This window comes from Nonomuraea sp. NPDC005730, assembly GCF_040630865.1.
In the GTDB taxonomy this organism is placed as follows: domain Bacteria; phylum Actinomycetota; class Actinomycetes; order Streptosporangiales; family Streptosporangiaceae; genus Nonomuraea.
Genome location: NZ_JBEXYK010000006.1, coordinates 1 through 55,562, shown reverse-complemented (window position 1 = coordinate 55,562; position 55,562 = coordinate 1). Strand labels below are relative to the sequence as shown.

Here is a 55,562-nt window from a genome sequence, read left to right as displayed (position 1 = left end):
TATGGTCCATCACTATATGTGCTCGTTCTGGAGGGCGGCAGAAGACCGGGTCCTGTTCCTATCCTGCGGCCGTATCTACAAGAGCTTGCAGGTGCTGGCGCTGATCGACGATGAGGGCATGCGGCGCGGTATCAAGGGCGTCCGCGGCCGGCTGGACGGGGCGTGGTAGCCCTGCAATCGGCCGATGAGGAACTCCAGGCCGACGCCGGCAGCGCGCAGCTGCTCGGCCGGGGGCCGGGTCGAGGCCGCGGCCGAGCCGCTTGTGCTCGTGCACTACGAGGCTGACCGCCACCCCCGCCGTACGGAGCTTCCCGGCCAAGCCGGCAACTTTGTCGAGCTCAGGCCGGGTAGTGGCGCGCGCGTAGCCGATCCGTACGTGCCCGGCCGGTTCGGCGTCGGCTGTGGCGGGGCACCTTCAGGCTGTCCCGGTTTGCGGATGGTTCAGGTCGCCACGGTGAGCCTCTTGGTGAGCGCGGGCACGAGCCGCAAGCGGGCGGCGTGGTACCTCGTCCATGGCCGGGCGTTTTCTGAGGTTGCTGCTGCCGCGGGTGTGACGCGGTTCTACTCACCGGCTGTTCGCGCCGTACCGGTTGATCGCCCTGTGCGGGCTGCGCCGAGGCGAGGCGGTCGGGCTGCGGTGGAAGGACGTCGACCTGACCGCCGGAACGGCCGGAGTGCACTGGCAGATCACCCAGCCGGGCTGGGAGCCGGTGCAGGGCAGGCCGAAGAGCGAGGCCGGCGACCGCACAATCGCCTTGGACGCCGACACCGTCACTGCGCTGCGCGCGCACCGCAAACAGCAGGCGGCCGGGCGGCCGGCCGCGGCGGAGGCGTGGACGGACAGCGGGTTCGTCTTCACCGACGAGATCGGCCGGCCACTGCATCCGCAACAGGTCAGCGACCAGTTCTACCTGCGGTCCTTCCGCGCGGGAATGCCGCCGGTGCGGCTGCGCGATCTCCGCCACGGCGCCGCTTCGATCCTGCTCGCTGCCGTGGGCGATCTGAGGGGCGTTCAGGAGACGCTCGGACACGTGTCATCCACCTTCACCCGCGACACCTGCACCAGCGTCTACCCCGAGGTGGCCCGCGCCGCCACCGAATCAACCGCCGCCCTCATCAACACCGCAGCGGCCAGCGCCCAGAAGGCACGACTGATCAGTCTGCCGAGTCGAACCGGCGCGCGCACCACCTGAACCGCCGTACCACGCAGCCCCGCCGACCCTTCGGCGGGCCTGCCTGCTTGCCCTCCACAGTCGGCGCAGGGACGGTTCAGCCGGTCTGTCCGGGCTGCTGGGCGAGACGAGCCAGCTCGGGCAAGGCTTCACCGTGCAGACCAGCGCTGACCAGCGACGCCGTGCAGGCCTTCTGGCTTGATCTTCTGTCGGTCGTCCGTGGGTCTGAGTTGACGGTGGACCATAAATGATCTACCGCGATACACGGACCGTACACAAGAGCAACCGCCGAGCAACCAACCATGATCAACAGCGAGATCGGAGAGTCGGCGAAAATCGAGAAACCCCAGGTTGGATCCGGTGTTGGTGAGTAGGGCGGGTGGGACTTGAACCCACGACCCACGGATTATGAGTCCGATGCTCTGACCGGCTGAGCTACCGCCCCTGGATTCAGTTGTGACATGCGGTGTGCGGCAGGTGGATCTTGGTGAGGCTCGCGCCTGTCAAGGTTAGAGCATCGGATCCGGGAGTGCCGCACGGCCGGATGGGGACGGGGTCCCGCGGACATCATTCCATGCCGGGCAAGGTTGGTGGAGTCGTGTCGATCATATTCGGGTCTCGGTTGGGGGTTGTGTTTGCTGTGGGCGGAATGGGAGGGCTTGGGAGGGGAGGTACGGTCCGGATATGGCGATCAAGGTGGTGTACGAGACCCACTCCATCACTGTGGACAACGAGATCGGTGTCGCCACGGGGTGGCTGCCCGGGGAGTTGTCCGAGCGGGGGCGGGAGGTGGCCGCCGAGCTCGGGGTGCGGAGGCGGGGGGTGGACGTCGTCTACTGCTCGGATCTGCGCAGGGCGGTCGAGACGGTGGAGGTGGCGTTCGGGGGTGGGAAGGAGGTCCGGCTCGACGCGCGGCTCAGGGAGTGCGACTACGGCAGCTACAACGGACGGCCGGTGAGCGAGGTCGCGGCTCTGCGCAGGCGGCACATCGACACTCCGTGGCCTGGCGGGCAGAGCTATCGGCAGGTCGTGGCGGGGACGGCCGAGTTCCTTGAGGACCTGCGGGAGGAGTGGCAGGGGGCCACGGTGCTGGTGGTGTCCCACTCGGCCAATCGGTGGGCGTTGCAGCACCTGCTGGACGGCACCCCGCTCGCCGACCTGGTGGACGCGCCGTTCGAGTGGCGCCCCGGGTGGGAGTACGAGGTGGCATAGCACCTTGCCTGGAGGCGGGTGCGGGGTCAGGGTGGGGTGGGGGCCCGGATCGTCGTGGCGGTCGTGGCGGTCGTGGCGGTCGTGGCGGTCGTGGCGGTCCTCGCGGTCCTGGCGGTTCCGGCGGTCGGGGCGGCGGGCGGTGGACATGGCTGATGCGCCGATCGCGTCCGCGATCAGCGCCGGCGGGTGGAGCTGGGTTGTCTCCTGCCGCTGGGGGTGCCGTCACGGTATCGGCGGGTCCAGGGGGCGAGGAGTTACTACTTCACTCCTATCAGGGTGTTATGGCGCGGTGCCGTACACCGGGTTGCGTACGAGCCAATCGGAGTAGACCGGACTGCGGCGTACGGCCTCGGTGTGCGCCTGTTTGGCCTGGGCGACCACCCAGGTGGCGTCGGGGGCGGTGGGGTGCCGGCCGAGGAGCTGCCGCCAGCGCAGCGGCGCGCCGGAGAGCGGGATCATGGCCAGCCCCGGCAGGGCCTGGTGGGTCGCCTGGCAGAGCACCACGGCGCGGCCCACCTGGGCGAGGTGGGTGCAGGTCGGGACGTCCGTCTCGTAGATCGTTCCGGGGGTGAAGCCGGCTCGGGCGCACGCCATGGCGAAGCAGTCGGCGAAGCAGCCGTCGCCGGGTGTGACGGCCCATTGTTCGCCGGCCAGGTCGGCCAGCTCCACCTCCTTCTCCTTGGCGAGCGGATGGTCCTCGCCGACGAGGGCGAAGACCGGGTCGACGCTGATCGTCTCCCACAGGAGCGTTCCCGTGGGGGTGCCGGAGTCGCCGCAGGCGCCGGTCAGCACGTAGTCGAGGCGGCCGAGCTCGACCATGTTGATCAGCTCGTGCGTTGACCACGACGTGAACGTGGTGACCGTGCGCTCCGCGGCCAGCCGGTCGACCAGGCCGCCGAGTATCGGGCCGTTGGTGGCGCCGATGCGGAAGCCGGGGGAGGGGGTGTGGGCGAATCGTACGGCCTCGTCCTGCAATTCCTTGGCCGCGGGGAGCAGCACGCGCGCCCGGGCGAGCACCAGCTCGCCGAGCCGCGTGGGACGCGCCCCGTGACGGTCACGTTCGAACAGGGCGCCGCCGAGCACCCTCTCGATACGTTTGAGCTGGGCGGTGAGGGCCGGCTGTGCCAGCCCGAGCAGGGACGCGGCCTTGCTCACACTTCCCGCGTCCGCTACCGCGCGGACGATCCTGAGGTGCCTGAGCTCGAGGTCCATACCGGGAAGGTAAGGCGGCGAATCGCTCCCAAACAATGGCTATATGTCAGGAATTGTGACAGATATTGTCGGGGGTGTCTGGGGTAGGGGGAACCCATGACGACGATGGGAATAGATCCGGCCCAGCTCAGCGACGAGGATGTGGTACGCGAGCTGCGGCAACTCCATGCCACTCGTAGTGACACATTCTTCCATGGATCAGACGATGCTCTGGCACGTCACACTTCCCGTACCAATGAGCTAGAGGCGGAATACCTTCGCAGGTTCCCCGACCGCGAGGTCGATCCGGCCAGGCTGAGGGAGGGGGCGAGGCAACGTTGATGTCCGAGGGGCATGACGTCCAGGAGCTGTCGGACGTCGACATCCACGTCTACGAGGCGGTGGCCTCGCAGGTGATCGGGTCCGGCGGCGTGGCCGGCCTGGAGGCGGTGATCCGGGCGACCGGCCTGGAGGACGACGAGGTGCGCAACAGCCTGGCCGTCCTCGCGGGCCAGGGGTACGTCGTCCCGCGGGGCGACGGGTACGGCCTCGGTCCCCACACCTTCGAGGTCGAGTACTGAACGGGCGCGGGCGGCTCCGCGCCGCCGCCGCAGCGGTGCCGGCGCGGAGCCCACAGGACGGACGCGGGGCCCGCAGGACGGACGCGGAGCCCACAGGACGGACGCGGGGCCCACAAGACGGACGCGGGGCCCGCAGGACGGACGGGGAGCCCGCGGGCCGGGCGGACGGCCTGCGGGCTGTGGGGCGGGTCGAGGGCGGTGCGGCTAGGGCTTGAGGGGGCGGAGGCGGGCCCACAGGACGAAGGCGGCGCCGAAGACGGCCATCGGCAGGCCCGTCCACAGGTTCACCGCGTCCCCCAGCAGGCCGGCCACGACGAGGATCACGCCGTACAGCAGGAACAGCCCGCCGATCACCATCCGGATGTCGCTCACAGGATCACTCCGTACAACAGGGCGGCCAGGATCACGGCGCCGGTGCCGAGCAGCACCGGCGAGCGGTACCAGCGTTTGTCGCCGGCCAGGGCGTCGTCCTCCAGGTCCGCGGCGCTCAGGCCGTGGACCAGGCCGCGCAGTTCCTGCTCCGGCTTGGGCGTGGTGACCAGCGTGACGATCACCGACACCAGCACGTCCACGGCGAAGGCGACGCCCGCGCCCCAGAAGCTGGCGTTCAGCTCGGTGCCGAAGTCCACCACGCCGGCCTTGTAGGCGAAGTACGACGCGAAGGCGCTCAGCGTGCCCGCCAGCAGCCCCCAGAACCCGGCCCACGGCGTCATCCGCCGCCAGAACAGCCCGACGACGAACGTCGCGAACAGCGGCGCGTTGAAGAAGCTGAACAACGCCTGCAGGTAGTTCATGATGTTGGAGTAGCCGGCCGCGATGAACGCCGTCCCCACGCCGAGCGCCACACCGGCGACGGTGGCGATGCGTCCGACCTTCAGGTAGTAGCCGTCCGGCCGGTCGGGCCGTACGTGCGCCTGCCAGATGTCGTTGGTGAACACCGTGTTGAACCCGCTGATGTTGGCCGCCATCCCCGCCATGAACGAGGCCAGCAGCCCGGTCACCGCGACGCCGAGCACGCCGTTCGGCAGCAGGTCGCGCATGAGCAGCGGGATCGCGTCGTTGTAGTCCCGGCCCTTGCCCAGGTCGCCGAAGAGCACCAGCGCGATCATCCCCGGCAGCACCGTGACCAGCGGGATCAGCAGCTTGGGGAAGGCCGCGATGATCGGCGTCATCCGGGCCGCGTTGGTGTTCCTGGCCGACAGGGCGCGCTGCACCTCGGCGAAGTTCGTCGTCCAGTAGCCGAAGGAGAGCACGAACCCCAGCCCGAAGACGATCCCGATCCAGTGGGCCTGCATCGGGTTGGAGCCGGCGGTCCCGGCCCAGGTGTGCAGGCCGCCCTCGCCGAGCGCGCTCTGCCGTACCTTGTCGAACAGCCCGGCCACGCCGCCGACCCTGGCCAGCCCGAGCACGGTCAGCGGGATCAGCCCGGCGAGGATCACGAAGAACTGCAGCACCTCGTTGTAGATGGCCGAGGACAGGCCGCCGAGCGTGATGTAAGAGAGCACGATCAGCGCCGAGACCACCACCGACACCGGCAGCGGCCAGCCCAGCAGGGCCTCCATGACCAGGGCGAGCGCGTACAGGTTCACCCCGGCGATGAGGATCTGCGCGACCGCGAACATGAGGGCGTTCAGCAGCTGGGTGGCGCCGTTGAAGCGCCTGCGCAGGAACTCCGGGACGCTGCGCACCTTCGAGCGGTAGTAGAAGGGCATCATCACGATGCCGAGGAACACCATCGCCGGGACGGCGCCGATCCAGTAGTAGTGCACGGTCATCGCGCCGTACTGGGCGCCGTTGGCCGCCATGCCGAGGATCTCGATCGCGCCCAGGTTGGCCGACACGAACGCCAGCCCGGTGATCCAGGCGGGCAGTCCGCGGCCCGCGAGGAAGAAGTCGAGGCTGGAGCTGATCCGGCGGCGGGCGGCGAACCCGATGGCGAGCACGGTGGCGAAGTAGACCGCGATGAGCAGGTAGTCGAGGAGGTTGACGTCTAATCGCACAACCGGCCCGCTACCCGGAAATCACCGCGATAGCCGCGCTGTGCACCCCGTGCGGCGGGCGTCGTGGTGAGGTGCGATTGTGGACCGTGCGGGCCGGTCGCCATAGTGTCGAGAGGTGGACGTCGCCACCTTGACCCCCGCGCAGGCGCGGGCCCGCTTCCGCGTCGGCGAACGGGTGCCCACCGCGGGCTGGTGCCGCGGCTGGACGCAGGCCAACCTGATCGCCGTGCCCGCCGCGCTGCGGTACGAGCTGCTGCTGTTCGCCCACCGCAACCCCAAGGCCTGCCCCGTGCTGGACGTGGGCGAGCCGGGCGCCTGGTCGACCTCCCTGTTCCGCGGCGACCTGCGCACCGACCTGCCCGGCTACCGCCTCTACCGCGACGGCGAGCCCGTGGCCGACCTGGACGAGGTGACCGAGCAGTGGCGGGCCGACCTCGTGCCGTTCCTCATCGGCTGCAGCTTCACCTTCGAGGCGGCGCTGCTGGCCGCCGGCGTCCCGGTACGGCACCTGGAGCAGGGCAGGAACGTGCCGATGTACCGCACGAACGTGCCGTGCGAGTCCACCGCCTCGCTGTCGGGGCCGCTGGTCGTCTCGATGCGGCCGGTTCCGGAGGAGCTGGTGCGGCGGGCCGTCGAGGTGAGCGGCAGGTACCCGCGGGTGCACGGCGCGCCGGTGCAGGTGGGCGACCCGGCCGCGATCGGGGTGCTCGACCTGGGGCGTCCCGATTTCGGTGACCCGGTGGAGCTGCGGCCGGGTGACGTGCCGCTGTTCTGGGCCTGCGGGGTGACGCCGCAGGCGGCGGTCATGGCGAGCGGCGTGGAGTACGCGATCGGTCATCTGCCGGGTCACATGGCGGTGCTGGACGTCCGGGACGACGACTATCGAGTGACTTGACCAGATATTTCGCGGTATAGGTGGATGCTTCGGTCAGTTCGGCCGGGGTGCCTTCGAAGATCACCTCGCCGCCGTGCCGGCCCGCCTCGGGGCCGAGGTCGATGACCCAGTCGGCGTGCTTGACCACGTCGAGGTCGTGCTCGACGACGATGACCGTGTCGCCGCCGTCCACCAGCCGGTCGAGCAGGGCCAGCAGCGTGTCCACGTCGGCCATGTGCAGCCCGGTCGTCGGCTCGTCGAAGACGTACACCTGGCCGGGCTCGCGCATCCGGTGCGCCAGCTTGAGCCGCTGCCGCTCCCCGCCGGACAGCGTGCTGAGCGGCTGCCCGAGGGTCAGGTAGCCGAGCCCCAGCGCGCCGAGCCCGCCGATGCCGGGCAGGTCGAACAGGCCCGCGGCCTCCTCGGCCGTCATCGCCAGCACGTCCGCGATCGTGCGGCCCTCCACCGTGTACGACAGTGCCTCCGGACTGTACCGGCTGCCCCCGCAGGCGTCGCACACCCGGGTCACCGGGTCCATGAACGCCAGGTCCGTCCTGATCTCGCCGCGCCCCTTGCACACCGGGCACGCCCCCGTCGAGTTGAAGCTGAACAGGCCCGGCCGCACCCCGTTCGCCCCGGCGAACAGCCTGCGCAGCGGGTCCATGGCGTCGAGGTAGGTCGCCGGGGTCGAACGCGGCGAGCCGCCGATGGCCGACTGGTCGATGAGCACGACGTGCGGATGCCGGGCGACCAGCTCCTGGCGCATCAGCGTGCTCTTGCCCGACCCGGCCACGCCGGTGACCGCGGTGAGCACGCCGAGCGGCACGCGTACGGTGACGTCCTTGAGGTTGTGGGCGTTCGCGCTCTCGACGGTCAGCCAGCCGGCCGGGGCGCGCACGGCGTCCTTGAGCCCGGTGACCCGCCGCAGCATGCGGCCGGTCAGCGAGCCGCCGGACGTCAGCTCCGCCACCGAGCCCTCGAACACGACCCGGCCGCCCCGCGTGCCCGCGCCCGGCCCCATGTCCACCACGTGGTCGGCCAGCTCGATCAGGTCGCGGTCGTGCTCGACGACCAGCACCGTGTTGCCCTTGTCGCGCAGCTCGACCAGCAGGTCGCCGAGCCGGTGGACGTCGCGCGGGTGCAGCCCCACGCTGGGCTCGTCGAAGATGTACGTCATGCCGGTGAGGCTGCTGCCCAGGTTCCGCACGGTCTTGAGCCGCTGCGCCTCGCCGCCCGACAACGTCGGCGTCCCGCGGTCGAGGCTGAGGTAGCCGAGGCCGATGGCGTCGATCCGGCGCAGCGACTCCACCGCCGCCTCCGCCACCGGGTCGCCCAGGCCCTCCAGCACGCCGATGAGGTCGGTCACCTCCATCGCGCAGTGGTCGGCGATGGACAGGCCGTCGATGCGCGAGGCCAGCGCGGCCGCGTTGAGCCGCCGGCCGCCGCACTCCGGGCACGTCGCCTGCCGCACGTACGGCGCCGCGGCCTTGTCGAGCTGGTCGAGGTCGCGCTTGAGGTAGACACGTTCGAACCGGGTGACCAGCCCCTCGTAGGTGTTGGTGTACTCGCCCCGGCTGACCTTGAAGCCGCCGCCGTACAGCAGCAGGTCGCGCTCCTGCGGCGTGAAGGCGCGCAGCGGCTTGCCGGGGTCGAACAGCCCGGACCTGGCGTAGAGCTGCCACACGTACGAACCCGGCGGGGCCATCCGGATCGCGCCCTCCTCCAGCGACAGGTCCTCGTCGAGCAGCTTGCCGAGGTCGGCCTCCACCTTCTTCCCCAGGCCGTCGCAGACCGGGCACATGCCCTGCGGGTCGTTGAACGAGTACGCCGTCGCGGGCCCCGCAGACGGCTCGCCGCGCCGCGAGAACAGCACCCGCAGGATCGCGTGCACCTCGGTCATCGTGCCCACGGTCGAGCGGGCGCCGCCGCCGACCGGTTTCTGGTCCACGATCACGGCGGCGGTCAGGCCGGACATGCGCTCGGCGCGCGGGCGCTCGTGCTTGGGTAGCCGGTTCCTGACGAACGCGCTGAAGGTCTCGTTGAGCTGCCGCTGCGACTCCGTGGCGATGGTGCCGAACACGATCGAGGACTTTCCGGACCCCGACACGCCGGTGAACACCGTCAGCCGCTCCTTGGGCAGCCGCAGCGAGACGTCCTTGAGATTGTTCTGCCGCAGGCCGATCAGTTCGATGTCGCGCGACACGGGCCACACCCCCAATAGCTTTGGCTACTACCTATAGCTTAAGCTAATTCATGTGGCTGACATTCCCGACCGGCGAGCACGACGGCGAGCCGAGACGCAGGCCGAGATCCTCGGCATCGCCCTCGACGTGATGGCGGAGGAGGGCGTCGCGGGGCTGAGCCTGGCGACCGTGGCCAGGCGGCTCGGCATCCAGCCGCCGTCGCTGTACAAGTACTTCCCGTCCCGGCACGCGGTCTACGACGCCCTGTTCAGGCGCGGGCAGGAGGGCTACCTGGAGGCCGTACGGCGGGGGGCCGAGCCGTATGAGCCGGGGCTGGTGGCCATGGGGCCGTCCCTGGAGGCCGGAGCGCGGTGGATCATGGAGAACCAGGTGCTGGCCCAGCTGATGTTCTGGCGGCCGGTGCCGGGGTTCGCGCCCTCGCCCGAGGCGTACGCGCCCGCGCTGGCCGTCCACGAGCACTTCGCCGAGCTGATCAGGGCCGCCGTCGAGCGCGGTGAGCTGCATCCCGACGCCGCGGGCGAGGAGGGGCTCGCCCTGGCCGCGAGCCTGATCGCCGGGCCCGTCTCCCAGCAGCTCAGCAACGAGCCGGGCGCCTCCTACGAGGAGGGGCGGTTCACCCGGCTCGTCCCCCGGCTGCCGGCCGTGTTCGCGGCGGTGTACCCGCCGCCGTGAGCTGGCCGCCGACCGGCGGCGCGCCTCGCCGGTTGTCGATCTCCAGGTGCGGCACGACGGGCGGCTCGTCCACCCGGATGTTCCTCAGGTAGTCGGCGAATGCCGCCAGCTTGCCGGCGTCCCTGGCCAGGCCGCGCGCCTCCAGCCGGGCGCGCAGCGTCGGCCCGTCAGAACGCACCCACAGCAGGCGCACGGGCGGGCCGCCCAGCTCCGCCACCCACCGCGCCCACCGCGCCGCGTCGTGCACCTGCGTGGTGAACGGGCCGTCGAGCAGCACCGGGCAGCCGTGGCCGCGGATCTGCGCGGCGATCCTGGTCAGGCCGGTGTACTCGTGCTGCTTGACGTGCCGGTCGTACCAGGGGCCCTCGCGCTCGCCCTGGTCGCGGCCGTGGGCCCGCAGGACCTCCGCGGCGAGGTCGCCGTAGACGGTGTCCTTGTCGAGCAGGGCGGGCACCGGCGACAGGCGGGCCAGCAGCTCGGCCGCCACCGTGGACTTGCCCGCCCCCGGCGGCCCGCTGATCACCCACACGGTCGTCATGCGCCCAACCTACGCGGATCTGCGTACACGGGTGCCTCGCCTGGGCGGACGACGTGAGGCGCGCCCGCGGACAGACTTCCTGCTCATGCTGACCGTCTTCGCCAGAGCGTTCCGGGTGCCGGAGCTGCGCAGGAAACTGCTGTTCACGTTGGGGCTGATCGTGCTGTTCCGCCTCGGCCAGATCATGCCCGCGCCCGGCGTGGACGTCGTGGCCGTGCGGCAGTGCGTGGGCTCGGCGAGCGGCGGCGTCTTCGACATGATGCAGATGCTCAGCGGCGGCGCGATGCTCCAGCTGTCGGTGTTCGCGCTGGGCGTCATGCCCTACATCACGGCCAGCATCATCCTGCAGCTGTCCGCCGTCGTGGTGCCGCGGCTCGACGCCCTCAGGAAGGAGGGGTCCAACGGGCAGGCGCGGATCACCCAGTACACCCGTTACCTGACCGTCGGCCTGGCCGTCCTGAACGCCACCACCGTCGTCACCCTGGCCCGGTCGGGGAACCTGCTGCCCGGCTGCGCCCGTCCGCTGCTGCGCGACCAGGGGCTGCTCGCGGTGTCGGTGATCGTGGTGACGATGGTCGCGGGCACCTGCGTGGTCATGTGGATGGGCGAGCTGATCACCGACCGGGGGATCGGGAACGGCATGTCGATCCTGATGTTCACGCAGGTCGTGGCGGTGTTCCCGGGGTACATGGCGAAGATCTTCGTGCTCACGCCGTTCGGGTTCGCGGTGATGCTGGCGGCCGGGCTGTGCCTGGTGGCGGCGGTGGTGTTCGTCGAGCAGGCCCAGCGGCGGGTGCCCGTCCAGTACGCCAAGCGCATGGTGGGGCGGCGCATGTACGGGGGGAGCAGCACGTACATCCCGCTCAAGGTCAACCAGGCGGGGATCGTACCGGTGATCTTCACCTCGTCGCTGCTCTACGTGCCGACGCTGGCCGCGCCGCTGCTCGGCGCGGAGGCGGGCGCCTGGGTCTCGCGCAACCTGACCGCCGGCACCCATCCGCTCTACATGAGCGTGTACGTGCTGCTGATCGTCTCCTTCGCCTACTTCTACGTCGCGATCACCTTCAATCCCGTCGAGGTGGCCGACAACATGCGGCGGTTCGGGGGGTTCGTGCCGGGGATCCGGCCGGGCGCGCCGACGGCCCGCTACCTGGCGTACGTGTTGTCGCGGCTGACCGCGCCCGGAGCCTTCTACCTCGGCGTGCTGGCGCTGCTGCCGCTGGTGGCGTTCGCGATCCTGCGCGACCCCGGCACGCAGCAGAACTTCCCGTTCGGCGGGACCAGCGTGCTCATCATGGTCGGCGTCGGGCTGGACACGGTCAAGCAGATCGAGGCCCAGCTCCAGCAGCGCAACTACGAAGGCTTCCTCAGGTAGGCCGCGAGCCCGGCTCAGACCGGCGGCGCGAGCCCGGCCCGCATGGCGAACACCACGAGCTGGGCCCGGTCGCGGGCGCGCAGCTTGACCATGGCCCGGCTGACGTGCGTGCGCACGGTGTCGGGGCTGATCACCAGCTCTCTGGCGATCTCGTCGTTGGACCGGCCCGTCGCCACCCACGCCACCAGCTCACGCTCGCGCGGCGTGAGCGTGCCCAGGCCCTCGACGGGCTCGGCGCCGCCGCGGCCGAACAGGCCGATGACCTTCCTGGTGATGGACGGCGACAGCAGCGCCTCGCCCGCCGCCACCACACGCACGGCGTTGACCAGCTCGTCGGGCGCGCTGTCCTTCAGCACGAAGCCGCTCGCCCCGGCCTGGAGGGCGGCGAAGACGTACTCGTCGACGGCGAACGTGGTCACCACGACGATCCGGGTGCCGGCCAGCGTCGGATCGGCGGCCACGGCGCGCAACGCGGACAGGCCGTCGGTGCCGGGCATGCGGATGTCGAGCAGCAGCACGTCGGGACGGGTGCGGCGGATCAGGTCGAGCGCCGCCGCGCCGTCGGCCGCCTCGCCCACGCACTCCATCCCGGGCTCCCGCTCCAGCAGCGCCCGCAGCCCCATCCGCACGACGGCCTGATCGTCGGCGATCGCCACCCTGATCGCCCGGCCCCCGGCGTCGTTCCCCGCCAGGTCTGTGGGGGCGCGCCCGTCCGGGCCCGGGTGGTGGGGGCCGGGGGTGGTCATGCCTCGCACCGGGGGAAGCGGGCGGTCACCTGGAAGCCGCCGCCCTCGCGGGGCCCGGCGGTGAGCCGGCCGCCCGCCTCGGTGACGTGGGCGCGCATCCCGGCCAGCCCGCGGCCCTCGGCGGAGCCGTTCCAGCCCGCGCCGCGGTCGGCCACCTCCAGGACGAACGCGCACGGGCCGTCCGCCAGGCGCACCGACGCCCTGGTCGGGCCGGCGTGCCGGAGCACGTTCGTGAGGGACTCGCGGACCACCCGGTAGACGGCGCCCCTGAGATGGACGGGCACGGCGGGATCGGCGGGCTCGACGTCGACCGGCAGGCCCGCGGCGCGTACGCCCGCGATGAGACCGGGCAGGTCGGCGGCCGGCGGGTCGATGCCGTCGAGCGCGGCGCGCAGTTGGGCCAGGGCGGTGGTGCTGGTCTCCCTGATCGCCCGGAGCGAGGCCCGTGCCTGCTCGGGGTCGTCGTCGAGGGCGACGAGCGCGAGCCCGGCCTGCATGGCGATGGCGGCGAGGCCGTGACCGGCGGCGTCGTGCACCTCCCCGGCGATCCGTGCCCGCTCGGCCGCCACCAGCTCGCCCCCACCGAGGGACACCTCCGGCCACCCGAGCACGGCCTCCGCCGTGTGCGGGGCGGCGGTCGCGAGGGCGTCGGCGGTGGCGACGGGGCGGGCGGGACGAACGGTGGCGGCGGGGTGGGCGACCGCGGGCGCCGGGATCCCCCAGGCCGCACCCGCCGGCCAGGCCCCGAGCCCCGGAGCCGCACCCCCGGCCACCAGGCCGCACAGCGCCCCGCCCTCGGCAACGGGCGCGGCCGGGCCGAACGCGGACGGTGGCGTGCTGTGCGAGGCGAGCGCCGACGGGCGCCCGGTTCGGGAGGCGAGCGCGGACGGTGGCGTGCTGTGGGAGGCGAGCCCTGACGGCGGTGGGGCGGTGTCGGAGGCGTGGGACGAGGGCGGGGGCTCGGTGTCGGCGGCGGCCGCCGCTGCCGCGGCCCTGGCCTGCGCGAGACCGTTGAACGACCACGGGACGGCCAGCCACCCGGCCCAGGCCAGCATGACCACGACCGGGATGTCACCCACCCGGCTCAGGCGCGACAGCGCCGCGAACGGCCTGCGCAGGCGCCCGCCGCGTTGCGTGTGCTCGCTCACCATCCCCCACCCGGCCAGGCTCGTGTCGCCCCTGATCCTAGCGAGTTCTGGGCGGCACGGTCCGATCACCGCCCGCCCCGAGACGATCTTGACGGGAGGACCCGGATCAGAGCCCCGGGCGTGCGCATGCTGCTCGACGGGGGGAGCGCATGCCGACCAGGGGCGGCACCTCCCGTCGGCCGGCCTGCGCAGGAGGGCAGGCCGGGGTCAGCGCATCCCGTCGGTCGGCCGGGTCAGCGCATGCCGTCGGTCAGCCAGCGCAGGGGGTTGTCGTGGGTGATCTGGCGGATGACGTCCTCGCCGGTGCCGGCCTCGCGCAGGCGGGGGAGCAGGCTGTGGAACAGGTGGGCGTAGCCGCAGCCGCCGTAGCGCTGGACCTGGGCCACGCGGCTCAGCCCGGTGCTGAGGAGCAGGCGGTCGGCGTGGCCGTCCTCGATGAGGCCGAGCGCGATCCTGGCCGCCTGGTCGGGGCCGAGCGTCAGGACGCTGAGGCTGACGTACGCGCCCGCCTCGGCGATCTTGCGTGCGCCGCCCAGGTCACCGGAGTAGCCGGCGGCCACGCGGGAGCCGGGCAGGTTCTCGCCGAGCAGGATCTCCAGCAGCGCCGGGGCGTTCTGGCCGTGGGTGGCGACGGGCAGGCGCGACTGCCGGGAGGCGCGGGCGGCGGCGCGCAGGCAGCGCTCCTCGCGGGCGGTGGGCTCGGGGCCCCAGCTGCCGACCTCGCCGATCACGCCGGGGAAGACGCCGGTGCCGTCCACGCCGCTGGAGATCTCGGTCATCAGGCGCCGGGTGAGCTGCTCGACGTCCTCGTCGCCGACGTCGCTGAACGGCTGGGCGAAGAAGCCGGTCGAGGCGATGACCGGCACCCGGCTGCCCGCCGCGATGCGGGCCAGGGCGGCGGCGTCGCGGCCCATGCCGAGACAGGTCAGCTCGACCACCAGGTTGAGCTCGTCGGACTGGCGCAGCTCGCGGAGCTCCGCGGTGACAGTGGTCTCCTCGTCGAGCCAGCGGTGGGGGTCGGACTCGATGCCGACCGCCCAGCGCATGTCGTTGCGCAGGTGCTCGTGGGGGAGTACGGCGCCGTTCACCGCGGCCGCGCGAATCGGGCCGGTGACGGTGCGAAGGATGACCTCGGGCATAGCAGACATTAACCGATAGTTGCCGGAATCCCCTCCCTTCTGGCGGGAAATTTTACTCTTCGTCCTGTTTGGTGAACTGCTAGTGGTCTGCAAGTGTTCCTGTCGATGTGAGCCGTATCCTGAAAAGCAGCCGACGACACGGGGGAGACGTGCCGATCCAGAACTCCGAGACGGGCGACGCCGACGTGATGAAGGACGAGGCCGCCGAACGCTCCGCCATGCCCGCCCGCCGCAGCGGTCTGAGAGGCCGGCTCGACGGCATACGGTCCACCCGCGCGGGTGCGCTGACGCTGAAGATCGTGGTCGGCGTCATCGGCGCGGTGATGGTGGTCGGCGGCCTGATCATGGTGCCGTTCCCCGGGCCCGGCTGGCTCGTGGTGTTCGCCGGGCTGGCGGTGCTGGCCACCGAGTTCCACTGGGCCCACCGGGTGCTGGAGTTCGGCAAGCAGACGCTGCACGCCTGGACCCAGTGGTACAAGCGGCAGGGCTGGACGGTGCGCATCCTCGTGCTGCTGGTGACCGTGGCCGCCGCCGCGGTGATCGTCTACTTCGGCATGCTGACGCTCGGCATCGACCTGCTGGAGATCGCCCAGCGTTTCGTCTAGTTCCGGAGGGGCTTTCAGACCGGGTCGTTATCGCTCCCGGAATCGCCGCCTTTCCCTGCCTATTCTGCGGGCGTGCTCGCTCACCTCGCCGTCGCGCTGTCGCTGACGTTCCTCGCCCCGGCCGCTGCTCGGGCCGACCTGGTGTTGCCGGAAACCGGTGGCATGAAATATCAGGAGAAGTCGGGAGACCCGGTACGGCTCAGCGCGTACGGCCTCGGTACCGGCCGCACGTACCTGCGCGCCGCCACCGGCGACGCCTTCACCCGGCAGAAGGGCCTGTCGGAGGTGGCGGTCTCGCCCGACGGCCGCCTGACGGCCGGGGTGCCGTCCTCGTACCGGGCGGGCTACGACTCCGTGGTCGTCACCGACCGGGCCACCGGCAAGACCGCGCGGATCCGTACCGTCAAGAAGCCCATGACGGCCGCCTACGCCTCCTGGTCCAGGGACGGCAGGAAGGTCGCGCTCACCGTCGAGCAGAAGAGCGGCGGGACGTGGCGGGTGCTCGGCTTCACGGTGGTGGACGTGCGCGCGGGCACCGCGAGCACGGTCCGCGTCGCGGGCCTCGCCCGGCGGGCCGGCTTCTGGTGGAGCCCCGACGGCAACCTCGTCAGCATGTACGGCACCGGCCTGCGCGTCTACCGCCCCACGGACGGCGCGGTGCTGCGCACGTACGCGGACGTGGGCCTGCCGACCGGCCCCGAGGACTCCTACGCGCCCTCGGGCAAACGCCTGACGACGTGGTGCCCCTCGCGGTTCAAGGAGCAGGTGTGCCTGGTCGACCTGGCCACCGGCAGGATCGCCCAGCGCGTGGCCGTCAAGCCGGCGGCCCTGTTCGGCTGGTGGGACGACACCCATCTGATCGCCGTCACGACGGCCGGGAAGGGCCGCCGTCTGTCGGTGCTCGACCTGACCGGCCGGACGACGCGGGTGCTCGCGGACGTGCCCGCCGCCACGTGGGCCGCCGAGCTGTGGGTCAACTTCGCCAGGACCCGCGTGTCATAGGTACAGGCCCGTGCCGTGGTCGGTCTCCTGGGTGGCCACCGCGTGCAGGTCGCGCTCGCGCATGACGAGGTAGACCCGCGCGTGCACCTCGACCTCGAACTGGTCTTCCGGGTTGAACAGCACCTTGTCGCCCACCTTGACCGCGCGCACGTTCGTGCCGACGCCGCAGACCTCGCCCCACGACAGCCGGTTGGCCATCTTGACCGTCGCGGGGATGACGATCCCGGAGCCGCTGCGCCGCTCCTCGGCCTCCTGCTCCAGCCGGATCATCACTCGGTCGTGCAGCATCTGTATCTCGAACTTGGGCGCTTCCACGGGTCACAGTTTACGAGCCGCCGCGGCTCCGGAATCCCGCGATCGTCCCAGGTCCCGCCTTCCCCTGCGCCGGGTCACGAGAGCAGGCCACGGGAGCAGGGTCACGGGAGCAGGAGCTCGGCGTACACCGGACGGTGGTCGCTGCCGACCGGCGCGAGCACCCGGAAGTCCCGCACCGCCATGCGGTCGCCAGCCAGCACGTGGTCGATCGTCACGCCGGGCAGCGGCCCCCATCCGCCCCACGTCGTCGACAGGCCCCGGCCCATGGCGTCGGCCGCGTCGCGGTATCCGGCGGCCAGCAGCTCGCGGAGCGGAAGGTGGTCGAGGGTGGCGTTGAAGTCGCCGGCCAGCACGCGCAGCCGTCCGCCGCCGCGCGGCAGGCGGTCCAGCCCCGCCAGCCAGCACGGTAGCCTGCCTATCCGCTTGGGGGCGCACGGATGCACCGAGACGATCTCCACCCGGGCCCCGCCGGGGTGCTTCAGCACGGCCGTGGCCTGGCCGAAACCGCCCGACTCGATCAGCTCACCGGCGGCGAGGGGATGGCGGGCGTACACGGCCGAGCCGCCGGCGCCCTCGACGGGCCGGGTCACCGCGTACGGCAGCAGCTCGCGCAGCCCCGCAGCCGCCAGCCGCCGCTCGGCGAGGGGCGTGAACTCCTGCAACGTCAGCACGTCCGGCCGCAGCGACCTGACCAGCCCCGCCAGGTCCGTCGCGTCGGCCCTGCCCACCAGCAGGTTGGCGGCCAGCACGCGCAACGGCGCGCCGCGGCCGGCCGGCGCGGGGTCGGGCAGTGCGCGGGGCAGCACCGCCAAGCCCAGCGCCAGCACCGTGACCAGCGCGACCGCCCCCGCCGCCCACCGCCGCAGCAGCCCGGCGAGTGCCAGGGCCAGCGCCGCCCCCACCGCCGCGTGCGGCGTGAACGCGACCACCGGCACCCACGGCCAGTCCGGCTCGAACCCGCTCAGGCGCACCGCCGCCCAGACGGCGAACGGCGTCACCGCGATCCAGCTCATCCAGCTCTTCCAGCTACGCACGTCCTGTATCGCCATATGTCGTGAAAAGCGTTCACGGCGTGAGAAAGTGTGCTGCATGCGCGACGTGGAAGCCCGGGTCCTGGACGCCATCGACGAGGCGGAGACCGTCGGCCTGCTGGCCGAGACGGTGCGCGTCCCGAGCGTCACGGGGACCGACGCCGAGTCCGATCTCCAGCACCGCTTCGCCCGCCTGCTCACCGAGGCCGGCCTGGACGTGGACATCTGGAGACTCGACCTCGCCGACCTCACCGCGCGCGCCGGTTTCCCCGGCACCGAGGCCCCGAGGCAGGAGGGCTACGGCGTCGTCGCCGTGACCGAGGGCGAGGGCGTGCCGGCGCTGGCCCTCCAGGGTCACGTGGACGTCGTCCCGACCGGTGACCTGGCCAAATGGGAGGGCAGCGACCCGTTCGCCGCCCGGATCACCGGCGACGTGCTGCACGGCAGGGGCGCCTGCGACATGAAGGCCGGCCTGGTGGCCAACCTGGCCGTCGTACGGGCGCTGAAGCGCGCGGGGGTGCGCCTGGCCAGGCCCCTCGCGGTGCACTGCGTGATCAGCGAGGAGGACGGCGGCCTCGGCGCGTTCGCCACGCTGGCCAGGGGGCACACGGCGGAGGCCGCGGTGATCACCGAGCCCACCAGCGGCGCGGTCATCACCGCCAACGCCGGCGCGCAGACCTTCCGGCTGGAGGTCGCCGGCCGCGCCGCGCACGGCGCCACGCGGTACGAGGGCGTCAACGCGATCGAGGTCTTCTGGCCGGTGTTCGAGGCGATCAGGCGCCTGGAGGCCGAACGCAACCGGGACGTGCCGGAGCTCTTCGGCGGCAACCCGATGCCGTACCCCATCGAGGTCGGCACCGTGCGGGCCGGCGACTGGGCGAGCACCGTGCCCGACCTGCTGGTCGCCGAAGGGCGCCTCGGCGTGCGGCTGGAGGAGGACCCCGCCGCGGCGCGGGCGGCCTTCGAGGAGGCCGTCGCCTCGACCGGCCATCCGTGGCTGCGGGACAACCCGCCCACGGTGACCTGGCCGGGCGGCCAGTTCGCCAGTGGCCGGCTGCCCGCCGGGCACGAGCTGCTCGGCGCGGTCAACGAGGCCGTCGCCGACGTCGCGGGCCGCCGCCCGGCCGAGGCCGCCGCGCCGTACGGGAGCGACCTGCGCCTGTACGCGGCGGGCGGCGTCCCGACCCTGCACTACGGCCCCGGAGACGTCCGGTTCGCGCACGCCCCCAGGGAGCAGGTCGAGCTGGCCGAGCTGCGTGAGGTCACCCGCGCGCTGGCGCTGCTCGCGGTGCGCCGCTGCGGCACTCTCTGAGGGCCCCCTACAGGACGGTCACAGGGACGACTCGACCGGCAGGCCCGCCCCGACCCAGTCCTCGATGCCCTCGGCGTACCGGCGCACGTCGGTGTAGCCGAGCGCGGTCAGCCGGTTGGCCACGGCCTTGCTGTTGCCGCAGGCGGGGTTGGAGCAGTAGGTGACGATGGTGGCGTCCTTGTCGGGCAGCAGCTCGGCGGCGCGCTCGGCGACCTCGCTCTCGACCAGGGCGACGGCCCCGGGCAGGTGCTGCTGGGCGTAGTAGGAGCCGCCGAGCGTGTCGAGCACGGTCACGCTGCCCAGACGGGCGTGCAGCTCCTCGCGGGTGATGGTCATTGTGGCCTCCAAGCGAAATGGACTAAAGTCCGGATGTGTGGATGGCCAGGAAACTAACGGACCGCAGTCCGGTTCGTCAAGCGAGCCGCTGGAGCTGCTGACCGGCAAACCGGTCAGGGAACGCGCGGACGCGGCGCGCAACAGGGAGAAGGTGCTCGCGGCCGCCGCGCGGCTGTTCGCCGAGAAGGGCGTGGAGGCCGTGTCGATGGACGCGGTCGCCGCCGAGGCGGGCGTCGGCAAGGGCACGCTGTTCCGCAGGTTCGGTGACAAGTCGGGGCTGGCGGTGGCGTTGCTGGACGCCCGCGAGCGCGACCTGCAACAGCGCGTGCTGTCCGGACCGCCGCCCGTCGGCCCCGGCGCGCCGGCCGCCGAGCGCCTGACCGCCTTCACGGCCGCCTACCTCGACTACCTCTACGCCCACCTCGACCTGGTGCGGATGTCCGAGACGGCCAGCCCGGGCGCCCGCTACCGCATCGGCGCCTACCGCTTCTGGCACCGTCACGTGGCGATCCTGCTGGCGCAGGCCCGGCCCGGCGCCGACGCCGACGTGCTCGCCCACACCCTGCTGGCCGCGATGGGCGCGGAGGCGGCCGGGGTGCTGCGCGAGGAGTACGGCCGCGAGCGCGCCGCCGCGGGCATCACGGCCCTGGCCGCCGCCCTCGCCCGGCCGGTCTAGCTGAGGCGGCCCGGCTCAGGCGGGGGCGGCCACCCGCCGCCGCGCCTCGGGCACGATCATCGGCGTGCCCGACTGCGGGTCCTGGATGATCTCGCACCGCAGGTCGAACACCCGGTGGACCAGCTCGGGCGTGACGACCTCGGCCGGCACACCCTCGGCCACGACCTCGCCGGCCCGCATGACGATCAGGTGGGTGGCGTACCGGCACGCCTGGTTGAGGTCGTGCAGCACGGCGACCATGGTCCGGCCGGCCTCGTGCAGGTCGGCGCAGAGGTCGAGCACCTCGATCTGATGGGAGATGTCCAGGAACGTGGTGGGCTCGTCCAGCAGCAGGATCGGCGTCTCCTGGGCCAGCGCCATGGCCAGCCACACCCGCTGCCGCTGCCCGCCGGACAGCTCGTCCACGATCCGGTCGGCCAGCCCGGCGACGTCGGTCGCGCGCATGGCCTCGGCCACGGCCGCCTCGTCGGCCCTCGACCACTGGCGCATGAGCCGCTGGTGCGGGTAGCGGCCGCGGGCCACCAGGTCGGCCACGCTGATCCCGTCGGGCACGATCGAGCTCTGCGGCAGCAGGCCCAGCCGCCGCGCCACCTCCTTCGACGGCAGCGCGGTGATCACGCTGCCGTCCAGGTGCACGGCGCCCTTCCTGGGCTTGAGCATCCTGGCCAGCGCGCGCAGCAGCGTGGACTTGCCGCACGCGTTCGGGCCGATGATCACGGTGAAGGACTCGTCCGGGATCGCCACGCTGAGCTCGGTGGCCACGACGCGCTGGTCGTAGGCGAGGGTGAGGCCGGTGCCCGACAGGCGGTGGTCAACCATCAGTGACGGTCCTTTCGCAGGAGCAGGGCGAGGTACGTGCCGCCGACGGCGGCGGTGACCACCCCGACGGGAAGCTGGGTCGGGGCGAGCAGCCGCTGGGCGACCAGGTCGGAGGCGGTCAGCAGCACCGCGCCCATGAGCGCCGAGGCGCCCATGGTGACGCCGGGGGAGCGGGTCAGCCGGCGGGCGATCTGCGGCGCGGCCAGCGCGACGAAGACGACGGGCCCGGCCGCCGCGGTGGCCACGCCGGTCAGCAGCACCCCGGCGGTGATGGCCGCGGCCCGTACGGCCTCGACCTTGACGCCCATGGCCCTGGCCGCGTCGTCGCCCATCTCGATCATCCGCATCGGCCGTGCCACCAGCGCGCACACCGGCAGCAGGACGGCCAGCGCCACCGCTACCGGGATCGCGTGGTCCCACCCGCGCCCGCCGAGGCTGCCGGTCAGCCACGCGCCCGCGGTGGCCGCGTCGTTGATGTTGGCCCTGGTCAGCAGGTAGTTGTTGACCGCCAGCAGCAGCGTGTTGGCGCCGATGCCGACCAGCACCAGCCGGTAGCCCTGCACGCCGCGCCGGAAGGCCAGCGCGTAGACCAGGACGGCGGTGACCACGCAGCCGGCCAGCGCGCCGCCCGCGATCGTCATGGCCGAGCCGCCCGCGACGACGGCGAGGATGCCGCCCGTCGAGGCGCCGGCGGTGAAGCCGATGAAGTCGGGGCTGCCCAGGGGGTTCTTGGTCAGGCTCTGGAAGATCGCGCCGCCCGCCCCGAACGCCGCCCCCACCAGCAGCCCGGTGACCACGCGAGGGGCCCGCAACTTGCTCACGATCAGCTCGGCGACCGGGGTGCCCTGGCCGAACAGGGCGTCCAGGATGTCGGGCACGGAGACGGTGAACTCGCCGGTGGCGATCGCCGCCACGCCCACCACGCAGCCGATGGCCACGAGGGCGGCGCAGACGAGCAGGGCCCGGGGCGCGAGCCGGACGGACCAGGGGCCGAGACGTACGGTCACAGCGCCGCCACCCGCCTGCGCCGGGCCAGCAGGATGAAGATCGGCGCGCCGATCACCGCCCACACGATGCCCACCTGCACCTCGCCCGGACGCGCGATCAGCCGCCCGACGACGTCGGCGCCCAGCAGCAGCACCGGCGCGGCCAGCGCCGAGTACGGCAGCACCCACCGCTGGTCGCCGCCCACCAGAGCGCGCACGGCGTGCGGCACGACCAGCCCGACGAACCACAGCGGCCCGGCGGCGGCGGTCGCGGCCCCGCACAGCAGCGTGACGGCCACGCCGGTGAGGACGCGCGTCCTGCCGACCGCGACGCCCAGCGAGCGCCCGGCGTCGTCGCCGAGCGAGAGCATGTTGAGCGGCCTGGCCAGCGTCATCCCGAGCGCCAGCCCCGCCACCATGAACGGCGCCAGCCGCACCAGCGTGTCCGCGTTCTGCCCGGCCAGCGAGCCGGTCAGCCAGAACCGCATCCGGTCGAAGGTCTGCGCGTCCATGCGCAGGATCGCCGAGGCGACGGCCGTGAACACCATGCCGAGCGCGACCCCGGCCAGCGCCAGGCGTACCGGGCCGGCGCCGGAGCGCCCGGCCGCGGCCAGCGCGTAGACGACGACGGAGGCCACCGCGGCGCCGCCGAAGGCGAACCAGACGTACACGGCGGGGTCGGAGAGGCCGAACAGGCCGAGCGCGAGCGTGACGCCGAGCGCGGCGCCCTCGTTGATGCCGAGCAGCCCGGGGTCGGCCAGCGGGTTGCGGGTCAGGCTCTGGATGAGCGCCCCCGCCAGGCCCAGCGTCGCGCCGACGCCGATGCCGAGCAGCGTGCGCGGGATGCGCAGCTCGCGGATGACGACGTGGTCGCTGGAGCCGTCCGGGGCGAGCAGCGCGTCGATCACCGTCGAGAACGGCACCGACCGCGCCCCGAGCGCCACGCTCGCCATCGCCACCAACGCCAGCACCCCCGCGGTCACGACCAGCCCGGTCACCAGCACGGACGCGGACCGGCGCGGTCGCGGGCCCTCCCCGGTCGCCGGCGCGGAACCGGACCGGTGTGGTCGCGGCCCCTCCACGGTCACCGGCGGACGCCCGCCGGCGGGCTCAGCCGTGTCCTCAGCCGGGCGCACCCGACCCCCTCTCGTCGTGGTCAAACTTAGGCAAGGCTAATCTAATGTCTCCGTAAGAAGGCAAGCCTAACCTTAGGAGATGGACATGTCGGGACCGGTATTCGCGCGCAGAGGCTTCCTGGCCGCCACGGCAGGGCTCGCGGCGGCCCTGACACTGTCGGCCTGCGGCGGCGGCACCCAGGCGGCGGGCGAGGGCGGCGCGACCGCCTCCGCCGCGCCCGCCGCCTCCGCCGCGCAGGGCTGGACGTTCACCGACGACCGCGGCAAGAAGCTGGACCTGCCCGAGCGCCCGTCCCGGGTGGTGGCCCAGGTGGGCGCCGCCGCCGCGCTGTGGGACTTCGGCGTGCGCCCGGTCGCCGTCTTCGGCCCGCACAAGCTCGCCGACGGATCCCGGGACCCGCAGGTCGGCGACGTCGACATCGCCAAGGTCGAGGGCCTGGGCAACGTCTGGGACGAGTTCAACGTCGAGAAGTACATCTCCCTCCAGCCCGACCTGCTGGTCAGCAGCATGTACGTCAAGGGCGACCTCTGGTACGTGCCGGCGAAGTCGAAGGAGACCATCGAGCAGGTCGCCCCCACCGCCGGCGTCATGCTCACCGGCCGCAGCGCCACCCAGGTGATCGGCAAGTACGAGGAACTGGCCAGGTCACTGGGCGCCGACCTCCAGGGCGTGCCCGAGGCCAAGGCCCGCATGGAGGCCGCGACCAGGGAACTGGCCGCCTTCAAGGACCTCAAGATCCTCATGATGTCCGGCGGCGCCGACGCCATGTGGGTCGTCAACCCGCCCGAGTACCCCGACATCGTGCATCTCACCGAGAACGGCCTGAACATCGTCAAGCCCGCGAAGGTCGACGACGGCGGCTTCTTTCAGACTCTGAGCTGGGAGAACGCCGACACCTACGACGCCGACGTGATCCTCTACGACACCCGCACCCAGTCGCTCAAGCCCGAGGAGATGCTGAAGAAGCCCACCTTCGCCAAGCTCCCGGCGGTCAAGGCGGGCCAGTTCTACCCGTGGCGCGCCGAGGCCCCCTTCAGCTACCAGGGCTACGCCGCGTTCCTGGAGGAGCTGGTGTCGAACCTGAAGAAGGCCAAGAAGCTTCAGTAGGCCCCGCGCACCTCGACGATCTCGGCGAGCGGGAACTCCAGGTAGTCGCCCGCCTCCTCGCACCAGGCGTCGAGCGCCCCGGCGCGCAGCTCGCCGTGGCTGATCGTGGCCGTCAGACCGTCGGCCAGGGTGATGCCGGCCCGCACCCCCCGGTCGACGACGAAACCGAGCAACGACTGCTGGGCGGTCGGCAGCCTGGTCGCCATCCTGCCGATGACCGCCCAGGTGCGGCCGTGCCTGCCGGAGTCGTCCCGGCCGGCCGCGACCAGGCGGCGGGCGTGCTCGTGCGGGTCGGGGGCCGGCTCGGCGATCACGTACTGCGCGTGCGGCTCCGAGCCGGGCGTGAACTCCGACAGCTCGGCCACCTGCCCGCCGGGCAGCAGGATCAGCTTGCCGTTGTGCGGCTCCTCGGCCCTGGCCCGGTGGATGGTGATCTCGCCGGTGTCGGAGACGGGCACGGGGGAGTAGCCGTTCTCGCGCAGGGCGGCCAGCGTGCGCTCGGCCGGCGCCGCGCTGATCAGCACCGTGGGGGCCAGCAGCCGCAGGCCCAGCCGGGCCAGCCGGCGGTGCCCGGCGATCTCGGCGAGCAGCGCGGTGTCGCCGGCCTGCACCACACAGCCGACCGTGGAGACCGTCACCTCGCCGTGCCGGCGCGCGGTGTCGCGCACCAGGTACTCAAGGGGCTGCGGGATCGTGCCGACCGTGGCCAGCTCGTCGAGCAGCTCGTCGGCGTCGTAGCCGTGGTCGAGCGCGCCGCGCACGCTCTCGGTGGTGAAGCGCCACACCGAGGCCGCGCCGCGCGACTCGCGCTCGGCCACCCGGTCGAGCAGCGCCGCCAGCTCGGCCGACGGCGGCCCGGTCACCACCGCGGTGAGGTCGGGGCCGAACAGCGCGCTCCTGCGCACGCTGGCCAGCGCCCTGGTGGACGCCTCGGCCAGGACCGGATCGTGCTCGACCTGCGGGACGGCGTCGTCGTTCTCGTCGCCGGGGCCGGCGGTCAGCCCGGCCAGGGCGCGGCCGAGGTCGGTGAGCGCGCCGTTGGCCAGCAGGCCGAGCAGCGTGGCCTCCTCCAGCACGGCCGGCGCGCACTCGGCCAGCAGCGCCTGGTCGAGCAGCGGGGCGTGCCAGTGGACGTTGCGCACGAGGCTGCCGCGGTCGGCGAAGGCGGTGCCGGCGGGCAGGTGGGCCAGTGCCGCCAGCACGGCCCTGCGCACCCTGGCCACCGCGCTGCCCGAGGGGTCGTCGCCGAGCACGGTGGCGTACTTGCCGTCGACCTTGCGCAGGGACGAACGCTCCATCCGCCACCACGCCGACAGCAGCACCCGCAGCCGGGCCGAGCCCTCGTCGAGCCGCCAGCGGTCGAACCGCTCGGTGGGGATCATGCCGCCCGACTGCTCGTCCCAGGCCAGCAGCCGGGCCACCGCGCAGACCTCCAGCAGCAGGCGGGTCTCGTCCTCGTCGCAGCCGGTCTCCTTGGCGATCCTGCGGACCTCGCGCACGCCCACGCCACCGGTCTTGAGCAGCGGCAGCGGGGTCTTGGAGGTGTTGTCGAGCAGGGCCGCGCAGCGCTCCACCACGTGCGGGGCGGCCAGCGTCATCAGGTGGTCGACCTCCTCGGGGTCGACCGGGATCGAGGCCACCTCGGGCGCCTCGGGCTGGAACGGCGGATGGTAGCCGGGGCCGCGCAGGCTCAGCGCCACCTCGCGGGGGATCTCGGCGACGTGCCAGCTCGGGCGGAACAGCAGGCCGTGGTCGGCACACCACTTCTCCGGCGTGCCCGGGGTGACGAACCGGCCGCCGTCGACGTCGCGGGCGGGGCCGTCCCAGGCGAGGCGGCCGAGCAGCGCGAGCGTGCCGTCGGGGGCGGTGGCCGTCAGCCGGTCGAGGCGGCCGGGGTCGGACAGCAGCTCGATGACGCGGGCGATCGTGCGCCGCTTGTTGCCGTGGGCGGGCAGGCCGAGCACGCGGGCCAGGGCGCGCAGGGCGTCGTTGCTGATCGTCCAGGAGTTGAGGTAGTGCTCCAGCGGCTCGCCCAGGCCGAGCGGCGCCGCCCACCAGCGCGCCACGCCCTCGGCCAGCCGGATCACGCCGTCGCCGTCGGGCCAGGCCAGCGCGTGGTCGTAGAGATGGTCGAGCCAGGGGGCCAGCGTCTCGCCCGGGACGCCGAGGAAGGCGGCCAGCCCCTCGGGCGTCGGCCGGCTCATGGTCAGGCCCGCCTCGGCCAGTTGCAGGGCGGGCAGCGGCAGCCCCCGCATGGCCTCCATGACGGCGAAGCCGTTGCCCAGGCGCTGGGCCAGCGTGTCGAGCCTGCGGGGCCAGGGCGGCGCGATGGCGTCGGGCCTGTTGGCCAGGATGCGGGCAAGCCGGTTTTCGTCTAGTGTGCGCAGCCAGCCGAGCAGGTGATCTTCCATCTGTCAGCACTCTCATGGGGTCGCGTGGGACTCACCGTGAGCCATGACCATCCACGGTAGTGCAGAGCACCCCTCCGTCAGGAGAGGACTGCCCAGACGATCTTTCCGTGGGGCGCGAGTGCCGACCACCCCCAGCGGAGGCTGAGTGATTCGACGATGTGGAGACCCAGGCCGCCGGTGTCAAGGGGGCCAGGGTATCGCAGCACGGGCACCGAGGTGCCGGGATCGGTGAACGCGCTGGTGACGAGCGAGCCGCGGCGCACCAGGGACATGTGGACCGGGCGCTGGCAGCGGGGCTCGTCGAGGCGCAGGCCGTGGCGCAGGGCGTTGGTGGCGAGCTCGGAGACCACCAGTTCCATGTTCTCGACCAGCTCGCCGAGCCCCCAGCCGGACAGGGTGCCCGTGGTGAAGCTGCGTGCGGAGTGGACCGAGGAGGCAGTGGGCGGGAGCACGTACGTGGCGCTCGCGGACGGGCCGGTCACCAGGAGATCGCGAGCCGCCTCCGGCCACCAGCCGACGGGCGGCCACCAGTCGAACGTGGTCCACTGGCCGGGCGCCGTGGTGGATTGCACGTGATCATTCTGCGGCAATCTCTCGTGCAGGTGCAAGAGCGAATGCACGTGCAGACAACTCGTGCAACCGCTACGGTTCTCCTCAAGTGGTCAATATGGGGGAAAGGGGATCTTGTCCGCGGCCCATGATCTTTCGGCCGCCAAGTGACAGACTGTGTCTTCAAGGAAACGACACAAGGAGCAGCACGTGTCCATTGATCCGCCCGGCTCCGGCTCGACCGTTCGGCGCATCATGCTGGGTGCGAGCCTCAGGCGCCTGCGCGAGGCCTCCGGGCTCGACCGCGGCCAGGCCGGGTTCCACATCCGGGCGTCCGAGTCCAAGATCAGCCGCATGGAGCTCGGGCGTGTCGGATTCAAGACACGTGACGTGGAAGACCTGCTCACCCTGTACGGCGTCGTCGACGATGCCGAACGCCGTGCCCTGCTGGAGATGGTCCGCGAGGCCAACACCCCCGGGTGGTGGCACAAGTACTCCGCCGAGCTGCCCTCGTGGTTCACGACGTACGTGGGCCTGGAGGAGGCCGCGAGCGTGATCCGTACCTATGAGGTGCAGTTCGTGCCCGGCCTGCTGCAGACGGCCTCGTACGCGCGATCGGTCTTCCAGCTCGGCAACCCCGACGCGAGTCCGGACAAGATCGAGCGCCGCGTGCACATGCGCATGCAGCGCCAGGAGCGCTTCACCCAGAAGGACGGCCCCAAGCTGTGGGCCGTCATCGACGAGGCGGCGCTCAAGCGGACCATCGGCGGGCGAGAGGTCATGTCCGAGCAGCTCCAGCATCTGCTGGAAGTCGCCGCCCTGCCCAACATCACCCTCCAGGTGATGCCGTTCAGGTTCGGCAAGCACGCCGCCGAGGGGGGCGCGTTCAGCATCTTGCGGTTTCCCGAATCCGACTTGTCGGACGTTGTCTACGTCGAGCAGCTCTGGGGTGCCCTGTACCTGGACAAACGTGAGGACATCGACCCGTACCTCACCGCCATGGAGCAACTGTGCGTGGAAAGCACCACGCCAGGGGGCACCGTCGAGCTCATCGGCGGTCTTCTCAGAAAGATGTAGATGAACCACACCTACAACGGCATGCCCGCGGCCGACCTCACCCAGGTCGCCTGGCGCAAGAGCCGCTACAGCAACTCGCAGGGCAACTGCGTGGAGCTCGCGAAGCTTCCCGACGGAGGGATCGCGGTCCGCAACTCGCGCTTCCCCGACGGTCCTGCTCTCATCTATACCCGCGACGAGATCCGGGCCCTGGTGCTCGGCGCGAAGGACGGCGAGTTCGACGGCCTTCTCGTGTAACAGCCTGTTCACCTCCGGCGCGCTCCCTTAACGGGGGCGCGCCGGTGGCGTAACCGGCGGGGACTTTCCGCCGGTCAGGATGTCGCACATGCTCGACCGGATGAATCTGTACCCGATCGCCGACGACGTGCTGCTCGCGCCGGGCGGCAAGGTCGTGGTCCGCACGTACGGCGTGGCGCCCGCGGGCGCCGCCATCTCCTACCGCACCTGGGTGACCGGCCTGCGCGACCAGCCGCGCTACTGGCACTGGGGCCACTTCGAGGACGCCGCCTCCGGGCATCGCCGGGTGCTGGAGTGGCTGACCGGCAGGGGCCCGCGGCCTTCCCAGGCGCTGACCTGATCGCTATCCTCGTGCCAAGCAAATGCTTGGTAGAGGAGGCGTGGTGCGGCGCGCGATCCACCTGCTCGAAGAGGTCGACTTCCGGCCGATGAACTCCAGGCGTCCGCTGGAGTACCTGACCTGGCTGACCCGCTACAAACGCGAGGACGAGAGCCGCGCCGAGCCCGCCCTGACCACCGGCATGTCCATCAGGTCGCGCGAGATCGACCTCGTCGGCGCCTTCTACGCCGTGGGCATCACCGGCCACCCCCAGTTCAAGGCCGTCACGCTGTGGGACTGCCACGGCGGGTGGGACGGCGGCTGGCGCCAGATGATGGGCATCTACCAGGGCGTGGACGAGCGCCTGTTCCTGTCCGACATCGACGACCTGCGCTTCTCCGCCTTCTCCCGGCCGCTCGGCGCCGCGCCGGGCTGCCCGCCGCTCGCCGAGGCCCCCGCCGCCGACTTCTACCTGTTCGAGAGCGCCCGCGTGCGCCCCGGGGCCGCGCTGGACTACCTGGAGGCCGTCCGCACCGAGCGCGCCCCGCTGCTGGCCGAGCACGGCCACACCCTGACCGGCCTGTACGAGGTGCTGTTCTGCGACACCGAGGCCGTCACCATGTGGGCCGTCTCGCTGGATGACCACCTGGCCACCCAGCGGGCCCGCGACGCCGCCCTCGGGCTCGACGACGAGGTCCCGCCCGATTCCCGGCTGCTCGACTGGGGCAGGCGGGCCCGCGGCTACCTCGAAGGCCCTTGGCGCGAGACCCTGCTCGCGCCGTTTCCGGGCAGCCGTCTGGCGCGGGAACCGCGGCCGGGTTAGCGTCGGCTGCGGAGGCAGCCATGACGGACCCGTACCTCTATGGCGAGGATGAGGGCGACCTCCTCGCCGCACACCCGGAACACGGCACCGCCGTCCCGCCTGCGGGGCCGCCGCCGGGGCTGCGCGCGGCCGTGTTGTCGGGGGCCCGCCGCCGGCGCGCGCCCGCCGCGGGGGGCGTGGCGTCCGTGACCGTGCCGTACGCCGAGCAGGTGGCGCTCATGGACGACCTGCTCGCCGAGCTGAGCCCGCCCCAGTGGGACGCCCCGATCGCCCGGCACGGCACGGTCCGCGACCTGGTCGGGCACCTGGCCGCCAACGACGCCACCGTGGCGTCCTTCATGGGCCTGCCCGGCGCGGGCGCGGCCCGGGAGCACCGGCGCTGGCGGGAGCAGGCCGGGGCGTTGCTGGAACGGCTCTCCAGGGCCGGGGAGGTGCTGCTCGGGGTCGAGGTGGCGCTGGCGGGGGTGCGTCCGGCCCGCGCGCCGCTGCGCCAGGCCCTGGTCCAGCGCACGTTCGAGACCTGGACGCACGCCGACGACATCAGGGCCGCGACCGGCCGACCGCCCGCGCCGCCGCGTGCCGGGCACGTGCGCCTGATCGCCGAGTTCGGCCTGGCGCTGCTCCCCCGGGCGCTGCGGGGCCCGTGCCGCGACGTCTCGGTCAGCGTCGTGCTGACCGGCCCAGGGGGCGGCACGTGGACGGTCCCGCTCTCGCGCACCCCGGGCCGGGACGCCGGGCTGATCTCGGCCGGCGCGGTGGACTTCTGCCGGCTGGTGGCCGGCCGGTGGCCGCCGGACACCTTCCCGCACGCGTCGGAGGGCGACCGCGACCTGGTCCGCGACCTGATCCGCGCCGCCGCCACCCTCGGCTGCGACTGACGAGCCCTCCTCAGGCCACCGGCGAGTTCCAGCTCAGCAGCACCGGTTCGGCGTGCTCGAAGCCGAGCCGGGAGTAGGTGCCGGTGTCGAGCCTCAGCAGCCGGCCGTCCGCCGGGCCGAGGCCGAGCCAGCGGGCGGCCAGCACGCGCAGGAAATGGCCGTGCGCCACCAGCACGACCCGCCCCTCGGCCCCGCGGGCCCGCTCGATCACCCGGTCGGCGCGCGCGGCCACCTCGGCGGCGCTCTCGCCGGGATGCTCGGCGTCGCCGGGGATCACGCCGTCACGCCACAGGTACCAGCCGGGCCGGGTCTTCCTGATGTCCGGCGTGGTGATGCCCTCGTAACCGCCGTAGTCCCACTCCCACAGGTCGGGGTCGACCTCGTAGTCCGTCAAACCGGCCAGCTCCGCCGTACGGCGGGCCCGCTGCGCGGGGGAGACCAGCGCCAGCCCGAACGCGGACTCCTTGACCAGCGGCGCCAGCGCCCTGGCCTGGTCCTCCCCGTCGGGCGTCAAGGGCAGGTCGGTACGGCCGGTGTGCCGGCCTGCCGTGCTCCATTCGGTGGCTCCGTGCCTCAGCAACAACATCTCATCCATGAGGTCCATCATCCGGCAGAGCCGCCAGCTCCTCGACGACAGGGGTGAAGGCGGCCAGGTCGCGCTCGTGGTGCAGCACGAGGTAGGAGACGCCGTGCGCGTCGCGCCAGTGGCGCAGCTGGTCCACGATGTCGCGGCGGGTGCCGAGCAGCACCTGCGGCGTGTCGCCGAGCCCCGAGCTGTCGGCGGCGCTCCACGACTCATCCGGCTTGCGCTCGCCCACCTGCATCACGCTGGTGCCGATCTCCAGCAGGTGGTGGCGGGGGCTCCGCCGCAGCAGCGCCAGCTTGGCGAGGAACGCCTCCGGTCCGGCGTCGCGCGGGTCGGGGCCGGTGCCGTCCGGTTTGACGCGGGTGCCGAGGTTGACGATGTCGGCGTGCTCGGCGGCCAGGGCCAGCATGCGGGGGCCGCCGCCGCCCAGCAGGATCGGCGGGCGCGGGCGCTGCACCGGCCGGGGCTCCTGCTCCAGCCCGGCCAGGCGGTAGTGCGCGCCCTCGTACGTCAGCGGGCCGTCGCCCCACAGGCCCTTGATCACCTCCAGGGCCTCGCGCAGCCGGTCGAGGCGCACGCCGGGCGGGTCCAGCCGCAGCCCGGCCCGTTCGTACTCGTCGGCCATCCAGCCGGTGCCGAGGCCCAGCTCCAGGCGTCCGCCGGAGAGCAGGTCCAGGGTGGCGGCCTCCTTGGCCAGCACGGCCGGGTGCCGGAAGTCGTTGGCGAACACCAGCGTGCCGACGCGCAGCCGGGTGGTGGCGCAGGCCGCCGCCGTCAGCGCCGCGACGGGCGCGAAGCGCGGGCCGACCAGGTGGTCGGGCACCAGCAGCACGTCGAAGCCGGACGCCTCCAGCCGCCTGGCCCGCTCGGCCCACTCCTTGCCGGACCGCGCCCCGCGCAGCACCGCACCGAACCTGAACCGTCGCACGGCAGCCTCCTCGTCCCGGATCTTACCAAGCGCTTGCTTGGAGTGGCACACTGGTGGCCATGGAGATCCCGGTACGCCAGGCGACGGACGACGAGGCGGCGTTCTTCGGCGAGCACGGCTGGGTCCGCCTGGACCGGCTGGTCGCCCCGGACACGGTCGGCGAGCTGCGCGAACGGGCCCGCGAGCGCCTGCGGTCGCGCAGCCGGGCCGGGAACACGCCGGTCGACCGGGCCTTCGGGCAGTCCCGCGACGTCGCCGCCGAGGACGAGCTGTTCGGCGCGCTGAGCACCAGCCCGGCCATGGGCCGCAACGCCGTACGGCTGCTGGGCGGGGTGCGGGCCGTGCGCGTGCAGGTCACCAACCTGCTGGTCAAGGAGCCGGGCGAGCACGGCGCCACCGAGTTCCACCAGGACTTCCCGTGGATGCCCATGGACCGCTCGGCCATGCTGACCGTGTGGCTGGCGCTGGCCGACGTGCCCGCCGACATGGGGTCGCTGCGCTTCTACAGCGGCTCCCACCGCTGCGGCCTGCTCGGGCGCAGCTTCACCCGCGCCGGGGACGACCAGCTCACCCAGCATCCCTGGATCGCGCAGCTGGAGCTGTCGCCGCCGCTCGACCTCAAGGCCGGGGACGCCACCGTGCACCACGCGCTCACCGTGCACGGCGCGCCCGCCAACCGGTGCGACGCCGCCCGCCTGTCGTTCACCGTCACCTACTTCGACGCCGACGCCCTCTACACCGGGCTGCCGTACCGGCAGACCGACGGGCTCGGCCTGGAGGTCAACCGGCCCTTCGAGCACGAGAGGTTCCCGTGCCTGAGACCGTGACGGGGCCGGTCGCCGACCTCGGGGCGACGCTGATGCACGAGCACGTGTTCGGGCTCAGCCCGGAGATCCTGTGGAACTGGCCGGACGTCCCCGAGGGCTGGGACCCGGAGCGGCGGGCGCGGGAGGCGGCGGCCAAGCTCGACGCGCTCAAGGCCGAGGGGATCGACACCATCGTCGACCTGACCGTCGTCGGGCTCGGCCGGTACGTCCCGGCCGTCCAGCGGGTGGCCGAGCTGACGTCGGTGAACATCGTGGCCGCCACCGGGCTCTACACCTACGACGCGCTGCCGCCGTACTTCGGCAACCGGGGGCCGGGGTCGCTGTTCGGCGGCCCGGACCGGCTGGCCGAGTTCTTCGTCCGCGACATCGCCGAGGGGATCGGGCGGACCGGCGTGAAGGCGGCCATGCTGAAGTGCGCCTCCGACCACCTCGGCATGACCAAGGGGTGCGAGCGGGTGTTCCGGGCCGTGGCCGAGGCCCACCTGGCCACCGGCGCGCCGATCACCACGCACTCCCACAGCGCCTCCAGGGGCGGGCTGGAGCAGCAGCGGCTGCTCGGCTCGCTCGGCGTGGACCTGGAACGGGTGGTGATCGGGCACGCGGGCGACTCGACGGACCTGGCCTACCTGGAGGAACTGCTGGCGGGCGGCTCCTACCTGGGCATGGACCGGTTCGGCATCGAGACGATCAGCTCGTTCGAGGACCGGGTGGCGGTGGTGGCGGCGATGTGCGAACGCGGCCACGCCGGAAAAATGGTTCTAGGTCACGATTCGTACTGTTTCAATGACCGGTTCGACCCCGACGTCGTACGGCGTCGCCACCCGAACTACCACCTCCTGCACATCTCCCGCGACGTCGTGCCCGAACTGCGCAGCCGCGGCGTCACCGGCGACCAGCTCCACCAGATGCTCGTCGACAACCCCAGGAGGATCCTGCGATGACCCCCGCGCCGACCCCTGCGACGACCCCCGCGCCGGCCGAGGACTTCGACGTCGCCGCCGACTGGCACGTCGCCGCGCCGTACGACTTCCTGCGCCGCCTGCGCGCCGGACAACCGGTGTTCCGCAGCGAGCACCTGGGCGCGTACGTGCTGACCCGCCACGCCGACGTGCGCGCCGCGTACGGCGACCCGGCCCGCTTCTCCTCCGAGGGGTCGCTGACGATCTCCCGCAGCCTCACCCCGCAGACCCGCGCCAAGCTGGGCGAGCACGGCTCGTTCCTGTCCAGCTTCGTGGCCAACGTGGACCCGCCCGACCACACCCGGCTGCGCCGCTCGGTCTCCCGGGCCTTCACGCCGCGGGCCGTCACCGCCATGGAGGAGCGGTTCCGGCGGCTGAACGAGGACGTCCTGGACCGGATCGCCCCAAGGGGCCGGGCCGACTTCGTCGCCGAGATCGGGCACGAGCCGTCGGTCAAGCTGACCGCCCGCTTCATCGGCGTGCCCGAGGCCGACGAGGCGTTCGTGCAGGCGCACGTCAAGGACTGGTTCATGCTGTTCCTGTCGCCGCAGCCGCCCGCCCGCCAGCTGGAGCTGGCCGACAGCTTCCTGGCCTACCTCGACTATGTCGACCGCCTGGTGGCCGCCCGCGCCAAGGACCCGCAGGACGACTTCACGTCCCTGATGACCTCGCTGATCGGCGACGAGCTGAGCCATCGGGAGGTCGTCGAGCTGATCTCCACGATCCTGCTCGGCGGCAACGACACCGTCCCGAACCAGCTCGGCAACAGCGTCCTGCGGCTGCTGCGCGAGGACGCCTGGCCGGTGGCCCCGGCGTCGATCCCGGGGGCGGTCGAGGAGTGCATGCGGATCGACGGCGCCTCGCTGGGCTCCTTCCGCCATGCCGTCCAGGACGTCGTCCTGCACGGCGTGACGATCCCGGCGGGCTCGCTCGTGCTGCTGTCCACCGACTCCGCCGGGCACGACGAGACCGTCTTCCCCGACCCGGAACGGTTCCTGATCGACCGTCCCAACGCCGCCGACCACCTGGTCTTCGGGTACGGCATCCACTTCTGCGTCGGGGCGGCGCTCGGCCGCCTGCAGCTGCGCACCGCGCTCGACGTCCTCGGGCGCCGCCTGCCCGGCCTGCGGCTCGCCCCGGACGCGCCCGTCGCCTACCGCAGGTCGCTGGTGGGCCGCGGGCTGAGCGCGCTGGAGGTGGAGTGGTGAGCGCGGACGTCCCGGGCGGGCGGTCCGGCGGACCGGGCGAAGGGCGGTTCGGCGGGCGGGTGGCGCTGGTGACGGGGGCGGGGTCCGGCATCGGCGCGGCGTGCGCGGTCCGGCTGGCCGCCGAGGGCGCCCGGGTGGGCGTGCTCGACCTGCGCGCCGCCCCGGCCCGGGCCATCGCCGCCGCCGTACGGGCCCGGGGCGGCGCCGCCCTGGCGCTGACCTGCGACGTGTCGGACGAGAAGCAGGTGGAGGAGTCGGTGGCCGCGCTGGTGGCCGTCTTCGGCCGGGTGGACGTGCTGCACTCCAACGCCGCCTGCCTCGACCGCGACGTCTACGGCCGCGACGGCGACCTGACCGCCATGGACGCCGCCGTCTGGGACCGCACGATGGAGGTCAACCTGCGTGGGGCGATGCTGCTGGTCAAGCACGTCGTGCCGGTGATGCGCGACGGCGGCGCGATCGTCCTGACGTCCTCGGTGTCGGGCCTGACCGGCGACGTGGACCACGCCGCGTACGGCACCTCGAAGGCGGCCCTGGTCGGCTTCACCCGCTACGTCGCCACCATGTACGGCGCCCGCGGCATCCGCTGCAACGCCGTCGCCCCCGCCCTGGTCATGACCGCCGCCGCCGAGCGCGCCCTCACCCCGGAGCAGCTGGCCGACAAGGCCGCCGAACGCCTCCTGCCCTGGCCCTGCGCCCCCGACGACGTGGCCGACCTGGTCGGCTTCCTGGCCTCGGCCGAGTCCCGCTGCATCACCGGCCAGACCATCGCCCTCGACGGCGGCACCCTCGTCCACCGCCCGGAACACGCCATCCACCGCTCCCGCGCCTGACCGGAGGGGGCGGTGGGCGGGAGCCCGGCCGGGGGCTCTAAGGTCGGGAGAAAAGCGGACTAAGGGGGACGGATGGAGCCGGTCGCGGTCGGGCTGATCGGGGCAGGGCCCTGGGCGGAGATGGCGCACGCGCCGATGCTGGCCAGAGGTCCCCACACCCGGCTCGCCGGCGTCTGGGCCCGCCGCCCCGAGCAGGCCGCCAGGCTCGGCGCCCCCGTGTACGAGCGGGTCGAGGAGCTGTTCGACGCCTGCGAGGCCGTGGCGTTCTGCGTGCCGCCCGGTGTGCAGGCCGAGCTGGCCGTCCGCGCCGCCCACGCGGGCAAGGCGCTGCTGCTGGAGAAGCCGCTCGCCGACTCCGTCGAGGGGGCCATGCGCGTGGCCGAGGCCGTGGCGGAGACGGGCGTGCCCTCGCAGATGATGCTCACCATGCGTTACGCCACCCCGACCCGTACGTTCCTGGCCCGCTGCGCCGAGATCCAGCCGTTCGGCGGGCACGCCGCCAACATCTCCGGCGCGCTGCTCGGCGGCAACCCGTTCGCCACCCCGTGGCGGCTGGAGCGTGGCGCCCTGCTGGACGTCGGCCCGCACGTGATCGACCTGCTCGACGCCGCACTCGGCCGGATCGTCGGCGTGCGCGCGCACGGCAACCCGCTCGGCTGGACCGGCCTGCTGCTGGAGCACGAGGGCGGCGCGGTCAGCGAGGCGTCCCTGTGCATGGCGGCCGTCGGCGACCTGCCGCCCTCGACCTTCGAGGTGTACGGCAGGACCGGCAACGCCGTCCTGCTGCCCGGCGACGAGGACCCCTTGGAGGTCGTGGCCGAGGAGTTCGCCCAGACCGTCCGGCGCGGCGGCGGCCACCCGTTGGACGCGGCGCACGGCCTGCGCCTCCAGGAGGTCATCGCCGCCGCGGAGGCGCAGCTCGCCGCCTGACCCGCAGCCTTCGGCGCCGGGGCCCGCGCCCCCTTGACGTCGAGGACGTCTGGGGCATTGATAACGTTTGTCCGACGCGCAGTGCTGCAGCGAAGTCCGGTGCGAATCCGGCGCTGTCCCGCAACTGTCATAGCCAGGTCGCCTGCCTCTGCGCCGACGTCATCAACCCTCGTGGAAAAGGGTGATCCGTCGCTCAACGCGGGTCTCTCGGTTCCGACAGTGTGAAAGGACTACTCGTGAGGCCCGTACGCACGGCCTTCGCGGGCGCGCTGCTGGGAACGCTCGTCCTGGCCGGATGTGGCCAGACCGGCGCCAACGTCGCCCCCTCCAACCCCCCCTCCAGCCCCCCTGTCAGCCCCCCTGCCGCCACCGCGGCGGCGAGCACCGGGGACTTCCCGGTCACCGTCGAGGCGGGCAACGGCAAGGTCACCCTCGCCAGGAAGCCCGAACGCATCGTCTCGCTCTCGGCCACCCACACCGAGACGCTGTTCGCGGTCGGCGCCGGCCCGCAGGTCGTCGCGGTGGACGACCAGTCGAACTACCCGCCGGAGGCGCCCAAGAGCGACCTGTCCGGCTTCAAGCCGAACGTCGAGGCGATCATCGCCAAGAAGCCCGACCTGGTCATCCTCTCCAACGACCAGGACAAGATCGTCGCCGAGCTGGCCAAGGTGAACGTCCCCGTCCTGCTCGAACCGGCCGCGACCGGGCTGGACGAGGCGTACGAGGAGATCAGCGAGATCGGCGCGGCCACCGGCAACAAGGCCAAGGCCGACGAGGTCGTCTCCGGCATGAAGGCGGCCATGGCCAAGCTGGCCGCCGACGCCCCCAAGGACAAGAAGCTCACCTACTACCACGAGCTCGACCAGACGCCGTACGCCGCCACGTCCAAGACGTTCATCGGCCAGGTCTACGCCATGTTCGGGCTGACCAACATCGCCGACCAGGCCCCGGACGCGGCGGGCGGCTACCCCAAGCTGTCGGCCGAGTTCGTCGCCCAGGCCGACCCCGCGCTGATCTTCCTGGCCGACGTCAAGTGCTGCCAGCAGAGCAAGGAGACGCTGGTCAAGCGGCCCGGCTGGAAGAACCTCTCGGCCGTCAAGAACGACCAGGTGGTCCAGCTCGACGACGATCTCGCCTCCCGCTGGGGCCCGCGCGTGGTGGACCTGGCCCAGGCGATCGGCGCGGCCGTGGCCAAGGCCGGCGGCGCGGGCTGAGCGTGACAGGCAAGGCCCAGCCGTCGAGGGCGCGTCCCGTCTGGGTGGCGGGCGCCCTCGCCGTGCTGGCCCTCACGATGGTCGCCGGGCTGCTCGGCGGCGCGGCGGACATCTCGCCGTGGCAGGTGGTCCTCCAGGTGGCGGACTGGTTGCCGTTCGTCTCGGCCGACTCGGGCCTCGCGCCGGTCGAGCAGGGCCTGCTGTACGAGCTGCGCCTGCCCAGGGTGCTCGTCGCCGCGGTCGTGGGCGGCCTGCTGGCCATGGCCGGCGCCGGGTACCAGGGCGTGTTCCGCAACCCGCTGGCCGACCCGTACCTGCTGGGGGCCGCCTCCGGCGCCGGGCTGGCCACGACGCTGGCCATCGTGCTGCTGCCCGGCGCGAGCGCGAGCATCCCCGTCGCCGCCTTCGCCGGGGCGGTGGGCGGGGTGTTCCTGGCGTACACGCTGGGCAACGCGGCCGGCCGCTCCGGCGGCACCGGCGGGGGCACCGCGACCCTGGTGCTGGCCGGGGTGGCGGTCACGTCGTTCCTGACCGCGATCCAGACGTTCGTCCAGCAGCTCAAGGTCGAGGAGCTGGAGCGCATCTACTCCTGGATCCTCGGCGACGTCGGCGGCGGATGGGACCAGCTCCTGCTGGTGCTGCCGTACGCCGCGGTCTCCTCCGTCCTGCTCCTGCTGCACGGCCGGATGCTGGACGTGCTCAGCGTCGGCGACGAGGAGGCCGGCAGCCTCGGCGTACGGGCCGGCCGGGTACGCCTGACCGTCCTCGTGGCCGCCTCCCTGGCCACCGCGTCGGCCGTCGCGGTCAGCGGGCTCATCGGGTTCGTCGGCGTGGTCGTGCCGCACGTCGTCCGGCGGCTGGCGGGCGGCTCGTACCGGATCGTGCTGCCGCTGTCGCTGATCGGCGGCGCGGCCTTCCTCGTGGCGGCCGACCTCATCGCCCGTACCGTGATCGCGCCGGCCGAGCTGCCCATCGGGGTCGTCACGATGTTCGTCGGGGCGCCGTTCTTCGTCGGCGTCCTGCGCATGACCAGGCGGGTGGCCACGTGATCGGCGTACGGGCCCTGTCGGTGCGCCTGGGTGAGCGCGACGTGCTGACCGGCGTCGACGCGCACGTGCGGCGCGGCGAGTGGCTGGCGATCATCGGGCCCAACGGCGCGGGCAAGTCCACGCTGCTCAAGACCGTCATGGGCGCGATCGTCCCGCACCGGGGCGAGGTCGCGCTCGACGAGCGTCCGCTCGTCGCGCTCAAGCCCCGCGAGCGCGCCAGGCTGCTGGCCTACGCCCCGCAGACGCCCGCCCTGCCGCCCGACATGACGGTCTTCGACTACGCCCTGCTGGGGCGCACGCCGTACATCCCCTACCTGGGACGGGAGAGCCGGCACGACCGCGAGGTCACCGCGTCCGTGCTGGACCGGCTGGACCTGACCTCCTTCGCCGGACGCCGCGTCGGCGAGCTGTCCGGCGGCGAGCGCCAGCGCGTCGTGCTGGCCAGGGCGCTGGCCCAGCAGGCCCCCGTGCTGCTGCTCGACGAGCCCACCACCGCGCTCGACCTCGGCCACCAGCAGCAGGTGCTGGAACTGGTCGACCGCCTGCGCCGCGCCGACGGCCTGACCGTCGTCACCACCCTGCACGACCTGACCGTCGCCGGCCTGTACGCCGACTCCCTGATGCTGCTGGCCGACGGCCGCGCCGCCGCCACGGGCCGCCCCGAACAGGTGCTCACCGAGGCGCTGATCGGACGGCACTTCGACGCCCGTGTCAAGATCGAGCCGGGCCCCGACGGGCGGCCCGTGGTGCACCTGGTACGAGGTGGGACGTGAAGCTGACCTATCGCGTGGAGGAGGGGACCCGGCTGGGGTCCCTGCTGTGGGAGTTCGGCCCCGGCTTCCGCATGATCTCCTCGGCCATGCTCGGCGGCGGCATCGGCCCCCGCGAATGGGTGCTGAACGCCCAGGTCGTGGCCGGTTACGCGCGGATGGACCCGGTGGACCACCTGGTCGAGCTGGGCCCGCCCGGACCCGGCGTCGGCATGCTGACCGCCGCCTCCGTCGACCGGTACGTGCGGGCCGCCGACGGGGGAGCGGAGGCCGTGGCCACCGTCGGGCTGCGCGTCCCCACCTGGGCCGCCGCCCCCGAGGGCGCCGCCGACCCCGAGCTCGCCCCCATGCGGGCGGGCACCGTCAACATCGTGACCGTCCTGCCCGTCGCCATGACCGACGCCGCCCTGGTGAACCTGGTCATGACGGTCACCGAGGCCAAGACCCAGGCGCTGATCGAGGCCGGCTACCCCTGCACGGGCACCGCCTCGGACGCCGTGTGCGTGGTCGTCCCGCAGGACGGCCCCGAGCAGCTCTTCGGCGGCCCCCGCTCGGAGTGGGGCGCCCGCGCGGCCCGCGCCGTCCACACAGCCGTCCGCCGCGGCGCCGAGGCGTGGCGTCCCGGTGACTACAAGTGACTATCTTCGGGAAGTACGATGTCGACGAGGGCGTGACTCCCGATACTGAGTGGGTGACCGCATTGGCGATCGAACCGACAACGAGGCGCACCGTTCTTCCCGGCGCGCCGCCGTTCACAGTCGACGACCTGCTCAGGTTCCCCGACGACGGGAACCGTTACGAGCTCTTCAATGGGAGCCTAGTAGTGAGCCCTGCCCCCACCCCCCTGCACCAGCGAGTGATCTCTCGGCTACTGGTGATCCTCGACGACGCGGCCCCCCTCGGGCTGGAGGCGTTGACGACTGTCAACGTGCGTCCCGGCGAGAAGGACTTCTACATCCCCGACCTCGCCGTCGTGCCGGAGAAGGCGTGCGAGTCGGTGCCGCTCATGTTCGCCCCCAGCGACCTGCTGCTGGCCGTGGAGGTGGTCAGTCCCGGCACCCGGACCTTCGACAGGACCACCAAGGCGGCGGCCTACGCGGCAGCCGGAATCCCCGTCTACTGGCGCGTTGAGCCTGATGAGGGGCCGACGCTTTACGTCTACGAGCTCGACGACGACTCCTACAAGGGGCCCGTCGCGTATGAGGCGGGCACCACGGTCAGTCTCTCGGCGCCCTATTCGGTGAGTTTCGACCCGGCCGTCCTGACCGGTCCGCGGGGTTCGAAGCCGTAGTCCTGGGCGGCGCCTTCGGCGGTGATGTGGCCGGACTCCAGGTCGGCCTGGATCGCCGCCGGGTCCCTTTCCGACGGGGGGCCGAGGCCGCCGCCGCCCGTGGTCTCCACGACGAACGCCTCGCCCGCCGCGAACCGCACGTTGTTCACCTTCGAGGCCAGGCGTTCCACCCGCCCGTCCAGGTGGCGCTTGTGGAAGCCGCCGACGCGGCCCGGCAGGCCGCCGTCCCGGCCCGGGGGCGGGAGGCGGAGGCGGTCGCCGCGGGTGGTGACGTGGCAGTCGGCCAGGAAGCGGTAGACGGTACGCGAGCCGAGCCCGCCCCGGAAGCGGCCGGGCCCGCCGGAGTCGGCGATCGTCTCGACCGACTCCACGATCAGCGGGCAGCGGCTCTCCACCGGCTCGGCCTGCGGCACCGAGTTGCGGCCGATGCCGAAGTGCACGCCCGTCGCGTCCGGCCCGTCCAGCCCCCGCCGGGCGCCCACCCCGCCGAAGTCGTAGGACAGGTGGATCCAGTACGGCGCCCCCACCGCGGCGATCGAGAACGGCTGGAGGATCCCGCTGGCCGCGATCGCGCGGTCCGGCATCGCGTCCGACATCGCCTGGAACACCGCTTCCATGGCGGCGTAGATGGGGACGTACCGGCCGCCGCACGGATGAGGGGAACGGGCGTTCAGCAGGGAGCCCTCCGGCAGGACGACGTCGATCGCGCGCAGGCAGCCGTCGTTCATCGGGATCGTCGGGTCCAGGAAGCAGCGCACCGCGAAGACGGCCGCCGCCAGCGACTGCGACGCCGAGGCGTTGATCGCGGCGGGCACCTGCGGCCCGGTGCCGGTGAAGTCGAGGACGGCCGCGTCCCCGCCGAGTGTGACGGCGACCCGTACGTGGTGCGCCACCCCCGGCCGCACCCCGTCGTCGTCGATCGGGTACGACGCCTCGAACCGCCCCCGGGGCAGCTCCGCCAGCGCCGCGCGGGTCCTGGTCTCGGTGTGGTCCAGGTAGTCCTCGACGCCCGCGGCCAGGCCCGCCACGCCGTACTCGGCCATCAGGGCCTCCACGCGGGCGGCGGCCACCGCCGTCCCGGCGACCAGCGCCCGCACGTCGCCCATGACCTTGTCGGGCGTGCGGCTGTTGGCCCGCAGGACGGCCTCCACGGCCGGTTCCAGGCCGTCCCGGGTGGCCAGGCGGACCGGCGGGAGCTGGAGCCCTTCGAGGAAGATGTCGGTGGCCAGCGGCGCCATCCCGCCGGCCGACAGCCCGCCCAGGTCCGAGACGTGGATCATGGTGGCGGTGAAGTAGGCCGGGACCCCGCCGGCGAACACCGGCCGGTAGACCAGCAGGTCGTTGGTGTGCACGCCGCCCCGGTAGGCGTCGTTGAGCGCGTACGCCTCGCCGGGCCGCATGGTGTGCGGCGGGACGTCCTTCAGCAGCTCGGGCAGCGCGACCTTCAGGGCCATGCTGTTCATCAGCGTGGTCGCCATGGACTGCGCGACCAGGCGGCCCCCGGCGTCCAGGATCGCCGCCGAGGCGTCGGAGCCCTCCACGATGAACGTCGAGTACGCCGACCGCACCACCACGATGCTGGCCTCCTCGGCGGCCACGACCAGCGCGTTCCTCAGCACCTCGGCGGTCAGCGCGTCGTTCACCGCGCACCCTCCAGGGTCAGGCGCACGGCGCCCGCCGGGCCGGTCGCGGCCCGCCAGCCGGGCGGGACGACGATCGTGGACTCGGCGTCCTCGACGATCGCCGGGCCGCGCACCCGGTCCAGCGTCCGCCGGGTGTGCACGGGGACGTCGAGCCACCCCCCGGCCTCGGGGAAGTACGCCCTCCTGCGCCCCTCCGCACCGCCCTCCGCACCGCCGCCGGGCGAGTCAGGCCCGGCGGGGGCGGGGGCGGTGACGCGGACGCGGTAGCTGACCAGCTCGATCTCCCCCTGCTGGACAATCCCATACACCTGGGCATATTTCGCGAAAAATCGCGACGCCAGCTCCTCCCGCGACTCCGCCCAGTCCACGGTCAGGTCGTGCGACTGCCCCTTGAAGCGCACGTCCACCGACCGGGCCACCCGCACCCGGGCGACGCCCAGATCGGCGGCGGCGTCGGCGGCCAGCGCGGCGAAGACCTCCTCCGGGTCGGCCGCGTCCAGCCGCGACAACACCCGGTCCGTCGAGAGCGCCCCCGCCAGCAGCCCGGCCGCCGAGGCCACCCCGCAGTACGCGGGCACCACCACCGTCGCGATCCCGAACCGCCGCGCCACCCCGGCCGCGTGCATCGGTCCCGCGCCGCCGAACGCCACCAGCGCGAACCCCCGCGGGTCGATCCCGCGCTGGACCGTCACCACGTGCACGGCCGCGGCCATCGAGGCGTTGACGATCTCGTGCACGGCGTGCGCCGCCTCCTCCCGCGACACCCCGAGCGGCCCGGCCAGCCGGTCCACGGCCTTGGCCGCGAGCGGCGCCGACAGCGGCATCGAGGCCGAGGAGAGGTAGCCGAGCACGAGGTCGGCGTCGGTGACCGTCGGCTCGCCGCCGCCGAGCCCGTAGCAGGCGGGACCGGGAGAGGAGCCCGCCGACCGGGGTCCGACGCGCAGCGCGCCCGCCGGGTCCAGCCACGCGACGCTGCCCCCGCCCGCGCCGACCTCGGCCAGGTCGATGGCCGGCGTCTTGATCGGCACGCCGGTGCCCGCGCGCCGCCCGCCGAAGCTGCCCTTGCCGCCCACGTGGAACTCGTGGGTGATCTCCGGACGTCCTCCGCGCACCACGCACGCCTTGGCCGTCGTGCCGCCCATGTCGAACGAGATCACCTCCGGCAGCCCGGTCCCCGCCGCCGCCAGCACCCCGGCGGCCGGGCCCGACTCGATGGTGGACACCGCGCGCCGGGCCGCCAGCTCGGCCGAGACGACCCCGCCGCCGGACTCCATGACGTGCACGGGCGCGTCGATCCCGATCGCGGCCAGGCGCTCGCGCAGGCGCGACAGGTAGGAGGTCATCAGCGGGCCGATGTAGGCGGACATGATGGTGGTGGTGGCGCGCTCGTACTCGCGGATCTCGGGCCAGATCTCGCAGGAGGCCACCACGTGCGGCACGTGCTCGCGCAGGATCGCCGCGGCCTGCCGTTCGTGGGCGGGCTCGGCGTAGGAGTGCAGCAGGCAGACGGCCGCCGAGGTGATGCCGCGCCGGGCGATCTCCGCCGCGGCCCGCCGTACCGAGCCGACGTCCAGGGGGGTGAGCACGGCGCCGCGGGCCGAGACGCGCTCGTCCACCTCGAAGCAGTCGCCGGGCGCGACCGGGGGAGGGGGCGGCGTGAAGCGCAGGTCGTACCGGTCCTCCTCCACGCGGGCGTAGCGGCCGAGCGGGACGGCGGCGCGGAAGCCCCGGGTGGTCACGAACGCCACCCGCGCGCCGGTGCGTTCGAGCACCGCGTTGGTCGCCAGCGTGGTGGCGTGCACGACCCGGGTGACCCGGGCGGGGTCCACGGATCCGAGCGCGCGAGTAACGCCGGTGAGTATGCCCGCGATGGGGTCGTCGTGGGTGCTCAGACACTTGGCCACGGCGGTGACCCCGCCGGGGCCGCTCAGGACCACGTCGGTGAAGGTGCCGCCGACGTCGACGCCGATCGCGAACGCCATCCTGGTACGGTAAGTCCCCGAGCAAGCGCTTGTCTATGTATCGATCTATTGACTTACGGCATCTGATTGGGAACCTGGACCTATTCAGTGTTTGGAGCCAAGATGGCGCGCATCACAGCTCTGGCGGGCAGCGTGGCGGCGGCGCTCGTGCTGCTCGCGATCCCCGCGGCTCTCCCCGCCGCCGCCCACAACCATCCCAGCGGCATCACCGACCTGGTGACGCCGGCCGTGGTGCGGGTGGAGGCGGTGTCCCATGTGGAGATCACCCTGCTCGACCACATCGGCGAGCTCAAACACGTGGAGCGCTCCTACGACATCCCGTTCGCGTCGGGCACGGGGACCGTCGTCAACCCCGAGGGCGACGTCGTCACGCTCAGGCGCAACGCCGTCAACCCGAACGACGTCGCCGTCTACGCCGCCAACAAGATCTTCGCCGAGCACCACAAGGTCAAGATCCCGCTCGACTACCAGAAGCACAAGCTCAAGGACGACCTGCTCGACCACCACCTGCAGGAGTGCTACCCGCCCAAGACCAGCACCGCCACCTGCATCATCGACGTGACCACCGATATCACGGTGTTCACCAACGTCTCGCCGCCCGGCCAGGGCCTGAAGTACAAGTGCATCAAGGCCGGCAAGACCCCCGACACCCCCGCCGTGCTGATCCCGCTCACGCCCGCCGCCGGCAGCGTCGGCATGCCGACCGCGCCGCTCGCCGACAAGGTGCCCGAGCAGGAGGGCTCGCCGACCAACGTGGCCGGCTTCCTCGGCCGGCCGGGGCCCGGCGTCCAGGAGACCGTGCAGATCGCCCACCTGGCCAAGGGCGGCCAGGCCGGCGTGTCCGGCAGGCCGTTCGCCGACCCGGAGAAGAAGGTGGACGAGCCGGTCAAGCTGGGCGCGCTGGTCGACCAGGGCCTGGCCGGGGCGCCGGTGATCGGCGACAAGGACGGGCACATCATCGGCATGCTCATCGGCGGCGGCAAGTCGGCCGCCATGCTGGGCGTCAGGGAGATCACCGCCACCCTGGCCGCGGCCAAGGTCGCGGCGCGCAGGGGCGCGATCGACACCGCCTTCGAGGCCGCGCTGACCCGCTACCACACCAAGTACTACACCGAGGCGGCGCCGGGCTTCCAGCGCGTGCTGGAGCTCTATCCCGGCAACGTGGTGGCCGCCACGCTGCTCAAGACGTCGCTGGCCAAGCGCGGCGGGCCCGAGGACCAGGGCACCAAGCAGGCGGCGGCGCCCCCGTCGCGCTCCACGCCGCTGTGGCCGTTCCTGGTGGCGGCCGGGCTGCTGCTCATCGCCGGCGCGGGGTTGGTGTTCCTGCTGTGGCGGCGGCGGGCGCCGGAGAGACCGATCGAGCTGCCCGAGCCGCTGGCCGCGGGCCCGCCGTTCGACGAGGGCGCCAGCCAGACCGTCGTCGTGCGCCGCTCGCAGCCGTTCCAGGCGGTCCCGCAGCAGCAGCAGGTGATGACCGCCCCCGACTCGCCGCCGGTCAAGTACTGCACCTCGTGCGGCATGAGGCTCGGCCCGGCCCATCGTTTCTGCGGCTACTGCGGCCATCCCATCGAGACGTGATGCAATTGAACGACAGATCGCTCATCGGCCAGGAGGTGGCCGGGTACTACATCGAGGACATCGTCGGCAAGGGCGGCATGGCCGTCGTCTACCTGGCGCTCGACCCCCGGCTCAGCCGCCGCGTGGCGTTGAAGATCCTCAACCCGGTGCTCTCGGTGGACGACAGGTTCCGCCAGCGCTTCATCCTGGAGTCCAGGACGGTCGCCAGCATCGAGCACCCCAACATCATCCCGATCTACGAGGCCAACGCCGACGCCGACGGCGTGCTGTACATCGCCATGCGCTACGTGGACGGCCTCGACCTGCGCAGGCTGATCTACGACCGGGGCCCGCTGCCGATCGCCCAGGCCAACCAGATCTTCGCCCAGACGGCCGCCGCGCTCGACGCCGCGCACGCCCACGACCTGATCCACCGCGACGTGAAACCGGCCAACATCCTGCTGGCCGGCGACCACGTCTACCTGACCGACTTCGGCATCACCAAGCACCGCTCGTCGATCTCCGGCCTGACCCAGACCGACCAGTTCATCGGCACGCCCCGGTACATGTCGCCCGAGCAGATCAACAAGGAGCACATCGACGGCCGGTGCGACCAGTACGCGCTGGCCTGCGTGGTCTACGAGGCGCTGAGCGCGCGGCTGCCGTTCCAGCGGGAGAACGACATCGCGCTGCTGTGGGCGCACCTGGCCGAGGAGCCCGTGCCGCTGTCGCAGCTCCGTCCCGAGCTGCCGCCGCAGGTGGACGTCGTGATGGCGCGCGCGCTGGCCAAGGCGCCCGAGCAGCGGTACGCCACCTGCGCCGAGTTCGTGACCGCGCTGCGCGACGCGATCAGCGGCCAGGAGGCCGAGCCGGGCGGCCGGCACCCCTCGGGGCCCCATCCGGTCCCGCACGCCGTCCCCCGTACCGGCCCGCACGCGGCGCCGGTCCCGGGAGCGGCGGCGGGCCCGCTGACCGGCCCCCGTACGGGGCCTCAGGCCGTCCCTCGGACCGGTCCGCAGCAGAGCCCGTACGCGGTGCCCGGGACGGGCCCGCACGGCCTGGGACAGCCCTCGGGGCCGCACGAGGCCCATTCCCGGCGCGCGGCCCCCACCCATCCCACCGCCCCGGCCAGGCGTCCGGGGCGGCTGCCGATCGTGGCGGTCACGCTGGTGGCCGCCGTGGCCGCGCTGGCGCTGGTCGCGATGATCATCTTCAACCACCGCGGCGACACCTGGTCCCGGTACGCCGCCAGCGCCGCCGCGCCGCTGGCCTTCGAGTACCCCGGCGACTGGGCGGCGCGCACCCACCAGGACCTGTTCGCCGTGGCCTCGCCGCACGCCACCGAGTTCGAGTCGCTGTTCGTGGCCGGTCCGGGCGCCGACTGGTCGGCGATCTCCCAGATCGTCGCCGACGACCCCGACAGCGCCGTGGGCGTGTACGTCCAGGTCTCCGACACCCTCGACGCGGGCGGCGACTCCGAGCAGATGAAGAGCAAGATGGACAATCTGCTGCCCGGTCAGGTGGACCTGGGCAAGCCGGTCCAGGACCAGGCGGGCAGCAGCCCGGCCACCCGCTTCGACGGCGCGCTGCACGACCCGGCCAGTGGCACCCGGCTCGGATTCGTCAGCTACGTCATCGACCGTCAGCCCAAGACCATGCTCGTGATGTACTTCTGCGCCAAGAACACCTGCGACGACGCCGTCCAGACGCGCATCAGGCAGAGCGTGCGCCCTTCGTAGACTTGTAACTGACTTGTGCCCGGCTTGACCTGGGTGTCCAAGCCGGGCATCGGCCGTCTACCCTCCGCCTGTGGGCATACGAATCGTCATCGCCGACGACCAGGCGATGGTCAGGGCCGGGTTGCGCATGGTCGTCGAGAGCGACCCCGGCATGGAGGTCGTCGGCGAGGCCGGCGACGGACGCGAGGCCATCGCGGTGGCCCGCCGCACGAGACCCGACATCGTCCTCATGGACATCTCCATGCCCCGGCTCGACGGGCTCGCCGCGGCCAAAGAGCTGCTGGACACACCCTCGCCGCCCAAGGTCATCACGCTGACGACGTTCGACACCGACGAGAACCTCTACGCCGCGCTGCGCGCCGGCACCAGCGGGTTCCTGCTCAAGGTGTCGCCGCCCGAGCAGCTGCTGGAGGCGATCAGGGTGGTGCACGCCGGCGACGCGCTGCTCGACCCGGCCGTGACCAGCCGGGTCATCGCCACGTTCGCCGGGCGCGCCGACCCGACGCCCTCGCCGATGCTGGCCGAGCTGACGCCGCGCGAGCTGGAGGTGCTGCGGCTGCTGGCCAGAGGGCTGACGAACGCCGAGATCGCCAGAGACCTGTACGTCGGCGAGGCCACCGTCAAGACGCACGTGGCCAGGGTGCTGATGAAACTGTGCCTGCGGGACCGGGCCCAGGCGGTCGTGTTCGCCTACGAATCCGGCGTCGTGCGCCCTGGTGCGGCCTGAGGTTTGACGGACAGGGGGGTACGTATGTGTATATTTTCCGTGAGAAGGCGGTAGTAACAGGAGATATTTCATGCCATCGTTCCCCCGAGTGCTGTTCGACGAGGCCCACAGCGAGTCGTGGACCATCCGCCGCGAGGTCGCCGAGACCATCAACCCCGCCCATCCCGACGACAACAGCTACGCGCGCGCGGCCGCCGCGCTGCGCCATCTGGGGCACGACGTGCTCGCCCACACCGAGGGCGCTCTCACGGCCGAGGCCCTGGCCGGCCAGGACGTCCTGGTGATCGCCCACCCGTCCGGCGACCGGTGGGAGCGCACCACCGGCCACGGCAGCCCCGTCTTCGCCGCCGGCGAGCTGGACGCCGTCGAGTCGTTCGTGGCCGAGGGCGGCGGGCTCGTGGTGCTGGCCGAGGAGGAGCAGGACAAGTACGGCAACAACGTCGCCGAACTGCTCGCCCGCTTCGGCGTCGGCGTCGGTCACACGACCGTCCGCGACCCGAGGAACGCCCACCGCGAGGTCGCCACCTGGGTGCTCGCCGAGCGTGCCACGGGTGACGGCGTGCTGGCCGGCGTCCAGCGGGCCTGCTTCTACCGATCCGGCGTCCTGACCGCCCCCGAGGAGGCGACGGTCCTGTTCGCCACCTCGGCCACCGCCGACCCGGCGGGCGCGCCGCTGGCCGTCGCCCTGCGGCACGGCAAGGGCCGGGTCGTCGTGTTCGCCGACTCCGACCTGTTCGGCGACGACTCGATCGAGGACTACGACCACCGCGGGCTCTGGGGCAACGTGATCACCTGGGCCGCCCGCGTCCCCGGCGGCGACGAGGCCGCCGGATCCCGGGACGAGGCCAAGGCCGCCCTGTTCGCCCGGCTCAAGGAGGCCGTGGAGGAGCTGCGCCCGCTGCAGGTCAAGGACGGCTCGGTGCCGGAGGAGAAGGAGCGGGCCAAGGCGCTGGTCGCCGAGATCGGCCGCCGCGTGGGCGAGATCTCGCCGTACTTCCCTCATGACGCCGCGTACCTCCAGGCCGTCCAGGACGACCTGGCCGCCTGGGCCGAGCAGGACCTCGGCGTGCCCGACTTCCTGCGCGCCCTCGACCTCTTCCACCCCGACACCCAGCGCGTGGACGGCCTGGAGCACGTCGTGGTGTTCCCCATGTACACCCAGAACGGCAACCTCAACCGCAACCTCGAAGCCGTCTGGATCCGGACCATCTGGCCCGACTGGCTGGCCGCGCTGGAGGCGGGCGGCTACGACAACCCGATGTTCGTGCCGATCGCGTTCGAGGACTTCACCTCCGGCTACGACACCCACTCGGCCGTGCTGTTCCCCGAGACGGTCGCGGTGCGCCAGGCGCCGGCCCGCTTCACCTGGGGCGGCATCTTCGCCGACCGCGAGTCCGCCCGGTTCCGCCGGGTCTCGGCGGCGGCCGCCGCCACGCTCCGGCTCGACCTGCCGCCGGACGCCGCCCGCCTGCTGGACTCCCAGCAGCTCGCCCAGGACACGTTCGTGTTGTGGGACCTGATCCACGACCGCACGCACAGCCACGGCGACCTGCCGTTCGACCCGTTCATGATCAAGCAGCGGATGCCGTACTGGCTGTACTCGCTGGAGGAGCTGCGCTGCGACCTGACGGCGTTCGGCGAGGCCGTGGAGCTGGAGGGCAAGGGCGTGCCGCACGCCCGGTACGTCCAGCTCGCGATCCTGTTCGACCGGCTGTTCAGGTTCCCGGTCACCGGTGACCGGGTGCGCAACTACGACGGGCTCGGCGGCCAGCTGCTCTTCGCGTACCTGCACCGCAACGACATCATCCGCTGGACCGACAACCGGCTCACGATCGACTGGGAGCGGGTCGCGGGCGGCGTGGCCGACCTGCGGGGCGAGGTCGAGAAGTTGTACCGCGACAGCATCGACCGGTCCAAGCTGGCGCACTGGCTGGCCGCGCACGAGCTGGTCGGCGCGTACGTGCCGCCGGCCCCCGGCTCGGTGTGGGCCAAGGGCGTCCAGGCCCTGCCCGAGGAGCAGAAGGCCAAGGTGGACGCGGTGCTGCCGGACGAGTTCCCGCTCAGCATGTTCTACGAGGCGCTGCGCCGTAAGCTGACAGACGTGGTCGAGTCGACTAAGGGGATCCGCGCATGATCATCCTGGTGACCGGGGCCGGCGGCCCCACGGGTGAAGCCGTTTCCGAGCACTTCCGCAAGCAGGGGCACACCGTGATCGGGGTCGACAAGGACGACGTCGACCTGCTCGACCGCGCGGCCGTCCAGGACCTCGCGGCCCGGATCGACGCCGAGCACGGCCGGGTCGACGGCGTGGTCCACCTGGTCGGCGGCTGGCGCGGCTCGCGCACGTTCGCCGACACCCGCCTGGAGGACTGGGACGCCCTGCACGACCTGCTGATCCGCACGCTCCAGCACGTGTCGCTGGCCTTCGAGCCGCTGCTGCGCAAGAGCGACAACGGCCGGTTCGTGATCATCTCCGCCAAGGCCGCCCAGACTCCCACGGCGGGCGGCGCGGCCTACGCGGCGGCCAAGGCGGCCTCGGAGGCGTGGACGCTCTCCCTGGCCGACGCGCTGTCCGGCACCGACGCGGCAGCGGTCATACTGGTGGTGAAGGCCCTGGTCAACGACGCGATGCGGGCCGCGAAGCCGGAGGCGAGATTCCCCGGCTTCACCGACGTCGGCGACCTGGCGGAGGCGATCGCCGGCCTCTACGACCGCCCCGCCGCAGACATCAACGGCACCCGATTGGACCTCACTTCTTGATCCCCCGGCACGACCCCCAGCTCAAGGCGTTCGCCAGCGACAACTACGCCGGCGTGCACCCGGAGATCCTCCAGGCCATCGTCCAGGCCAACGGCGGTCACCAGATCGCCTACGGCGACGACGTCTACACCGAGGCGCTGCAGCAGGTCTTCCAGCGGCACTTCGGCGACGGGGCGCGGGCCTGGCCGGTCTTCAACGGCACGGCGGCCAACGTGGTCTCGCTGCGCGCGATGACCGCCCACTGGGAGGCGGTCATCTGCGCCGAGAGCGCCCACATCCACACCGACGAGGGCGGCGCCCCCGAGGTGGCGGGCGGCATCAAGCTGCTCACCGTGCCCACGCCCGACGGCAAGCTCACCCCCGAGCTGATCGACCGCCAGGCGTGGGGCTTCGGCGACGTGCACCGGGCCCAGCCCAAGGTGGTGTCCATCTCCAACACCACCGAGTGGGGCACCGTCTACACGCCTGAAGAGATCGCCGCGATCTGCGCCCACGCGCACGAGCTCGGCCTGCTCGTCCACCTCGACGGCTCGCGGCTGACCAACGCCGCCGCCGCGCTCGACGTGCCGCTGCGGGCCCTGACCACCGACGCGGGCGTGGACGTGCTCTCCTTCGGCGGCACCAAGATCGGCCTGCTGTACGGCGAGGCCGTCGTGGTGCTCAACCCGTCGGCGGCCACCGGCGTCGACTACATCCGCAAGACGTTCATGCAGCTGTCGTCCAAGATGCGGTTCGTCTCGGCGCAGTTCGAGGCACTGCTCTCGGGCGACCTGTGGCTGCGCAACGCGCGGCAGGCCAACGCCATGGGGCGGCGGCTGGCCGAGGCCGTGGGGCGCATCCCGGGCGTCACGCTGCCCCGGCCCGTGGAGGCCAACGCGGTCTTCGCGATCCTGCCGGCGGACGTGACCGAGCGGCTGCAGAAGCGCTTCCGCTTCTACACCTGGAACGAGGCGACCGGCGAGGTGCGCTGGATGTGCGCCTTCGACACCACCGAGGCGGACGTCGACGCGTTCGCGGCGGCGGTCGCCGAGGAGATGCGGGCCTGACCGGCGGTCAGGAGGCGTGCCGCTCCGCCTGCGTGGCCAGGCGGGCGGCCTGCCAGCCGCCCATCCCGTGCACGCCGGGCCCCGGCGGCGTCGAGGACGAGCAGAGGAACACCCCCGGCAACGGGGTGCGCCACGGCGCAGGCGACCAGACCGGCCGCCGCACCAACTGGACGAGGTCGTTGAGCCCTCCGCCGATGTCGCCGCCGACCAGGTTGGGGTTGACCGCCTCCAGGGCGGCGGGGCCGGTCGCGTGCCTGGCCAGCACCCGGTCGCGGAAGCCGGGCGCGTACCGCTCGATCTGGCCCTCGACGGCGTCCGTCATGTCCGCCGCCGACCCGTTGGGGACGTGGCAGTAGGCCCACAACGTGTGCCCGCCCCTGGTCGGATCGGCCGCGTACGGCTGCACGACCAGCACGTACGGGCGGGGCGAGTGCCGTCCGGCGGCGACCTCCGCCTCGGCGAGCGCGATCTCCTCCAGCGTCCCGCCGAGGTGCACGGTCCCGGCCCGCGCGACCTCCGGGTCACGCCAGGGCACCGGGCCGTCGAGCGCCCAGTCCAGCTTGAAGACGCCGGGCCCGTACCGGTAGCGGCGCAGGCCGCGGCGGTAACCGGCGGGCAGGTCGGCCATCGCGAGGAACTGCCGGGGCGTCACGTCGAGCACCACCGTCCGGGCGTCGAGCTCGTCGAGCCGTTCGACCCGGTGGCCGGTCACCGCCTCGCCGCCCAGCGACCGCAGCTCGGCCACCAGCGCGTCGGCCAGCACCTGCGAGCCGCCGCGCACCACCGGCCAGCCCACCAGATGGGCCAGCGCCCCGAGCACCAGCCCGTAGCCGGCGCTGACGGGGGAGCGCAGGTCGAGCATGGAGTGCGCGGCCAGCCCGGCCAGCAGCGCCCGCCCCTCCACGGTGCGCAGCGCCCCCCGGCCGAACGTCGTGGCCGGCAACACGGCCGCGGCCCCGAACCCGGCCGCCCGCGCGAGCGTGCGTGGCCCGGCCCGCCACGGACCGAGCGGGCTGAGCAGCAGCTCCATGAGCGGGAACCCGGCCCGCGCCGCCGCGCCCGCGGTCGCCTGCCAGACCCGGCCGTCCCTGCCGAGCCCTTCGGCCGTACGGGCCGCGTCGCGGTGCAGCAGCACGGCCGGACGGTCGTCGAGCGGATGGGCCGCGGCCACCGGGGGATGGGCGAACTCGACCCCCTTGAGGCCGAGCGCCCGGAACGCCGGCGAGGCCAGCGCCATCGCCATCACGGTGGCGCCCAGGTCGTGCACCCGGCCGGGCAGCGTCAGCTCGCCGGAGCGCAGCCCGCCGCCGAACCGGTCGGCCGCCTCCAGCAGCAGCACCTCGCGCCCGGCGCGGGCCAGCATGACGGCGGCGATCAGCCCGTTGGGGCCCGACCCCACGACGACCGTCTCAGCCCCTGCGGTGATCATGGCGCCCGCCCTTCCGCACTCCGCGGTCCCAGACTCTCACGCCGCCCCGCGCGGGGGCTCAGGAGGCCAGGATCGACGGGTACGGCTGCGCGCCCCGCAGCTTGAGCAGGTCGGTCATCAGCTTGATCTCACCGCTCTGCCCCTGGACGATCTTCTGGGCCATGCCGGCCACCTCGTCCCGCTTGGACAGCTTGAGCAGCCCCTCGGCCATCTCCACGCCGCCCTCGTGGTGGCGGATCATGAGCTGCAGGAACAGCACCTCGGCCTGGACGCCCTGCAGCTCCTTGAGCTTGGCCAGCTCCTGCGGCGAGGCCATGCCGGGCATCGCGCCCGGCGCCGTGCCCGGCGCCGCGGGCGTGGCCCCGTGGCCGTGGCCCGCCATCCAGGCCATCGGCCGCTGGTCGGTCGCCTGGCCGAGACCCCACTGCTGCAACCAGCCCTGGAACATGCCGCGCTGGTTGGACTGCGTGGTGATGATGTCGAAGGCGAGGTTCCTGATCTCCTTGGCCGGGCTCTTGTCCCGGATGACGAACGCCATCTCCACGGCCTGCGCGTGATGCGTGGCCATGTCGCGGGCGAACCCGGCTTCGGGCGAGGAGTCGCCGGGCGTGGAGTTCCGGCCGAACAGCAGGAACGCCGCGGCGAGGAGCACCAGCACGGCGCAGACGATCAGAACGGGTTTTCTGGCGGGCTTTTCCATGGCCTGTCCAGCGTACCCATCCCTGCGCAAGCTGTGATCCGACGCTTATGCGCCTCTTATTCTCCGCATACGCCGGTAGGGCATAGGGTGACCGGAGTCAGGTACGCCGATGGAGGGACGATGACGAAGGAGAAGGCGCAGGCGAGGCGCGAGCATCTGCAGAAGATGCGGGCCGAGCAGCAGCGCAAACAACGCCGCGCCGCACTGCTCATGTGGGGGACGGGCGGTCTCATCGTCGTGCTCCTCGTCGGCGTGGTCGGCTTCTACCTGGTCAACCAGGCGCGCGCGACCTCGCTCGACGCGGTGGCCAACTACAAGTACGAGGCCGGCCAGCACGTCGCCAAGACGGTCACCTACAAGGAGACCCCGCCGGTCGGCGGCGAGCACAACAACTACTGGCAGCAGTGCGCGGTCTACGACAAGCCGATCCACAACGAGCACGCGGTGCACTCGCTGGAGCACGGCGCGGTCTGGATCACCTACCGCCCCGACCTGCCCAAGGCGCAGATCGACGCGCTGAAGGAAGTGGCGACCTCCACGGGTCAGCAGGACTACATGCTGGTCAGCCCCTACCCGGGCCTGCCGGCGCCGGTCGTCGCCTCGACGTGGGGCCACCAGCTCAAGCTCCAGGACCCGTCCGACCCCAAGCTCACGGCCTTCATCAAGAAGTACCAGAACGGCCGTGACACCCCCGAGCCGGGCGCCGTGTGCGGCGGTTCGGACGCGATCACCACCACGTCCGACCAGGCCCCGCTGCCGCCCGCGCCGACGGGCAACACTCCGATGGAGACGCTGGCGCCCTCGCCCGGCCAGTCCAAGTAACACCCCTTCGCGAGACGTCGAGGGCCCGGCTCCGGCCGGGCCCACGACAGGAGGTGAGGGGGGGGGGGCGGGGGGAGCGGCGGCACCGCC

At 72.7% G+C, this 55,562-nt stretch carries 58 protein-coding genes, 1 tRNA gene and 1 riboswitch (1 of these 60 running past the window's edge); of the genes, 36 read left to right on the top strand and 23 right to left on the bottom strand.

The window, feature by feature from the left end; all coding sequences use genetic code 11:
• Together ABZ444_RS11400 and ABZ444_RS11395 are read left to right on the top strand one after the other, a co-directional pair.
• On the top strand, positions 1-169 hold the 3' portion of the coding sequence (locus ABZ444_RS11400; protein ID WP_357994840.1) for a hypothetical protein. 35 nt of this gene lie to the left of the window's left edge; only the last 169 of its 204 coding nucleotides appear in the window; its start codon lies off the left edge, out of view; the stop codon is at positions 167-169.
• A 421-nt stretch (positions 170-590) separates the two neighbouring features.
• Entirely contained in the window at positions 591-1,193 is a 603-nt protein-coding gene (locus tag ABZ444_RS11395; RefSeq protein ID WP_357994839.1) for a site-specific integrase, read from the top strand.
• Between the two features lie 350 nt (positions 1,194-1,543).
• Here ABZ444_RS11395 and ABZ444_RS11390 read toward each other — a convergent pair.
• A tRNA-Ile gene (locus ABZ444_RS11390) sits at positions 1,544-1,617 on the bottom strand.
• A 239-nt stretch (positions 1,618-1,856) separates the two neighbouring features.
• Here ABZ444_RS11390 and ABZ444_RS11385 point away from each other — a divergent pair.
• Positions 1,857-2,384 carry a histidine phosphatase family protein gene (locus ABZ444_RS11385; protein WP_357994838.1) on the top strand — a complete coding sequence of 176 codons (528 nt, stop codon included), beginning with the start codon at positions 1,857-1,859 and terminating at the stop codon, positions 2,382-2,384.
• Between the two features lie 18 nt (positions 2,385-2,402).
• The gene (locus ABZ444_RS11380) at positions 2,403-2,537 is read left to right on the top strand and encodes a hypothetical protein (RefSeq protein ID WP_357994837.1); all 135 of its coding nucleotides are present in this window, start codon (positions 2,403-2,405) and stop codon (positions 2,535-2,537) included.
• 126 nt (positions 2,538-2,663) lie between these two features.
• Here ABZ444_RS11380 and ABZ444_RS11375 read toward each other — a convergent pair whose 3' ends face one another.
• A complete protein-coding gene (locus tag ABZ444_RS11375) occupies positions 2,664-3,596 on the bottom strand; it encodes a LysR family transcriptional regulator (protein ID WP_357994836.1) in 933 nt (310 codons plus the stop codon).
• A gap of 96 nt (positions 3,597-3,692) precedes the next feature.
• Here ABZ444_RS11375 and ABZ444_RS11370 point away from each other — a divergent pair, with 96 nt between their 5' ends.
• Both ABZ444_RS11370 and ABZ444_RS11365 read left to right on the top strand, forming a co-directional pair.
• A complete protein-coding gene (locus tag ABZ444_RS11370; RefSeq protein WP_125631040.1) occupies positions 3,693-3,917 on the top strand; it encodes a DUF6158 family protein in 225 nt (74 codons plus the stop codon).
• Positions 3,917-4,156 carry a hypothetical protein gene (locus tag ABZ444_RS11365; RefSeq protein WP_357994835.1) on the top strand — a complete coding sequence of 80 codons (240 nt, stop codon included), beginning with the start codon at positions 3,917-3,919 and terminating at the stop codon, positions 4,154-4,156. Before ABZ444_RS11370 ends, ABZ444_RS11365 begins: the two co-directional genes overlap by 1 nt.
• Before the next feature lie 204 nt (positions 4,157-4,360).
• Here ABZ444_RS11365 and ABZ444_RS11360 read toward each other — a convergent pair whose 3' ends face one another.
• Both ABZ444_RS11360 and ABZ444_RS11355 read right to left on the bottom strand, forming a co-directional pair.
• Positions 4,361-4,528, bottom strand: a complete 168-nt coding sequence (locus ABZ444_RS11360; RefSeq protein WP_352353608.1) for a hypothetical protein — start codon at positions 4,526-4,528, stop codon at positions 4,361-4,363.
• Positions 4,525-6,156, bottom strand: a complete 1,632-nt coding sequence (locus ABZ444_RS11355) for a sodium:solute symporter family protein (RefSeq protein WP_357994834.1) — start codon at positions 6,154-6,156, stop codon at positions 4,525-4,527. Before ABZ444_RS11355 ends, ABZ444_RS11360 begins: the two co-directional genes overlap by 4 nt.
• A 115-nt stretch (positions 6,157-6,271) precedes the next feature.
• Between ABZ444_RS11355 and ABZ444_RS11350 the strand changes: the two genes are divergently transcribed.
• Positions 6,272-7,051, top strand: coding sequence for a putative hydro-lyase (locus ABZ444_RS11350; RefSeq protein WP_357994833.1), 780 nt, complete (start codon positions 6,272-6,274; stop codon positions 7,049-7,051).
• Here ABZ444_RS11350 and ABZ444_RS11345 read toward each other — a convergent pair.
• Positions 6,960-9,233, bottom strand: a complete 2,274-nt coding sequence (locus tag ABZ444_RS11345; RefSeq protein WP_357994832.1) for an excinuclease ABC subunit UvrA — start codon at positions 9,231-9,233, stop codon at positions 6,960-6,962. The genes ABZ444_RS11350 and ABZ444_RS11345 overlap by 92 nt on opposite strands.
• Before the next feature lie 52 nt (positions 9,234-9,285).
• Between ABZ444_RS11345 and ABZ444_RS11340 the strand changes: the two genes are divergently transcribed.
• Positions 9,286-9,906 carry a TetR/AcrR family transcriptional regulator gene (locus ABZ444_RS11340; protein WP_357994831.1) on the top strand — a complete coding sequence of 207 codons (621 nt, stop codon included), beginning with the start codon at positions 9,286-9,288 and terminating at the stop codon, positions 9,904-9,906.
• Here ABZ444_RS11340 and ABZ444_RS11335 read toward each other — a convergent pair.
• Positions 9,848-10,444, bottom strand: a complete 597-nt coding sequence (locus tag ABZ444_RS11335) for an ATP-binding protein (RefSeq protein ID WP_357994830.1) — start codon at positions 10,442-10,444, stop codon at positions 9,848-9,850. The genes ABZ444_RS11340 and ABZ444_RS11335 overlap by 59 nt on opposite strands.
• Positions 10,445-10,529: 85 nt before the next feature.
• On the opposite strand from ABZ444_RS11335, the gene secY reads away from it, so the two are divergent.
• The gene (secY, locus tag ABZ444_RS11330; protein ID WP_357994829.1) at positions 10,530-11,819 is read left to right on the top strand and encodes a preprotein translocase subunit SecY; all 1,290 of its coding nucleotides are present in this window, start codon (positions 10,530-10,532) and stop codon (positions 11,817-11,819) included.
• 14 nt (positions 11,820-11,833) lie between these two features.
• Here secY and ABZ444_RS11325 read toward each other — a convergent pair whose 3' ends face one another.
• From ABZ444_RS11325 to ABZ444_RS11315, 3 genes are all read right to left on the bottom strand, one after another.
• Complete coding sequence (locus tag ABZ444_RS11325; protein ID WP_357994828.1) at positions 11,834-12,565, bottom strand: response regulator transcription factor; 732 nt, start codon at positions 12,563-12,565, stop codon at positions 11,834-11,836.
• Positions 12,562-13,716 (bottom strand): sensor histidine kinase, encoded by a 1,155-nt coding sequence (locus ABZ444_RS11320; RefSeq protein ID WP_357994827.1) that lies wholly within the window; start codon positions 13,714-13,716, stop codon positions 12,562-12,564. Before ABZ444_RS11320 ends, ABZ444_RS11325 begins: the two co-directional genes overlap by 4 nt.
• 230 nt (positions 13,717-13,946) lie before the next feature.
• Positions 13,947-14,852 (bottom strand): aryldialkylphosphatase, encoded by a 906-nt coding sequence (locus tag ABZ444_RS11315; RefSeq protein WP_357994826.1) that lies wholly within the window; start codon positions 14,850-14,852, stop codon positions 13,947-13,949.
• A gap of 149 nt (positions 14,853-15,001) precedes the next feature.
• Here ABZ444_RS11315 and ABZ444_RS11310 point away from each other — a divergent pair, with 149 nt between their 5' ends.
• Entirely contained in the window at positions 15,002-15,457 is a 456-nt protein-coding gene (locus ABZ444_RS11310; protein WP_357994825.1) for a TIGR02611 family protein, read from the top strand.
• 72 nt (positions 15,458-15,529) lie between these two features.
• Positions 15,530-16,459 (top strand): hypothetical protein, encoded by a 930-nt coding sequence (locus tag ABZ444_RS11305; RefSeq protein ID WP_357994824.1) that lies wholly within the window; start codon positions 15,530-15,532, stop codon positions 16,457-16,459.
• On the opposite strand, the gene ABZ444_RS11300 is transcribed toward ABZ444_RS11305, so the two are convergent.
• The gene (locus ABZ444_RS11300) at positions 16,454-16,774 is read right to left on the bottom strand and encodes a co-chaperone GroES (RefSeq protein WP_357700902.1); all 321 of its coding nucleotides are present in this window, start codon (positions 16,772-16,774) and stop codon (positions 16,454-16,456) included. The genes ABZ444_RS11305 and ABZ444_RS11300 overlap by 6 nt on opposite strands.
• Before the next feature lie 101 nt (positions 16,775-16,875).
• On the bottom strand, positions 16,876-17,808 hold the full coding sequence (locus ABZ444_RS11295) for an endonuclease/exonuclease/phosphatase family protein (RefSeq protein WP_357994823.1): 933 nt from the start codon (positions 17,806-17,808) through the stop codon (positions 16,876-16,878).
• A 55-nt stretch (positions 17,809-17,863) separates the two neighbouring features.
• Between ABZ444_RS11295 and ABZ444_RS11290 the strand changes: the two genes are divergently transcribed.
• On the top strand, positions 17,864-19,117 hold the full coding sequence (locus tag ABZ444_RS11290) for an ArgE/DapE family deacylase (protein WP_357994822.1): 1,254 nt from the start codon (positions 17,864-17,866) through the stop codon (positions 19,115-19,117).
• An 18-nt stretch (positions 19,118-19,135) separates the two neighbouring features.
• Here ABZ444_RS11290 and ABZ444_RS11285 read toward each other — a convergent pair whose 3' ends face one another.
• Complete coding sequence (locus ABZ444_RS11285) at positions 19,136-19,453, bottom strand: rhodanese-like domain-containing protein (RefSeq protein ID WP_357994821.1); 318 nt, start codon at positions 19,451-19,453, stop codon at positions 19,136-19,138.
• A 37-nt stretch (positions 19,454-19,490) separates the two neighbouring features.
• Here ABZ444_RS11285 and ABZ444_RS11280 point away from each other — a divergent pair, with 37 nt between their 5' ends.
• Positions 19,491-20,129 (top strand): helix-turn-helix domain-containing protein, encoded by a 639-nt coding sequence (locus ABZ444_RS11280; RefSeq protein WP_357994820.1) that lies wholly within the window; start codon positions 19,491-19,493, stop codon positions 20,127-20,129.
• Positions 20,130-20,144: 15 nt separating this feature from the next.
• Here the strand turns inward: ABZ444_RS11280 and ABZ444_RS11275 are convergent, their stop codons facing one another.
• From ABZ444_RS11275 to ABZ444_RS11265, 3 genes are read right to left on the bottom strand one after another with little or no spacing between them, the layout of a single operon-like run.
• Positions 20,145-20,948 (bottom strand): ABC transporter ATP-binding protein, encoded by an 804-nt coding sequence (locus ABZ444_RS11275; protein ID WP_357987022.1) that lies wholly within the window; start codon positions 20,946-20,948, stop codon positions 20,145-20,147.
• Positions 20,948-21,955, bottom strand: a complete 1,008-nt coding sequence (locus ABZ444_RS11270; RefSeq protein WP_357994819.1) for an iron chelate uptake ABC transporter family permease subunit — start codon at positions 21,953-21,955, stop codon at positions 20,948-20,950. Before ABZ444_RS11270 ends, ABZ444_RS11275 begins: the two co-directional genes overlap by 1 nt.
• Positions 21,952-23,070 carry an iron chelate uptake ABC transporter family permease subunit gene (locus ABZ444_RS11265; protein WP_357994818.1) on the bottom strand — a complete coding sequence of 373 codons (1,119 nt, stop codon included), beginning with the start codon at positions 23,068-23,070 and terminating at the stop codon, positions 21,952-21,954. The genes ABZ444_RS11270 and ABZ444_RS11265 overlap by 4 nt, the downstream gene beginning before the upstream one ends.
• Before the next feature lie 85 nt (positions 23,071-23,155).
• Here ABZ444_RS11265 and ABZ444_RS11260 point away from each other — a divergent pair, with 85 nt between their 5' ends.
• On the top strand, positions 23,156-24,178 hold the full coding sequence (locus ABZ444_RS11260) for an ABC transporter substrate-binding protein (protein ID WP_357994817.1): 1,023 nt from the start codon (positions 23,156-23,158) through the stop codon (positions 24,176-24,178).
• Here the strand turns inward: ABZ444_RS11260 and ABZ444_RS11255 are convergent.
• Together ABZ444_RS11255 and ABZ444_RS11250 are read right to left on the bottom strand one after the other, a co-directional pair.
• A complete protein-coding gene (locus ABZ444_RS11255) occupies positions 24,172-26,589 on the bottom strand; it encodes a helicase-associated domain-containing protein (protein ID WP_357994816.1) in 2,418 nt (805 codons plus the stop codon). The genes ABZ444_RS11260 and ABZ444_RS11255 overlap by 7 nt on opposite strands.
• A 77-nt stretch (positions 26,590-26,666) precedes the next feature.
• Positions 26,667-27,161: an ATP-binding protein gene (locus ABZ444_RS11250; RefSeq protein ID WP_357994815.1), complete on the bottom strand. Its 495-nt coding sequence runs from the start codon at positions 27,159-27,161 to the stop codon at positions 26,667-26,669.
• A gap of 232 nt (positions 27,162-27,393) precedes the next feature.
• Here ABZ444_RS11250 and ABZ444_RS11245 point away from each other — a divergent pair, with 232 nt between their 5' ends.
• From ABZ444_RS11245 to ABZ444_RS11225, 5 genes are all read left to right on the top strand, one after another.
• Positions 27,394-28,215, top strand: coding sequence for a helix-turn-helix transcriptional regulator (locus ABZ444_RS11245; protein WP_352323686.1), 822 nt, complete (start codon positions 27,394-27,396; stop codon positions 28,213-28,215).
• Entirely contained in the window at positions 28,216-28,452 is a 237-nt protein-coding gene (locus ABZ444_RS11240; RefSeq protein WP_189648211.1) for a DUF397 domain-containing protein, read from the top strand.
• A 100-nt stretch (positions 28,453-28,552) separates the two neighbouring features.
• Positions 28,553-28,792: a hypothetical protein gene (locus tag ABZ444_RS11235; protein ID WP_352323674.1), complete on the top strand. Its 240-nt coding sequence runs from the start codon at positions 28,553-28,555 to the stop codon at positions 28,790-28,792.
• Positions 28,793-28,835: 43 nt separating this feature from the next.
• Positions 28,836-29,594, top strand: coding sequence for a hypothetical protein (locus tag ABZ444_RS11230; RefSeq protein WP_357994814.1), 759 nt, complete (start codon positions 28,836-28,838; stop codon positions 29,592-29,594).
• A 20-nt stretch (positions 29,595-29,614) separates the two neighbouring features.
• Positions 29,615-30,472, top strand: coding sequence for a maleylpyruvate isomerase family mycothiol-dependent enzyme (locus tag ABZ444_RS11225; RefSeq protein ID WP_357994813.1), 858 nt, complete (start codon positions 29,615-29,617; stop codon positions 30,470-30,472).
• Positions 30,473-30,482: 10 nt separating this feature from the next.
• On the opposite strand, the gene ABZ444_RS11220 is transcribed toward ABZ444_RS11225, so the two are convergent.
• Together ABZ444_RS11220 and ABZ444_RS11215 are read right to left on the bottom strand one after the other, a co-directional pair.
• Positions 30,483-31,067: a histidine phosphatase family protein gene (locus ABZ444_RS11220; RefSeq protein ID WP_357994812.1), complete on the bottom strand. Its 585-nt coding sequence runs from the start codon at positions 31,065-31,067 to the stop codon at positions 30,483-30,485.
• Positions 31,060-31,986 (bottom strand): TIGR03621 family F420-dependent LLM class oxidoreductase, encoded by a 927-nt coding sequence (locus ABZ444_RS11215; protein ID WP_357994811.1) that lies wholly within the window; start codon positions 31,984-31,986, stop codon positions 31,060-31,062. Before ABZ444_RS11215 ends, ABZ444_RS11220 begins: the two co-directional genes overlap by 8 nt.
• 59 nt (positions 31,987-32,045) lie before the next feature.
• Here ABZ444_RS11215 and ABZ444_RS11210 point away from each other — a divergent pair, with 59 nt between their 5' ends.
• The 10 genes from ABZ444_RS11210 (at position 32,046) to ABZ444_RS11165 (ending at position 41,067) form a co-directional block, all read left to right on the top strand.
• Entirely contained in the window at positions 32,046-32,813 is a 768-nt protein-coding gene (locus tag ABZ444_RS11210; RefSeq protein WP_357994810.1) for a phytanoyl-CoA dioxygenase family protein, read from the top strand.
• Positions 32,798-33,754 (top strand): phosphotriesterase-related protein, encoded by a 957-nt coding sequence (locus ABZ444_RS11205; protein WP_357994809.1) that lies wholly within the window; start codon positions 32,798-32,800, stop codon positions 33,752-33,754. Before ABZ444_RS11210 ends, ABZ444_RS11205 begins: the two co-directional genes overlap by 16 nt.
• A complete protein-coding gene (locus ABZ444_RS11200) occupies positions 33,751-34,980 on the top strand; it encodes a cytochrome P450 (protein WP_357994808.1) in 1,230 nt (409 codons plus the stop codon). Before ABZ444_RS11205 ends, ABZ444_RS11200 begins: the two co-directional genes overlap by 4 nt.
• Positions 34,977-35,813, top strand: a complete 837-nt coding sequence (locus tag ABZ444_RS11195) for an SDR family oxidoreductase (protein ID WP_357994807.1) — start codon at positions 34,977-34,979, stop codon at positions 35,811-35,813. Before ABZ444_RS11200 ends, ABZ444_RS11195 begins: the two co-directional genes overlap by 4 nt.
• 72 nt (positions 35,814-35,885) lie before the next feature.
• Entirely contained in the window at positions 35,886-36,743 is an 858-nt protein-coding gene (locus tag ABZ444_RS11190) for a Gfo/Idh/MocA family oxidoreductase (protein ID WP_357994806.1), read from the top strand.
• Between the two features lie 57 nt (positions 36,744-36,800).
• Positions 36,801-36,908, top strand: a riboswitch (cobalamin riboswitch).
• A gap of 71 nt (positions 36,909-36,979) precedes the next feature.
• Complete coding sequence (locus ABZ444_RS11185; protein WP_357994805.1) at positions 36,980-37,957, top strand: ABC transporter substrate-binding protein; 978 nt, start codon at positions 36,980-36,982, stop codon at positions 37,955-37,957.
• A gap of 2 nt (positions 37,958-37,959) precedes the next feature.
• Positions 37,960-39,006 carry an iron ABC transporter permease gene (locus ABZ444_RS11180; RefSeq protein ID WP_357986972.1) on the top strand — a complete coding sequence of 349 codons (1,047 nt, stop codon included), beginning with the start codon at positions 37,960-37,962 and terminating at the stop codon, positions 39,004-39,006.
• A complete protein-coding gene (locus ABZ444_RS11175; RefSeq protein ID WP_357994804.1) occupies positions 39,003-39,779 on the top strand; it encodes an ABC transporter ATP-binding protein in 777 nt (258 codons plus the stop codon). The genes ABZ444_RS11180 and ABZ444_RS11175 overlap by 4 nt, the downstream gene beginning before the upstream one ends.
• Positions 39,776-40,414 (top strand): adenosylcobinamide amidohydrolase, encoded by a 639-nt coding sequence (locus ABZ444_RS11170; RefSeq protein ID WP_357994803.1) that lies wholly within the window; start codon positions 39,776-39,778, stop codon positions 40,412-40,414. The genes ABZ444_RS11175 and ABZ444_RS11170 overlap by 4 nt, the downstream gene beginning before the upstream one ends.
• On the top strand, positions 40,411-41,067 hold the full coding sequence (locus tag ABZ444_RS11165) for a Uma2 family endonuclease (RefSeq protein WP_357994802.1): 657 nt from the start codon (positions 40,411-40,413) through the stop codon (positions 41,065-41,067). The genes ABZ444_RS11170 and ABZ444_RS11165 overlap by 4 nt, the downstream gene beginning before the upstream one ends.
• On the opposite strand, the gene ABZ444_RS11160 is transcribed toward ABZ444_RS11165, so the two are convergent.
• Both ABZ444_RS11160 and ABZ444_RS11155 read right to left on the bottom strand, forming a co-directional pair.
• Entirely contained in the window at positions 41,010-42,710 is a 1,701-nt protein-coding gene (locus ABZ444_RS11160) for a hydantoinase B/oxoprolinase family protein (protein WP_357994801.1), read from the bottom strand. The genes ABZ444_RS11165 and ABZ444_RS11160 overlap by 58 nt on opposite strands.
• A complete protein-coding gene (locus tag ABZ444_RS11155; RefSeq protein WP_357994800.1) occupies positions 42,707-44,692 on the bottom strand; it encodes a hydantoinase/oxoprolinase family protein in 1,986 nt (661 codons plus the stop codon). Before ABZ444_RS11155 ends, ABZ444_RS11160 begins: the two co-directional genes overlap by 4 nt.
• A 102-nt stretch (positions 44,693-44,794) precedes the next feature.
• Between ABZ444_RS11155 and ABZ444_RS11150 the strand changes: the two genes are divergently transcribed.
• From ABZ444_RS11150 to ABZ444_RS11125, 6 genes are all read left to right on the top strand, one after another.
• A complete protein-coding gene (locus ABZ444_RS11150; protein ID WP_357994799.1) occupies positions 44,795-46,270 on the top strand; it encodes a hypothetical protein in 1,476 nt (491 codons plus the stop codon).
• A complete protein-coding gene (locus ABZ444_RS11145) occupies positions 46,270-47,988 on the top strand; it encodes a serine/threonine-protein kinase (protein ID WP_357994955.1) in 1,719 nt (572 codons plus the stop codon). Before ABZ444_RS11150 ends, ABZ444_RS11145 begins: the two co-directional genes overlap by 1 nt.
• Before the next feature lie 70 nt (positions 47,989-48,058).
• Positions 48,059-48,715 (top strand): response regulator transcription factor, encoded by a 657-nt coding sequence (locus ABZ444_RS11140; protein ID WP_125630960.1) that lies wholly within the window; start codon positions 48,059-48,061, stop codon positions 48,713-48,715.
• 70 nt (positions 48,716-48,785) lie between these two features.
• On the top strand, positions 48,786-50,849 hold the full coding sequence (locus ABZ444_RS11135; RefSeq protein ID WP_357994798.1) for a DUF6421 family protein: 2,064 nt from the start codon (positions 48,786-48,788) through the stop codon (positions 50,847-50,849).
• A complete protein-coding gene (locus ABZ444_RS11130) occupies positions 50,846-51,475 on the top strand; it encodes an SDR family NAD(P)-dependent oxidoreductase (RefSeq protein WP_357994797.1) in 630 nt (209 codons plus the stop codon). Before ABZ444_RS11135 ends, ABZ444_RS11130 begins: the two co-directional genes overlap by 4 nt.
• Complete coding sequence (locus ABZ444_RS11125; protein WP_357994796.1) at positions 51,472-52,521, top strand: low specificity L-threonine aldolase; 1,050 nt, start codon at positions 51,472-51,474, stop codon at positions 52,519-52,521. Before ABZ444_RS11130 ends, ABZ444_RS11125 begins: the two co-directional genes overlap by 4 nt.
• A 7-nt stretch (positions 52,522-52,528) precedes the next feature.
• Here the strand turns inward: ABZ444_RS11125 and ABZ444_RS11120 are convergent, their stop codons facing one another.
• Positions 52,529-53,950 carry an NAD(P)/FAD-dependent oxidoreductase gene (locus tag ABZ444_RS11120; protein ID WP_357994795.1) on the bottom strand — a complete coding sequence of 474 codons (1,422 nt, stop codon included), beginning with the start codon at positions 53,948-53,950 and terminating at the stop codon, positions 52,529-52,531.
• A gap of 58 nt (positions 53,951-54,008) precedes the next feature.
• Positions 54,009-54,650 (bottom strand): DUF305 domain-containing protein, encoded by a 642-nt coding sequence (locus tag ABZ444_RS11115; protein WP_357994794.1) that lies wholly within the window; start codon positions 54,648-54,650, stop codon positions 54,009-54,011.
• 120 nt (positions 54,651-54,770) lie between these two features.
• Here ABZ444_RS11115 and ABZ444_RS11110 point away from each other — a divergent pair, with 120 nt between their 5' ends.
• Positions 54,771-55,472 (top strand): DUF3105 domain-containing protein, encoded by a 702-nt coding sequence (locus tag ABZ444_RS11110; protein WP_357994793.1) that lies wholly within the window; start codon positions 54,771-54,773, stop codon positions 55,470-55,472.
• Positions 55,473-55,562 lie beyond the last annotated feature (90 nt).

Bases quoted from the DNA above. Each gene is read 5' to 3' on its own strand.
- ABZ444_RS11385 (WP_357994838.1), top strand. From the start codon at position 1,857: ATGGCGATCAAGGTGGTGTACGAGACCCACTCCATCACTGTGGACAAC.
- ABZ444_RS11375 (WP_357994836.1), bottom strand. From the start codon at position 3,596: ATGGACCTCGAGCTCAGGCACCTCAGGATCGTCCGCGCGGTAGCGGAC.
- ABZ444_RS11370 (WP_125631040.1), top strand. From the start codon at position 3,693: ATGACGACGATGGGAATAGATCCGGCCCAGCTCAGCGACGAGGATGTG.
- ABZ444_RS11365 (WP_357994835.1), top strand. From the start codon at position 3,917: ATGTCCGAGGGGCATGACGTCCAGGAGCTGTCGGACGTCGACATCCAC.
- ABZ444_RS11335 (WP_357994830.1), bottom strand. From the start codon at position 10,444: ATGACGACCGTGTGGGTGATCAGCGGGCCGCCGGGGGCGGGCAAGTCC.
- secY (WP_357994829.1), top strand. From the start codon at position 10,530: ATGCTGACCGTCTTCGCCAGAGCGTTCCGGGTGCCGGAGCTGCGCAGG.
- ABZ444_RS11325 (WP_357994828.1), bottom strand. From the start codon at position 12,565: ATGACCACCCCCGGCCCCCACCACCCGGGCCCGGACGGGCGCGCCCCC.
- ABZ444_RS11320 (WP_357994827.1), bottom strand. From the start codon at position 13,716: ATGGTGAGCGAGCACACGCAACGCGGCGGGCGCCTGCGCAGGCCGTTC.
- ABZ444_RS11315 (WP_357994826.1), bottom strand. From the start codon at position 14,852: ATGCCCGAGGTCATCCTTCGCACCGTCACCGGCCCGATTCGCGCGGCC.
- ABZ444_RS11290 (WP_357994822.1), top strand. From the start codon at position 17,864: ATGCGCGACGTGGAAGCCCGGGTCCTGGACGCCATCGACGAGGCGGAG.
- ABZ444_RS11285 (WP_357994821.1), bottom strand. From the start codon at position 19,453: ATGACCATCACCCGCGAGGAGCTGCACGCCCGTCTGGGCAGCGTGACC.
- ABZ444_RS11275 (WP_357987022.1), bottom strand. From the start codon at position 20,948: ATGGTTGACCACCGCCTGTCGGGCACCGGCCTCACCCTCGCCTACGAC.
- ABZ444_RS11260 (WP_357994817.1), top strand. From the start codon at position 23,156: ATGTCGGGACCGGTATTCGCGCGCAGAGGCTTCCTGGCCGCCACGGCA.
- ABZ444_RS11255 (WP_357994816.1), bottom strand. From the start codon at position 26,589: ATGGAAGATCACCTGCTCGGCTGGCTGCGCACACTAGACGAAAACCGG.
- ABZ444_RS11245 (WP_352323686.1), top strand. From the start codon at position 27,394: ATGCTGGGTGCGAGCCTCAGGCGCCTGCGCGAGGCCTCCGGGCTCGAC.
- ABZ444_RS11240 (WP_189648211.1), top strand. From the start codon at position 28,216: ATGAACCACACCTACAACGGCATGCCCGCGGCCGACCTCACCCAGGTC.
- ABZ444_RS11235 (WP_352323674.1), top strand. From the start codon at position 28,553: ATGAATCTGTACCCGATCGCCGACGACGTGCTGCTCGCGCCGGGCGGC.
- ABZ444_RS11225 (WP_357994813.1), top strand. From the start codon at position 29,615: ATGACGGACCCGTACCTCTATGGCGAGGATGAGGGCGACCTCCTCGCC.
- ABZ444_RS11220 (WP_357994812.1), bottom strand. From the start codon at position 31,067: ATGGATGAGATGTTGTTGCTGAGGCACGGAGCCACCGAATGGAGCACG.
- ABZ444_RS11210 (WP_357994810.1), top strand. From the start codon at position 32,046: ATGGAGATCCCGGTACGCCAGGCGACGGACGACGAGGCGGCGTTCTTC.
- ABZ444_RS11200 (WP_357994808.1), top strand. From the start codon at position 33,751: ATGACCCCCGCGCCGACCCCTGCGACGACCCCCGCGCCGGCCGAGGAC.
- ABZ444_RS11190 (WP_357994806.1), top strand. From the start codon at position 35,886: ATGGAGCCGGTCGCGGTCGGGCTGATCGGGGCAGGGCCCTGGGCGGAG.
- ABZ444_RS11155 (WP_357994800.1), bottom strand. From the start codon at position 44,692: ATGGCGTTCGCGATCGGCGTCGACGTCGGCGGCACCTTCACCGACGTG.
- ABZ444_RS11150 (WP_357994799.1), top strand. From the start codon at position 44,795: ATGGCGCGCATCACAGCTCTGGCGGGCAGCGTGGCGGCGGCGCTCGTG.
- ABZ444_RS11145 (WP_357994955.1), top strand. From the start codon at position 46,270: ATGCAATTGAACGACAGATCGCTCATCGGCCAGGAGGTGGCCGGGTAC.
- ABZ444_RS11135 (WP_357994798.1), top strand. From the start codon at position 48,786: ATGCCATCGTTCCCCCGAGTGCTGTTCGACGAGGCCCACAGCGAGTCG.
- ABZ444_RS11130 (WP_357994797.1), top strand. From the start codon at position 50,846: ATGATCATCCTGGTGACCGGGGCCGGCGGCCCCACGGGTGAAGCCGTT.
- ABZ444_RS11120 (WP_357994795.1), bottom strand. From the start codon at position 53,950: ATGATCACCGCAGGGGCTGAGACGGTCGTCGTGGGGTCGGGCCCCAAC.
- ABZ444_RS11115 (WP_357994794.1), bottom strand. From the start codon at position 54,650: ATGGAAAAGCCCGCCAGAAAACCCGTTCTGATCGTCTGCGCCGTGCTG.
- ABZ444_RS11110 (WP_357994793.1), top strand. From the start codon at position 54,771: ATGACGAAGGAGAAGGCGCAGGCGAGGCGCGAGCATCTGCAGAAGATG.